Annotated in this window: 50 protein-coding genes and 1 tRNA gene; 31 read left to right on the top strand and 20 right to left on the bottom strand. The window is 65.4% G+C overall.

Annotation, left to right across the window (positions count from 1 at the left end; translation table 11 throughout):
• Positions 1-13: 13 nt before the first annotated feature.
• Genes RSO01_RS29435 through RSO01_RS29455 form a run of 5 tightly spaced genes read right to left on the bottom strand, consistent with a single transcriptional unit; the run spans position 14 to position 5710 of the window.
• Entirely contained in the window at positions 14-1108 is a 1095-nt protein-coding gene (locus RSO01_RS29435) for an FUSC family protein (RefSeq protein ID WP_246158910.1), read from the bottom strand.
• A 51-nt stretch (positions 1109-1159) separates the two neighbouring features.
• A complete protein-coding gene (locus tag RSO01_RS29440) occupies positions 1160-2014 on the bottom strand; it encodes a hypothetical protein (RefSeq protein ID WP_147154137.1) in 855 nt (284 codons plus the stop codon).
• Positions 2011-2676 carry an ABC transporter ATP-binding protein gene (locus tag RSO01_RS29445; RefSeq protein ID WP_147154138.1) on the bottom strand — a complete coding sequence of 222 codons (666 nt, stop codon included), beginning with the start codon at positions 2674-2676 and terminating at the stop codon, positions 2011-2013. The genes RSO01_RS29440 and RSO01_RS29445 overlap by 4 nt, the downstream gene beginning before the upstream one ends.
• A 2-nt stretch (positions 2677-2678) precedes the next feature.
• Positions 2679-3890 carry an ABC transporter permease gene (locus RSO01_RS29450; RefSeq protein ID WP_147154139.1) on the bottom strand — a complete coding sequence of 404 codons (1212 nt, stop codon included), beginning with the start codon at positions 3888-3890 and terminating at the stop codon, positions 2679-2681.
• On the bottom strand, positions 3890-5710 hold the full coding sequence (locus RSO01_RS29455) for a YncE family protein (protein ID WP_246158912.1): 1821 nt from the start codon (positions 5708-5710) through the stop codon (positions 3890-3892). The genes RSO01_RS29450 and RSO01_RS29455 overlap by 1 nt, the downstream gene beginning before the upstream one ends.
• A 143-nt stretch (positions 5711-5853) precedes the next feature.
• Here RSO01_RS29455 and RSO01_RS29460 point away from each other — a divergent pair, with 143 nt between their 5' ends.
• From RSO01_RS29460 to RSO01_RS29470, 3 genes are all read left to right on the top strand, one after another.
• Positions 5854-6528, top strand: a complete 675-nt coding sequence (locus tag RSO01_RS29460) for a J domain-containing protein (protein ID WP_147154140.1) — start codon at positions 5854-5856, stop codon at positions 6526-6528.
• The gene (locus RSO01_RS29465) at positions 6521-6805 is read left to right on the top strand and encodes a hypothetical protein (RefSeq protein WP_147154141.1); all 285 of its coding nucleotides are present in this window, start codon (positions 6521-6523) and stop codon (positions 6803-6805) included. The genes RSO01_RS29460 and RSO01_RS29465 overlap by 8 nt, the downstream gene beginning before the upstream one ends.
• A 233-nt stretch (positions 6806-7038) precedes the next feature.
• A complete protein-coding gene (locus RSO01_RS29470; protein ID WP_147154142.1) occupies positions 7039-7461 on the top strand; it encodes a globin family protein in 423 nt (140 codons plus the stop codon).
• Here RSO01_RS29470 and RSO01_RS29475 read toward each other — a convergent pair.
• Positions 7448-7954: a hypothetical protein gene (locus RSO01_RS29475; protein WP_170303445.1), complete on the bottom strand. Its 507-nt coding sequence runs from the start codon at positions 7952-7954 to the stop codon at positions 7448-7450. The genes RSO01_RS29470 and RSO01_RS29475 overlap by 14 nt on opposite strands.
• A gap of 323 nt (positions 7955-8277) precedes the next feature.
• Between RSO01_RS29475 and RSO01_RS48490 the strand changes: the two genes are divergently transcribed.
• From RSO01_RS48490 to RSO01_RS29500, 5 genes are all read left to right on the top strand, one after another.
• A complete protein-coding gene (locus RSO01_RS48490) occupies positions 8278-8601 on the top strand; it encodes an HAD-IA family hydrolase (RefSeq protein WP_218037494.1) in 324 nt (107 codons plus the stop codon).
• 76 nt (positions 8602-8677) lie between these two features.
• Positions 8678-8896: a hypothetical protein gene (locus tag RSO01_RS29485; RefSeq protein ID WP_147154144.1), complete on the top strand. Its 219-nt coding sequence runs from the start codon at positions 8678-8680 to the stop codon at positions 8894-8896.
• A 537-nt stretch (positions 8897-9433) separates the two neighbouring features.
• A complete protein-coding gene (locus tag RSO01_RS29490; protein WP_147154145.1) occupies positions 9434-11173 on the top strand; it encodes an ABC transporter ATP-binding protein/permease in 1740 nt (579 codons plus the stop codon).
• A gap of 70 nt (positions 11174-11243) precedes the next feature.
• Positions 11244-12608: a GH1 family beta-glucosidase gene (locus RSO01_RS29495; RefSeq protein ID WP_308933100.1), complete on the top strand. Its 1365-nt coding sequence runs from the start codon at positions 11244-11246 to the stop codon at positions 12606-12608.
• Positions 12605-13945: a glycoside hydrolase family 30 protein gene (locus RSO01_RS29500; protein WP_147154146.1), complete on the top strand. Its 1341-nt coding sequence runs from the start codon at positions 12605-12607 to the stop codon at positions 13943-13945. Before RSO01_RS29495 ends, RSO01_RS29500 begins: the two co-directional genes overlap by 4 nt.
• Positions 13946-13958: 13 nt before the next feature.
• Here RSO01_RS29500 and RSO01_RS29505 read toward each other — a convergent pair whose 3' ends face one another.
• From RSO01_RS29505 to RSO01_RS29530, 6 genes are all read right to left on the bottom strand, one after another.
• Positions 13959-14147, bottom strand: coding sequence for a hypothetical protein (locus tag RSO01_RS29505; protein WP_147154147.1), 189 nt, complete (start codon positions 14145-14147; stop codon positions 13959-13961).
• A 169-nt stretch (positions 14148-14316) separates the two neighbouring features.
• Positions 14317-17205, bottom strand: coding sequence for a hypothetical protein (locus RSO01_RS29510; RefSeq protein WP_147154148.1), 2889 nt, complete (start codon positions 17203-17205; stop codon positions 14317-14319).
• A 125-nt stretch (positions 17206-17330) separates the two neighbouring features.
• On the bottom strand, positions 17331-18638 hold the full coding sequence (locus RSO01_RS29515; RefSeq protein WP_147154149.1) for an NtaA/DmoA family FMN-dependent monooxygenase: 1308 nt from the start codon (positions 18636-18638) through the stop codon (positions 17331-17333).
• Between the two features lie 574 nt (positions 18639-19212).
• Positions 19213-19569 (bottom strand): hypothetical protein, encoded by a 357-nt coding sequence (locus tag RSO01_RS29520; protein ID WP_147154150.1) that lies wholly within the window; start codon positions 19567-19569, stop codon positions 19213-19215.
• Between the two features lie 14 nt (positions 19570-19583).
• Positions 19584-19919: a hypothetical protein gene (locus RSO01_RS29525; RefSeq protein WP_147154151.1), complete on the bottom strand. Its 336-nt coding sequence runs from the start codon at positions 19917-19919 to the stop codon at positions 19584-19586.
• 276 nt (positions 19920-20195) lie between these two features.
• Positions 20196-20271: transfer RNA gene (locus tag RSO01_RS29530), tRNA-Thr, on the bottom strand.
• Positions 20272-20369: 98 nt separating this feature from the next.
• On the opposite strand from RSO01_RS29530, the gene RSO01_RS29535 reads away from it, so the two are divergent.
• Genes RSO01_RS29535 through RSO01_RS29565 form a run of 7 tightly spaced genes read left to right on the top strand, consistent with a single transcriptional unit; the run spans position 20370 to position 26363 of the window.
• Entirely contained in the window at positions 20370-20759 is a 390-nt protein-coding gene (locus RSO01_RS29535) for a GFA family protein (RefSeq protein WP_147154152.1), read from the top strand.
• Between the two features lie 29 nt (positions 20760-20788).
• Positions 20789-22237 carry an L-lactate permease gene (locus RSO01_RS29540; protein ID WP_147154153.1) on the top strand — a complete coding sequence of 483 codons (1449 nt, stop codon included), beginning with the start codon at positions 20789-20791 and terminating at the stop codon, positions 22235-22237.
• The gene (locus RSO01_RS29545) at positions 22234-23100 is read left to right on the top strand and encodes a trypsin-like serine protease (protein ID WP_147154154.1); all 867 of its coding nucleotides are present in this window, start codon (positions 22234-22236) and stop codon (positions 23098-23100) included. Before RSO01_RS29540 ends, RSO01_RS29545 begins: the two co-directional genes overlap by 4 nt.
• A gap of 52 nt (positions 23101-23152) precedes the next feature.
• Entirely contained in the window at positions 23153-24040 is an 888-nt protein-coding gene (locus RSO01_RS29550; RefSeq protein WP_281291530.1) for an NAD(P)-dependent oxidoreductase, read from the top strand.
• A gap of 10 nt (positions 24041-24050) precedes the next feature.
• A complete protein-coding gene (locus RSO01_RS29555; protein ID WP_147154156.1) occupies positions 24051-24686 on the top strand; it encodes a glutathione S-transferase family protein in 636 nt (211 codons plus the stop codon).
• A gap of 7 nt (positions 24687-24693) precedes the next feature.
• Positions 24694-25671 carry a Bug family tripartite tricarboxylate transporter substrate binding protein gene (locus RSO01_RS29560; RefSeq protein ID WP_147154157.1) on the top strand — a complete coding sequence of 326 codons (978 nt, stop codon included), beginning with the start codon at positions 24694-24696 and terminating at the stop codon, positions 25669-25671.
• Between the two features lie 17 nt (positions 25672-25688).
• Complete coding sequence (locus tag RSO01_RS29565) at positions 25689-26363, top strand: aspartate/glutamate racemase family protein (RefSeq protein ID WP_147154158.1); 675 nt, start codon at positions 25689-25691, stop codon at positions 26361-26363.
• A 39-nt stretch (positions 26364-26402) separates the two neighbouring features.
• Here RSO01_RS29565 and RSO01_RS29570 read toward each other — a convergent pair whose 3' ends face one another.
• Together RSO01_RS29570 and RSO01_RS29575 are read right to left on the bottom strand one after the other, a co-directional pair.
• Positions 26403-26873, bottom strand: coding sequence for a GNAT family N-acetyltransferase (locus tag RSO01_RS29570; protein WP_147154159.1), 471 nt, complete (start codon positions 26871-26873; stop codon positions 26403-26405).
• Between the two features lie 10 nt (positions 26874-26883).
• Positions 26884-27138: an ACT-like domain-containing protein gene (locus tag RSO01_RS29575; RefSeq protein WP_147154160.1), complete on the bottom strand. Its 255-nt coding sequence runs from the start codon at positions 27136-27138 to the stop codon at positions 26884-26886.
• A 168-nt stretch (positions 27139-27306) separates the two neighbouring features.
• Between RSO01_RS29575 and RSO01_RS29580 the strand changes: the two genes are divergently transcribed.
• Positions 27307-28122 (top strand): N-acyl homoserine lactonase family protein, encoded by an 816-nt coding sequence (locus RSO01_RS29580; RefSeq protein WP_147154161.1) that lies wholly within the window; start codon positions 27307-27309, stop codon positions 28120-28122.
• A gap of 138 nt (positions 28123-28260) precedes the next feature.
• Here the strand turns inward: RSO01_RS29580 and RSO01_RS29585 are convergent, their stop codons facing one another.
• Positions 28261-29835 carry an ABC transporter substrate-binding protein gene (locus tag RSO01_RS29585; protein ID WP_147154162.1) on the bottom strand — a complete coding sequence of 525 codons (1575 nt, stop codon included), beginning with the start codon at positions 29833-29835 and terminating at the stop codon, positions 28261-28263.
• 46 nt (positions 29836-29881) lie between these two features.
• Positions 29882-31066, bottom strand: coding sequence for an FAD-dependent oxidoreductase (locus RSO01_RS29590; RefSeq protein ID WP_147154163.1), 1185 nt, complete (start codon positions 31064-31066; stop codon positions 29882-29884).
• A gap of 658 nt (positions 31067-31724) precedes the next feature.
• On the opposite strand from RSO01_RS29590, the gene RSO01_RS29595 reads away from it, so the two are divergent.
• From RSO01_RS29595 to RSO01_RS29605, 3 genes are all read left to right on the top strand, one after another.
• Positions 31725-31955, top strand: a complete 231-nt coding sequence (locus RSO01_RS29595; protein ID WP_147154164.1) for a hypothetical protein — start codon at positions 31725-31727, stop codon at positions 31953-31955.
• A gap of 290 nt (positions 31956-32245) precedes the next feature.
• Positions 32246-32920: a Crp/Fnr family transcriptional regulator gene (locus RSO01_RS29600; protein WP_147154165.1), complete on the top strand. Its 675-nt coding sequence runs from the start codon at positions 32246-32248 to the stop codon at positions 32918-32920.
• Between the two features lie 327 nt (positions 32921-33247).
• Positions 33248-35056: a B12-binding domain-containing radical SAM protein gene (locus RSO01_RS29605; protein WP_147154166.1), complete on the top strand. Its 1809-nt coding sequence runs from the start codon at positions 33248-33250 to the stop codon at positions 35054-35056.
• A 363-nt stretch (positions 35057-35419) separates the two neighbouring features.
• On the opposite strand, the gene RSO01_RS29610 is transcribed toward RSO01_RS29605, so the two are convergent.
• Complete coding sequence (locus RSO01_RS29610) at positions 35420-35719, bottom strand: hypothetical protein (protein ID WP_147154167.1); 300 nt, start codon at positions 35717-35719, stop codon at positions 35420-35422.
• A 290-nt stretch (positions 35720-36009) separates the two neighbouring features.
• On the opposite strand from RSO01_RS29610, the gene queF reads away from it, so the two are divergent.
• The 4 genes from queF to RSO01_RS29630 are packed head-to-tail and all read left to right on the top strand — an operon-like array spanning position 36010 to position 40178.
• The gene (gene queF, locus RSO01_RS29615; protein WP_147154168.1) at positions 36010-36468 is read left to right on the top strand and encodes a preQ(1) synthase; all 459 of its coding nucleotides are present in this window, start codon (positions 36010-36012) and stop codon (positions 36466-36468) included.
• Positions 36469-36477: 9 nt separating this feature from the next.
• A complete protein-coding gene (gene queG, locus RSO01_RS29620; protein ID WP_147154169.1) occupies positions 36478-37677 on the top strand; it encodes a tRNA epoxyqueuosine(34) reductase QueG in 1200 nt (399 codons plus the stop codon).
• The gene (locus RSO01_RS29625; RefSeq protein ID WP_147154170.1) at positions 37667-39241 is read left to right on the top strand and encodes a flavin monoamine oxidase family protein; all 1575 of its coding nucleotides are present in this window, start codon (positions 37667-37669) and stop codon (positions 39239-39241) included. The genes queG and RSO01_RS29625 overlap by 11 nt, the downstream gene beginning before the upstream one ends.
• A 52-nt stretch (positions 39242-39293) precedes the next feature.
• Positions 39294-40178 (top strand): class I SAM-dependent methyltransferase, encoded by an 885-nt coding sequence (locus RSO01_RS29630; RefSeq protein WP_147154171.1) that lies wholly within the window; start codon positions 39294-39296, stop codon positions 40176-40178.
• Here RSO01_RS29630 and RSO01_RS29635 read toward each other — a convergent pair.
• Positions 40175-41341: an acyltransferase family protein gene (locus tag RSO01_RS29635; RefSeq protein WP_147154172.1), complete on the bottom strand. Its 1167-nt coding sequence runs from the start codon at positions 41339-41341 to the stop codon at positions 40175-40177. The two genes, RSO01_RS29630 and RSO01_RS29635, sit on opposite strands and share 4 nt — an antisense overlap.
• Entirely contained in the window at positions 41338-42321 is a 984-nt protein-coding gene (locus RSO01_RS29640; RefSeq protein WP_147154173.1) for an alpha/beta hydrolase family protein, read from the bottom strand. Before RSO01_RS29640 ends, RSO01_RS29635 begins: the two co-directional genes overlap by 4 nt.
• Before the next feature lie 87 nt (positions 42322-42408).
• Between RSO01_RS29640 and RSO01_RS29645 the strand changes: the two genes are divergently transcribed.
• The 4 genes from RSO01_RS29645 to RSO01_RS29660 are packed head-to-tail and all read left to right on the top strand — an operon-like array spanning position 42409 to position 45033.
• Positions 42409-42771, top strand: a complete 363-nt coding sequence (locus RSO01_RS29645; protein ID WP_174825966.1) for a PadR family transcriptional regulator — start codon at positions 42409-42411, stop codon at positions 42769-42771.
• The gene (locus RSO01_RS29650; protein WP_147154174.1) at positions 42768-43337 is read left to right on the top strand and encodes a DUF1700 domain-containing protein; all 570 of its coding nucleotides are present in this window, start codon (positions 42768-42770) and stop codon (positions 43335-43337) included. Before RSO01_RS29645 ends, RSO01_RS29650 begins: the two co-directional genes overlap by 4 nt.
• A gap of 18 nt (positions 43338-43355) precedes the next feature.
• Complete coding sequence (locus RSO01_RS29655; RefSeq protein WP_147154175.1) at positions 43356-44057, top strand: GIN domain-containing protein; 702 nt, start codon at positions 43356-43358, stop codon at positions 44055-44057.
• A gap of 1 nt (position 44058) precedes the next feature.
• A complete protein-coding gene (locus tag RSO01_RS29660; protein ID WP_147154176.1) occupies positions 44059-45033 on the top strand; it encodes an alpha/beta hydrolase family protein in 975 nt (324 codons plus the stop codon).
• On the opposite strand, the gene RSO01_RS29665 is transcribed toward RSO01_RS29660, so the two are convergent.
• A complete protein-coding gene (locus RSO01_RS29665; protein WP_147154177.1) occupies positions 45017-45448 on the bottom strand; it encodes a nucleoside deaminase in 432 nt (143 codons plus the stop codon). The two genes, RSO01_RS29660 and RSO01_RS29665, sit on opposite strands and share 17 nt — an antisense overlap.
• A gap of 70 nt (positions 45449-45518) precedes the next feature.
• On the opposite strand from RSO01_RS29665, the gene RSO01_RS29670 reads away from it, so the two are divergent.
• The 4 genes from RSO01_RS29670 to RSO01_RS29685 all read left to right on the top strand — a co-directional run.
• Positions 45519-46646, top strand: a complete 1128-nt coding sequence (locus RSO01_RS29670; protein ID WP_147154178.1) for an acyl-CoA dehydrogenase family protein — start codon at positions 45519-45521, stop codon at positions 46644-46646.
• Between the two features lie 11 nt (positions 46647-46657).
• On the top strand, positions 46658-47920 hold the full coding sequence (locus tag RSO01_RS29675) for an acyl-CoA dehydrogenase family protein (RefSeq protein ID WP_147154179.1): 1263 nt from the start codon (positions 46658-46660) through the stop codon (positions 47918-47920).
• Positions 47921-47940: 20 nt separating this feature from the next.
• A complete protein-coding gene (locus RSO01_RS29680; RefSeq protein WP_147154180.1) occupies positions 47941-48657 on the top strand; it encodes a gamma-glutamyl-gamma-aminobutyrate hydrolase family protein in 717 nt (238 codons plus the stop codon).
• A partial coding sequence (locus tag RSO01_RS29685) for a pseudouridine synthase (protein ID WP_373867961.1) occupies positions 48654-49058 on the top strand: 405 nt, incomplete at its 3' end. The genes RSO01_RS29680 and RSO01_RS29685, both read left to right, overlap by 4 nt.

Genomic DNA, 49058 nt, shown 5'->3' on the forward strand with positions numbered 1-49058 from the left:
CCGTGCAGAGCTACTAGCGCATTGTCAGGCCTTCGGGCCGGCTCCCCTGCGCCTTGGCGCCGGGGTGCTGCCATTCGGTCACGATCCGGTCGAGGTCCTGCAGATCGCGGTGCATCTGCTCCAGCGCGAAGCTTGCGGCAAAGAAGCGCTCGGCCGCATCGCCGGACAGTTGTCGGACGATGCCATCGTGGCGCAGCGCCGCGACCCCGGCCGTCCAGGCGGCCAGCGTGCGGTGCAGCCGATCGATGGGAGGCGACTCGGCGCCGGTGCGCAGAGCAACGGCCGCGTCGCGCAGCCAAGCCGACGTCCCGGCGACGACGTCCTCCAGCATCGGCCGCAGCCGCTCGTGCATCGCCTCACCGAGCGGCGAGCCAATGGCGCGGCCGAGGAATACCAGATCGTGCCGCAGGCGCATCAGCGTGCGTCGCATCGGTCCGGTCTGAACGCCCAAATTCAGCCGGATCAGGCGCTCGCGCTCGGCCTCGCCGCCTACGGTATCGAGCGCGACCATCGCGGCGCCGATGCGATCCTGCAGGCGACTGACATCGTCGATCGTCATGCCGTCCAGGATGCCCTGCGCCAGGATGCCCATCGTCTCCGCCATCTGCTCGAGCAGGCGGGCGGCGGCGCCGCGCATCTGGCGATGGGCCGTCGACGGTGCCACGACCAGCGCAACCAGCAGGCCGATCGCCGCGCCCACCGCCACCTCCAGGATGCGGTCGATGGCCGAGTTCAACGGATCGACGTGGCTGAAGGCCGGCATCAGCAGCACGATGATGGCCGAGATCGGCACGACGTTCATGTTGGCGTGGGTGGCGGAGTAGAGGGCGAGCGGCGCCACAGCGATCACCAGCACGGCGAGCAGAGCCGCCTCGCCGGCATGCGGCACCAGCACGGCGATCACGCCGCCGTAGATCGAGCCGGCGAGCGTACCCAGCATGTAGTTCGCACCGGTCTTGAGCGTGCCGCCGATGCTGAGCTGGCTCACGATCGTGGCCGTGAGGACCGACCATAGCGGCATGGGCAGGCCGAGAAGCTGTGCCACGACCAACGCCACCACCGACGCCACCGTCACGCGCAGGGCGAAGGCGAAGTCGGCCCTGGACAAGCGTTGGAATCCCATCTCAGCCCCGTTGTCGTCAATCCCCGATCATGCCTTCTAATGCGGCGGCATGGGAATGAACACTGGCGGGGTGCCCGGCATCTTCCCACTTGCCTTGATCTCGGCGTCGTTGGCGCCGTGAGGTTTCAGATAGACGTAGAACGGCGTGCGGCGCTCGACGATGTCGTTGCCGGGCTGGGCACTGCGGCTGATCAGCATGTCGGCCTGGATGCGGACATGCATGTAGCCCGGAATCAGTTCGGCCCATCCCGTCACCTCGGGCGTGAACAGCACATCGTAGGAGTAGGCGTCGGTGAGCTTGATCACGCCGGTGCTTGCCTCGCCGACCGGCCGAGACGGCACCTGCTGCCAGGTCATGCCGGTCTGCACGTAGATGCCGACGGCGTTCAGCATGATGTAGAGTGGCCGCGCCGCATCGATGTTCTGCATCGCCATGGTCATGCGGTAGGACTTGCCGTCGGCCTCCTGCACGATGCGCGTCAGCTCGACATAGAGCGAGCTGCGCGCCTCGTGCTCGAGCAGCAGCCGCGCCTGGCGCTGCTGCTGCAGGGCGCGCTGCTGCCAGATGCCGATGCCGCCGTCGATGGCGAAGGCGGCGCACAGGATCGCCACCGTGCCCATCACCACTGGTGACTGCCAGAGCCTCAGCCCGCGCCCGAGCTTCACGGCCAGGCCCGCCGGCGGCTCGATCGGCCGCCGTGGTGCGGCCTCGCGCAGCTTCTCGAGCAGGGCGCTCTCGCCCTTCTCGCTCGCCTCTTCGGCAATGCCGAGCCGGCGGCGCAACACGCGCGCCTCGGACTGCCCGGCGGCCACCTGCCGCCACAGGTCGCGGATCAAGGCGTCCTTCTCAGGCGACGTGAGCTTGGCGAGATCGGGCCGCTTGGCATTCATGACGCGATCGTCCCGCCGGCGATATGGACGATCTGCTCGGCCTGCTCGGCCAGCGCCAGATTGTGCGTGACCAGCACCAGGGTCGTGCCGAGTTCGCGGTTGACGGCCAAAAGCTCGTCCATGATCTCGATCTCGGTCTGCTCGTCGAGGTCGGACGTCGGCTCGTCGGCCAGCAGCAGCACGGGATCGTTGATCAGCGCCCGCGCGATCGCCGCGCGACGCTGCTCACCGGCCGAGCACTCCGAAGGATAGGCGTCGAGATGGTCGCCGAGCCCCATGCGGCCGAGCAGCATCGCCGCCTTGCCGTAGGTGTCTCCGTCGCCCCGCTTGCCCAGCATGGCCGGCAGGGCGACGTTGTCGACCAGCCGGAGCGTCGGCAACAGGCTCGCGAACTGGAAGACGAAGCCGATGCGGCGGTTGCGGAAGGCCGCGAGCTTGTCATCCGACAAGCCCCAGATGTCGGTGCCGTCGATCGTCACACTGCCGTCCGACGGCCGGCTGAGGCCGCCGACCATGGCCATCAGCGAGGACTTGCCCGAGCCCGACCGGCCGATGATGGCGGCGTAACGGCCCGCCTCGACGTCGAGGTCGATGCCGTCGACGGCCAAGACCTCGCCACGCTCGGCAACGTAGCTTTTGCGCAGGGCCCGGCACGACAGCATCGTCAGGTCCCGCCGCGCACAAGATCGTAGGCGTCGCGCCGGCTTGCCCGCCATGCCGGATAGAGCACACCCACCACGCCGATCGCCGCGGCGAGCACGATCGCGCCGACAGCGAAGGCTATCGTGCGCGGCAGGTCGACCCACAGGAACGGCACGCCGACATTCTCGAGGTAGTAGACGAGCGAGCGCTCGAACAGGCGCATCACCAGCACGCCCAGCACGACGCCCAGGATGCCGCCGATGCCGGTTGCCAAAATGGCCTCGGTGACCATGACGCCCAGCACCTGGCCGCGCCGCGCGCCGATCGCCTTCAGGAGCCCGAGCTCTGCGCGCCGCTCGGTGACGATGGCGGAGAACAGCACGCTCACCATCAGCGCGGTGCTGGCAAACATCAGAACCATCAGGGCGACGATGCCGTCGAGCAGTGCCGCCAGTCCTTGCCGGATACCCGACAAGGTGGTGTCGCCCGCCACGACCTTCACGCCCTTCACGTTCGACAGGATGGCGAAGCGCGCCTGCAAAGGCGTCGCGCCAGGCGCCAGCTCGGCCAGGAAGCCGGTGACCTTGCCGGGCGCCAGCACCGCGGGCTTGGTGCCGTGACCGCCGATCGCCTCACCCAGCGCATCGAGTGTGGCGAAGGACATGAACACGCCGCGCTCGTGCGTGCCCACCCCGGTGCGGCCGAGCCGGCCATAGACGACATGCGGCTTGCCGAAGATCAGGAGCTGGCTGCCCAGCACGCCGTCGCGCACCGCGCCCAGGATGACGTCGCCCTGTTGCATTGGGCGATTGAGCTTCTCGCTGAGCCAGGGCTGCACGGTGAAGTCCTGCGCCGGCTCGAAGCCGATGAGGTCGGCCGATTCGTGGTGGCTGCCGATGCCCGAATGCTCGACCCGCACGACCTTCTGGGCGGCGATGCGGCCCAAGCTGGTGATCCGCGCCTTGGCGAGCGCATCGGCGTCGAGCACCAGCTCGGTTGGCTCAACGACGAGCAGCGAGGCGGTGATGTTGGTGAGCGCCCCCTCGGGCACCACCATCATGTCGGCGCCCAAGCGGGTGAAGCCTACGGCCATGCTGCGGTCGATGCTCTGCATCAGCACGGCGCCGGTGAAGACGACGCCGCTGCCCAGGGCCACCGCCGCGATCAGCAGGAAGCTGCGCGCCTTGCGGCGCCCGAGGTTCTGAAGGGCGAGGCTGAGGAGCAGCCAGCGCATCAAAGCGTGCAGGACCGCGTGTGCTTCATGTGCTCCAGCTTGGTCGGGATGATGACGCAGTCATGATGGCCGCCGTTGCTCGGCAGGATGCCGATCAACGTGTCGGTCGAGGTGTCGATGACCGAGATGCCGCTCTGCTGGCGCTGGAAGCCCGAGAACGGCGTGATCAGGTACTTGCCGTCGTAGGTCAGCGCCGGCGTCTGCAGGTCGGGCCCGATGCCCTGGATTTCCTTGGCGATCGTCCAGGTCTTGGTGTCGACCACCATGATGCCGCTGAAGGCCGGCGAGGGATGGAGGATCGTCAGGTAGAGCTTGGAGCTGTCGAGCGAGAACACCATGTGGAACGGGTTGGGATACTTGCCGCGCCACAGCGGATCCTCGACATGGGCGACCTTGCGCCAGTTGCGCGGATCAGGATCGCTGCAGCCGAAGATCGAGCAGTTGTTTTCCCGGAGATTGTTCATCATCACCAGGAACCGACCGTCGGGCGAGAAGCCGATCTCGTGGCCCGGCGAATGGATCTTGTCGAATACGACCTTCCAGGTGTCCTTGTCGACCTTCTGCACCGGATACTGGCCCTGCGAATCCTTGTTGAACTGCAGGAACGCTGTCGGCTCGAAGTTGTTCTCAGGGTCAAGGATGGCGATACCGCCGCACAGCCGCACCACCGTCGCCGCCCAGCGGCCCTCGGGATGCCAGATCGTCCCGTCGGCGCCGGTCAGGGACAACGGGTCGTCGCCGGGCAGCGAGCCCTCTTCGACGAACAGCTCGCCCATCGGCACCATTTCCCAGTCGATCTTGTTGCCCTTGGTGCCCTTGTAGTCGTACTTGCCGGTCTTCGGATCGGGATAGATGCGCTTGATGGTGAGCGTGCCGCCCTTGATCCAGGCCTCGCGCAGGTTGGCGACGTTGGGCGTCCAGTCGAAGCGCAGGCAGGCCTTCACCTGCGAGGTCGTGCGGTCGAAGCAGGCGGCGATGTCCTTCTGGCCGTCGGTCACGAAGTAGGACTGGGCGTCCTTCGGGTTGACCGTGACGTGCACGCCGAGCCCGAGCCCGGTGGTCTCCGACACGTTCTCGATCAGCTGCATCTGCGTGCCGTCGTAGCGCACGCGGTAGATGTTGGTGCCCTCGGGCGCGGTCTCGGCCGTGACATTGGTGTTCATGCCGTAGATCAGCGAGTTCTGGCCGCCCTGGGTCGAATTGACGAATTCGAAGCCATTCGCCGGATCGGCCGACGGAAAGGCACAGAGATGGTGGCTGATCGGATTGTAGTCGCCGTAGTTCCAGTACCAGATCGAGCCCAGCACGCGGTTGGAGTTGAGGTCGATGGCGTAGGTGCCGCCGCCCATCTTGGTCGGCAGCAGGGCGACCCAGTTGCCGAGACTTTGGCCGCGCAAATCGGCCCTGGAGTCGATGACCTCACGCGTGATGTTGTGGCGCTGCGCCTCGGTGTAGTTGGCGCCGGCATGGCGGATGCCGTGGTCGGAGACCGAGCCGCCGGTACCGAGCGCATTGTAGCCCAGCACGGCCGCTTCGGCGGCGACCGCCGTGCCGACCGCGACGTTGAACATGGTGCGCCGGCTGACGCCGCGGGTCTTGGTTGGGGCGGCCACGGCCTTCTTGCGCGCGTCGGCTTCTTTCTTCTCCGCGAGATAGCCCTGGAATTCCTTGTGATCCTCGGCATCGACCTCGGCGCGGCGACGCGCATAGTCGGCGGCCGATGCCCGCGCGGGAAGCTTGGCTCCCTCCGAAACGATCCTGGCGCCGGTCCCCCCGCGCTGAGGCGTCTTGGTGGTCGTCCGCTTGCCGCGCTTCGCCATTTGTATCCCCCTCAATCGTTCAAGTTGTTGGCGCGCGATACTAGACAGACCTTGATGCAAAAATAAACTTTTTGATGACGGCGCGAATGCAGAGCACGATTGTCATCGGTAAACTCCAGCCGGCCCATCGGGGGAGCGCGTGAATGGACTACATGGTCGTCATCAGTGCCGTCGTCCTCGGCCTCTCCGTGCTCGCGACCGTGGCGAAGTTCCTCGACTGGTTCATGCACTCCGATCCGCGCACCATGATCCGCACGACGCGCTGGATGCTGTTGCTGATCCTGCTCGCCTGCATTCCCCTGCTGGTCATCATGATTTCCAACCAGCAATGGGCGGCGGCCATGCTGGTCGGCGCCGGCATGCTGGTCATTCCCACTCTGCTGAAGTGGCGGACCCTGTTTGCGCCCTTGCGCGCGGCTTTTGACTATCTCCGGCCGAAACCGAGGCCTTTCGACATGGAAATCTGGCAGGACCCGCCGGACGACCCGGAGACCGTGCGCCGCGCTGCAGCAATCCTCGAAGCCTACGTCAGCAAGGCCTCCCTGATGGCGTTGCGTGACGAGCGCCGTGACCTACGCGAGGAGGAGGAGGAGGCCGCCGAAGCCGAGCGCATGTCGCGTGGCGAAGCGCTGGAAGTGCTGGGACTGGAGCCCGGCGCCGACGAATCCGAGATCCGGGCGGCGCACAAGCGCCTGCTGCGGCTGGTCCATCCCGACCGTGGCGGCTCGGCCTATCTCACCCGGCGGGTTTACCAGGCGCGCGATACGCTGCTCGCGCCCTCGCGCAAGACCAGGAGCAGGACGGCCGACGATGAGTGACGACAAGGTATCGGACATGTGGCAGCCGATGAGCACCGCGCCCAAGGACGACGTGCCCGTGCTGCTCTACTGTCCGGGTCTCAAGGGCCACGTCGCGCAGGAGATCGTCGTCGGCGTGTGGCGCTTCGACGCCAACCGCCGCACCTTCGGCTACTGGGTGAGCGATGTCGGTCAGCTCGATCCGGGCTTCGCCGAGACGGGCCCGTGGATCGAGTATCGCGAGCTGCAGCCCAAGATGTGGGCGCCTCTCCCCGCCTGTCCGATCGCCAAGGCCTGAAAGGCGCGCGCCGGGTTCGACGTCCCGCCCCCTCATAGTCTTCCGGACCGCGCGCTGGGTCGCGTCTGACGCGACCTTCCCCGCGCGCTCATGATCATGAAGCGCGCGGTCCGGAAGAGGAAAAAAAGAGGCGCGACACACGCGATACGATTCCCCCCGACAACGACATCCCCACGAGACAGACCCCGCGTACACCCTCGGCAGCCCCGAACCCCTCCGCCGAGGACCCGCCAATGACCCCCAACCAGATCAAGCTCGTGCAGACGAGCTTCGCCCAGGTCGCCCCGATCGCGGCCACCGCCGCCGATCTGTTCTACGGCCGCCTGTTCGAGATCGCCCCGCAGGTCCGCGCCATGTTCCCCAACGACCTCAGTGAGCAGAAGAAGAAGCTGATGGCGATGCTGGGCACCGCCGTTGCGGGCCTCAGCCATCTCGAGACCCTGGTGCCCGCCGTGGAGGCGCTCGGTCGCCGCCACGCCGGCTACGGCGTCAAGGCCCAGCACTATGCGTCGGTCGGCTCGGCCCTGCTGTGGACCCTGGAGAGGGGTCTCGGCGAGGCTTTCACCGCCGAGGTCAAGGATGCCTGGGCAACCACTTATATCGTCCTCTCAACGACGATGATGAACGCGGCCAACGAAAAGCCTATGGCGGCGTAACCCCACCCTGCGCCGCCTCCTCGTAAGCTTTTCGCGCCGTAGCCGCCGCCTCGACTGCTTCATCCACCCTGGTCGAGGCGGCGGTATCGATCACGTACAGCACCGCGCCACCGAGTATGATCAACCCGCCCCACACGTAGTACGTCCACGCCGCCATCTCGAGGCGCAGCAGGACGACGACGAAGGGGATCGGGAAGAACACGCCGACGAACCGAATCCAGGTCGCGCGCTGGTAGGCCTGTGTCCTGGCTTCGGCGTGGCTCTCCAGCGCGAGCGCCCGTTGCTGCAGACCCGACAGATCCTGGGTTTGAGTGTTTGCGACCATGGCGCGTCCCTGCAGCCCCAACACGTAACCATCATCGCACGGGACAGAGGTTTCCGCCCGGTGCATTGTGCGCCGACCGATCGGGGAGACGATGACCGGGATGAGCGCGACGATCCGGGCGCTGACGTTCGACGTCCAGGGCACCTGTGCAGATTTCTGCAAGCCCATGCAACGCATGGGCGAGGCCGTGAACAAGGCCAAGGGGCTGGACCTCGACTGGGGAACGCTGTCTTCCGAATGGCGGGCGCTCTATCGCACCGTGCTGGATGATGTCATTGCCAGCCGTCGGCCCTGGCTGCGCGTGGACCGCATCTACCGCGAGACGCTCGACACGCTGCTCGAGCGGCGCGGCCTGTCGACGGCCTTCACTGCCGCCGAGCGTGACGAGCTGAACGGTGTCTGGAGTCGTCTGGAAGCCTGGCCGGACAGCGTCGCGGGACTTGGCCGCCTGCGCCGGCGGTTCGTCAACCTCGACCCTTTCCAATGCCGGCATGGCGACGATGGTCGCGGTGGCGAAGCACGCCGGCCTGCCGTTCGACGCCATCCTGACGGCGGAACTCGCGCACATCTACAAGCCGGCGCCGGCCGTCTATCAACTCGCGGTCGACTATCTCGGCTGCCGGCCCGACGAGATCATGATGGTAGCCTGCCACAAGTACGACCTGGCGGCGGCCCGCGCCTTCGGAATGCGCACGGCCTTCGTGGCCCGCCCGCTCGAGTTCGGACCGGACGTCCGGCCGGACATCGCGCGCGAAGACTGGTTCGACATCTACGCCGAGGATTTCGTCGCGCTGGCCGAGGCCCTGGGCGCATAGGCGCACCCCTCCCCACTCGACGGCCGCAGGCCAGCCTGCCACCATCGCTCCCGCAACTTACTTTGGGGGCAATCACGTGAGACTGAGCGACAACGACGTCATGGTCGCCGCCACCCTGGCGGCCGCAGTAGGCGAGACCATGACCAGCAAGACCGCCGTCGACCTGGTGACGGTGCTGGAGGAGATCATCGACGAGCTGACCAAGCGCGGCGGCACGGGCGCGATGTGCGCGGCGGCCTTCAAGAAGCACTTCCCCGACCAGGTGCACGATCATCAGCACTTTCCGGATCGGTGATATCGGCGCCGCTCACCCGCCGCGGCGTTCTTTGATCGGAAAGTGAACTGGCCACCGATTCGCGGTCGTCGTCTTCGTCGGAATGCACTCGCTTTTCGACGAGGCGGCGCGCTTGCGATCGGCTTCGTACATCTCCCTCGAGACCAAGGGCAGCATCGCAGATGGATGGTAGGGCCGCGGCGGCGGAGACGACGTCTGGCCGCGATTGAAGGCTTGAAGACTTGCCCGTACGCGTTTGGAGAGTATCTGCGTCATTGGGAACGCCTCGCTAAGCCGATGCTTGGACCGTACGGATCAGGCGACACGTCCTGATGCTCGACGCTTGCGAAGTCCCTCACAATGGGCGTTCGAAAACCCAGCCCATGCCGCAATGAGCGTTGGTTGACCCACTCTGCGAAGTCAAACACTGTCACTGCCTTAGGGGTGCAGATTTTGAAGGTGATGCCCCGAGACAGCTATTGGCGCATGTGTTTTCTTTTCTGTCGGCCGCTCTGGCGCCTTTCGGCAAAACTGCGCTAGACAGGGTGCACTGAGCCAATGATGCAGGATACGACGCCCGCCAGTACCCATCCCGCACAGGGGATGGGCCCCTTTCTATGGCGTTTTATCCGTTTTGCCCTGCCCTTCTGGTCGTCGGGGCACAAGTGGAGGAACCGGGGCTGGCTGGCGCTGATCGCGGCCCTGACGGTTGCGCAGGTTGCGGTTCAGGTCGGCCTGAATTCCTGGTCGGCGCGGCTCTACAACGCGATAGAAGGCCGTCACCTCGAAGCGTTCGTAGGCCTGATCACGACCTTCTTGCTCCTGCTGCTGGCAAGCATCCTGGTGTTCTCCATCACGCTTTATGCCAAGCGACGCCTGGAATTTGCCTGGCGTGTCTGGATCACCAAAAACACGCTGTCGGTCTGGATGGCGCAAGGAAAGCACTATCAGCTCGGCCTGGTCGCGGGCGAGCACGGCGACAATCCGGACGGACGAATCGCCGAAGATATTCGCGTGACGACCGAGCAGGCCGTCGAGCTGGGCCAGGCCGCGTTTTACTGCACCCTGCTCTTCGGGACGTTCGTCGCCGTGCTGTGGAACCTCTCCGGTGTCATCCACGTGGACATCGGCGGGACGGTCATTCCCATCCCTGGCTTCATGGTCTTCGTCGCCCTTATCTATTCGGCGATCGGCACCAGCCTGGCGCTATGGGCGGGATTCCCCTTGGTCGGTGCTTCCAATCTGCGGCAGACGGTGGAAGCCAATTTCCGGTTTGGCCTGGCGCGTGCCCGGGAATATTCGGAAAGCATCGCCTTGATCGGCGGCGATGCCGATGAGCGAACGCATCTTCAGGAGTTGCTGCGTGGCGTGAGACGAGGCTGGGAGCGCCAGACCTACGGTCTGGTGCGCATCATCGTGTTCACTACGGCGTACGGCGTGCTGGCAAACCCGTTTCCGCTTCTTGTCGCGGCGCCGCGCTATATCATGGGGTTCATCTCGCTCGGCACGCTGATGCAGATGGCCCAGGCGTTTTCGCAAGTCACCGCCGCGCTGGCGTTTCCTGTCGACAATCTTTCCGGCCTCTCCCTATGGCGCGCCTCCGTCGAACGCGTGATGGCGCTGCAGGACGCACTTGGCGGGCTCCAGCAGAAGCTCGGCGCGAACCGCATCGAGGTAGAGCATGAGGGCAATTCGCTGCAGCTCGCCGGCGTGCGCGTGATGGAGCACGATGCGACGCCGGTGATGAAGGAGATAACAGCCGAGATCCGCCCCGGCGAACATGTGGTGATCGAAGGCAAAACGCCGATCTGCCACAAGCTCATTCTCGCCGTTGCAGGGCTTTGGCCTTGGGGCGCTGGAAAAGTGACGCTGCCAGAGGGTGCGAACATCTTCATTGCCACTGACCGGCCCTATCTTCCCGTTGGTCCTTTGGGCGAAGCCGTTTGCTACCCCATGACACTTGGCGTGTGTGTACCGGACGACATCAATTCGGCGTTGCGTCGCGTCGGCCTGGGCGATTGGGCCGGGCAACTTGGCGTCGTGGAGAACTGGGATTCGGTGTTCTCCGTGGCGCAACAGCAGAGGCTCAGTTTTGCGCGCATGCTGCTTCACCGGCCCGACTGGATTCTCCTGTCGGAGGCAACGAACGCGCTCGATGCCGCGGCCCAGCGTGATATGGCCGAGTTGCTGGTCAAGGAATTTCCGTCGGCAACAGTTGTGGCCGTTGGTCGAGTCGGATTGTCCGACGGGTTTTTCCAACGCGTGCTGCCTGTGGAGGCAGAGACCGCGTCCGGGTAATTGTCACGCAGGATGGAGCAGCGTAGCCTTCGGCAAAACGCGTGTGTGACGCATATTGGGGGAGTGGCCCGTGGTTGGAACTGATGTTGAAGCCGTGCCGGGCTCACCCGTACCTTCCAAGTTGACGCTGCCAGCATCGTTCAAGTGGGGCGTCTCCACCGCGGCCTATCAGATCGAGGGGGCCGTTGCAGAGGACGGCCGCGGGCCCAGCATCTGGGACCTGTTCGGCCGACAGGCCGGCCGTATTGCCAATGGCGATACCGGCGATGTGGCATGTGACCACTACCATCGCTACAAGGAAGACGTGGCGCTGATGCGGCGCCTCGGCGCGCAGGTCTACCGGTTTTCCGTGGCCTGGCCGCGCGTGTTGCCGCAAGGGCGCGGCCAGGCCAACAGCCTCGGCCTCGACTTCTATGATCGCCTGATCGACGAAGTGCTGCGCAGCGGCATCGAGCCCTGGTTGTGCCTGTATCATTGGGATCTGCCGCAGGCGTTGGATGATCTCGGCGGATGGCAGAACCGCGATATCGCTCTTTGGTTCGCCGACTACGCCGCCCTGATTGCACGCCGCTATGGCGACCGGGTTCGGCATTTTGCCACTTTCAACGAACCCAATGTGTGCACGTTGTTCGGCTACGGCATGGGCTGGAATGCACCCGGCATTGCCAACCGGCGGAGCTTCCTGCAGGCGGCTCACCATGTGAATCTCGCGCATGGCGAAGCGGTCCGCACGTTGAGGACGACGGCACCGGGAGCTCTTCTTGGCGCAATATACAATCGACAGGCTTGTCTGCCGATCAGCTCTGCGCCGCAGGACGCGGTGGCGGCGGGTATTCTGGACGCGTGCTGGAACCGGCTCTATGCGGACCCGCAATGCCTCGCCGAATATCCACCCGAACTGGCCGAAGGCTTGCAGGAATTCGTACAGCCCGGAGATATGGCGCGCATCGCCCAGCCGATCGACTGGTTGGGCCTGAACCACTATTGCCCGATCTATGCGCGCGCCGATCCGGGCCCGCTTGGTTTTGCCTGGGCCGATGCGCCGACTGACGTCCCCCTGACCGGCGTGGGCTGGCGCATCGACCCGGAAGCGTTCCGCAACGAAATCATCGGCACGCACCGGCGCTACAAGCTTCCTGTGTATATTACGGAGAACGGCTACGGCGCACACGAGACGTTGGATGCAGCGGGTGGGGTGAACGATCCCGGGCGCATTGCTTATTTCGCCACCTATCTCAAGGCGCTGGAGGAAGCTGCCGCGTCGGGCGCGGATGTGCGCGGCTATTTTCTCTGGTCGATTCTGGACAACCTCGAGTGGGGCGCGGGCTTCGCGAGTCGCTTTGGCATCGTCTACGTCGATTACGCGACCCAGAAACGTGTTCCCAAAGCGTCCTTCGATTGGTTTGCAGAGTTGATCCGAGCGCAGCAGAAATGATCGAGGGCTGGGTTACGCGTGATGCCAATTCCTTGCTGCAGCCCATGCAGCCGGCGGCGTTTTCCAGATCATTGCCGCAAGAGGCACTCCCCACGATCGACATCGACGACAGCCGGACCTTTCAGCCGATCGAAGGCTTCGGGTTCGCGCTGACGGGCGGCAGCGCCTATCTGCTGGCGGGGCTTCCGGCGGCAGACCGCGCGGCGCTGCTGGAGGAGCTGTTTGGTTTGACCGAGGCTTCGGTCGGGCTGAGCTGTCTGCGGCTGAGCATCGGCGCCTCAGATCTCGGCTGGCGGGATTTCACCTATTGGGATCTGCCTCCCGGAACGGCGGACCCCGACCTCGCGCGCTTCAATCTTGCCGTCTGCGATCCGGAAGTCGTTCCCGTGATGCAGCAGATATTGCGGATCAATCCGGCTGTGAAGATCATCGCTTCGCCGTGGTCGGCACCGCCGTGGATGAAGAGCAACGGCAGCTTCGTGGCCGGATCGCTGAAGCCGGAATGCTATTCGGCATATGCACGCTATTTCGCGAAATACGTGGCTGCGATGCGCGAGAACGGCATTCATGTCAGCGCGGTGACGCCGCAGAATGAGCCGCACAATCCGAAGAACGAGCCGAGCATGGTGATGACCGCCACGGAACAGGCGGATTTCATCAAGGGATACCTTGGACCGGAATTGCGCAAAGGCGCACCCGAAACAGAAATACTCTGCTGGGACCACAATTGCGACGAACCGGATTATCCGCTCGCGGTGCTGGGCGACGCCGAGGCGCGTCGCTATATCGCCGGCGTTGCCTGGCATTTGTACAACGGATCGCCGGAGGTGATGTCGAAGGTGTGGGCGCACTATCCAGACAAGAAGGTGTACTTCACCGAACAATGGGTTTCCTCGCATGACGATTTCATGGGCGCCCTGCGCTGGCATACGAAGAACGTCATCATCGGCACCCTGAGAAACTGGAGCCGCACCGCGCTCGAGTGGAATCTTGCCAACGATCCGGAATACGCCTTGCACACGCCCAACGGCGCCCAGGGAGCCCTGGGTGGTGTTACCATCGGGGCCACGATCAAGCGCAATCCCGGATATTATCTGATGGCGCACTCGGCGAGGTTTATCCGGCCGGGGTCGGTGCGGGTTGATTCAAGCGAGGTGGGTCAGCTTCCCAACGTCGCTTGTCGGACGCCTGATTCGCGGATGGTGATGGTGGTCTTGAATGACTCCGACGGTCCAAGGCGTTTTCGCGTTCAGCACCAGGGCGCTTATGCAACGCTGGAGCTGGGAGCGGGCGATGTCGCGACGCTCCGGTGGAACGTGGCTTCGGCGACAGCCTAGAGCGACTTGGGCCTCACGGCGCGTGGTCGGGCGCCACGTGATCCGGGTGAACGGCTGTGTAGACTCCGCGGCTGAGCTTCTTTGCGGTGCCAGCCTCCAAGCTCTCCTTGAGCAAGCTCGAGATGCGTAGGCACTCGCCTTCGCTGAAATCCTCCATCAGCCCCATGATTTGCATCACACGGCAGATGTCGACCCAATGCACAGGCACTTCCTTCAGCTCGGCGGCCTTTCTAAGTCCAGGTATCATCGTTCTTTCCCCTGGTGCGTGAGGAGCAGCGGCGACCCATATTTGAGCGCGGGGCAAGAAGCTTAACGATTTTGGCTAGGGTAGGTTGCACCGACACCCTCAGGTCCGAGCATCGCGCTCGCCGTCACATCAGCCAGCCGGAGCCAGATGTGCTCGTGAAGTCGAACTGCAGGATCAGGTCGTTGAAGTCATGGTCGCCGCCGCCGACCTGGTCCTCGAAGCCCCAGGTGTTGAGGCCGTAGTTCCACAGGTGGCCGACCGGCTGGCCGTTCACCTTCTCATTCGCCTGGGCGAATCCCCAGAAGACGTTGCCGCTCGTCCGGTCGGTCAGCCTGAAGGCAATCATGTCACCGGCATCGACGTTGGTCAGAACGTACTCCCCGTAGCCACCGTAACCAGGCCCGTCGAGCGACGTCATGCCGTTGCTGGCGGCGTAGACCCTCCCTGCGGCAGCGGCGGCGTAGCCGGCTGCGCCGGGTGCCAGGCCATCGACAGTGCCGGAAAGATCGTCGACACGAAAAACGCTGAGCGACAGGCTGTCCTCGCCGTTCTGCCGCAATCGCACGACCGCCGTCTGGTCGTCGGCGCCGCCCGCCGTCTCGGCAACGGCCACGGGCCGCGCCACGCGTACGGCGCCGGCTCCGGTGACGAAGTCGGCAAAGCCGAAGGGGCTGCTCAACACCCCCTGAATGGCTGTGGCCATCGAGGCGTTGATGGCGACAGTGAGATCGTCGCCGGCGCTGATGGACGCCTGCATGACGGCGCCCTGCGCCTGCTTGTCGAACAGCTTCACCAGCCCGGAATCGAAGTCGTCCTGCAGCGACTGCTGAGCCACGCGATTGGTCCACGCGTAGAGTGCCGAAGCGGTGCTGCCGAAGATCTGTGCGGAGCCGCCCAGGCCGAGCCCGATGGTGGCGCTCGACCCGGTCATGGTCTGGAACAGCAGCGTCTGGTCGGCGCCGCTTTCCCAGCCGTTGCCATCGGCCTCCAGCATGGCGGGACTTGAATCGAAGGACATCTGCGCGTGGGCGATGGCCGTGAGGGCGCGGCCGAGCAGCACGCCGTTGGGCGAGCCCAGTCCGCTCACGAGATCATAGCCGGGCCCGGCCTCGTAGCCGTAGCCGGTCGGCGTGAGGGCGGTGCCGTTCGATTCGTAAAGACCGCCCAGGGTGAAGGAAGAGATGTTGTTCCCCAGGGCAACATCATTGAACGAGCCCGGGGCGACCGCGGAAGCGATGTACAGGAGGTCGTTGGCGAATCCGAGGTCGGGCAGCCCCTGGTCGTGGAAGATCGCGTTGAACTGGATGGCGAGCGAGGCCCAGAGCGGCGCCGCGGCACTGGTGCCGCCGCTCAGGCTGAGGCGGTCCATGGCGTCGTTGGGCACGACATAGACGGTATTGCCGCCGGCATCGGCCGTGACGTCCGGCGCGCCGCGACCGGGCTGCGCCAGCGGATCGGTCGCTACAGGGTAGAGGCCGTACTGGGTTTGATAGAAAGGTGCGGGTTGGGTGACGTCGACACCGCCCGAGCTGGTCGTGTTGACGAGGTAGCCGCCTTCGAAAGGCTGGCCAGGATTGATCGTGATGTCGGTGCCATCGACGTAATAGGCGTTCCACACCGTCTCGACGAAAACCTGCAATGACGCCGCATCGGCGGGCAGGCTCTTCAGGCCGCCGGCAACCAGCATCCAGAGGGTGCCGAGATCGCCCTTGAGCGCCGGCGCCAGCACGGCATTGACCAGGCTGGGATCGGTTGGCGCCGAGGCAAAACTGGTGAGCGAGCTGCCGCCCACCATGACGTTGTAAGGACTGATGTCGTTGTAGAAGAGCTCGGTCAGCCCGGTCCCGATCAGGTTGCCCGAGCCGCCATCGCCCAGGGCATTGAAGAAGGTCTTGTTGCGCAGGGCGGCGTCGACGAAGAGTTGCTGGTACGCACTGTAGAAGGGCGAGCCCGGCGACATGCTGTTCACGTCGCCGAACGAGGAGGACAGGACGGCGGGGTTGGCCGTCATGTCCCAGATCGCGCTCTGGATGGCCGTGAAGGTGGTGCCCTGGGCATTGCCCGTGGCTGCCGTGAAGCCCGAGCCATTGTAGAGGGCAATGTTGCTGTTGGGGTTGACGGCCGCGACGACGCCGACATCCAGCGAGCGCTCGCCGGCGCCGCCCTCCGCCGCATTCTGTCCGTCGGCGCCTTGGACGAAGACGCTGCCGGTGCCGGTCCGGCCGATCGAGGCCAGATAGGCCTCGAGCGAGGCCTCGAACCCCGTCCCCAGCGGATCGTTCGGCAGCACGGATCCGGTCACGGGCTCGATCAGCCCGATCGTGCCGGTCGCGACAGCCTGACCGTCGAGCGGGAAGTTGTAGAGAGCAGCGATCTGCTGCGGCGGCAAATGGGCCAGGTTCAACGACCCGTTGCCGATGCTTTGCGGCCCTTGCGGCAGGGTCGCCGACTGGCCGGGCGTCATGTTGGATGGGTTGGGCAGGCTTTCGGTATCGAACCACAGGCCCGCGACGTTCCATTCCTCCGGCAGCGAGAGGCTTCCGGTCCAGTAGAGGAAAGTGTTGACCGGCGACGGATCGGCGATCGCCGCCATGGTGAGCGTGTTGTTCTGAAACAGGTTGGCGAAATCAGCCGCCGAGTTGATCTCCACCCAGATCGTCCGCGACTCGGCCGAGCTGACGTAGTTGCTGTTGGTGCCGTCGAGGACGGCGAGGTTGTAGGAGGCGCCTTGCAGTTGGGCAACGACACCGTCGTAGAGCGCCTGGTCGGCGCCGTAGGTGGTCCACAAGGTCCCCGACGCGTTCAGGTCGGCGAGTGTCTTCTGTCGTGTCGCCCAGTTCTCCGACAGCAGGCCCATCGGATCGCTATTGCGTTCGAGGACCAGTGCCACATTGAAGCCGAACGTAGGCGCGGTGCCGGTGACGCCGTAGGCCGCTTCGACAGATGTTTCGCTGGTGACGCGATAACCGGTGAAATCGAGGTACGTCGAGTTGGCGAGCGGTGCGTAAGCCATGTTGCCTTTGATGATCAAACAAACATCGCACTCGCTGCAGCGTGTCACCTCGCCGTCGGCTTTACCAGCCGCCTACTTGCAGAAGCCTGCCCGATCCAGTGCAGGCAGGTTCGCCTCAGTGTGTCTCAAAACTCCTTCAGATTGTCGGCAAGATGCTTGTGCACGTAGGCCTTGCGGGTCAGCCCGCGACGCTGCAGCTCGGGCACCAGCCCATCGCAGATCTCCATGATGGAACGGCGCTCGATCGGCGTATCGGAAAACAGGAAGCCGTCGCCGCCCACTTCCTGCATGACCTCAGCCATCACCCCCGCCACGCGATCGGGCGTGCCGGTGTAGTCGAGGCTGCCCTTGCTGGCGTAGCCGCGCACGATCTCGCGCAGGGGCTTGCCGAGCCATCGGGCCAGCGAGGACTGGTGGCCGTTGGTCGTGAGCGTGGTCGGCAGCGGCTCGTCGAGATCGAACTTGGAAAAGTCGATACCGGTCAGCCGCGACATGCCCGAGAGCTGCATCTCGACGTGCTTCAGCGAGTCTTCCTGCTGCAGCCGGCGCCGTTCGCGCGCCGCCTCCATCGTCGTGTCGACGATCGGCGAGCACAGGAACAGGAGCTTGATGTCGTCGGGATTGCGCCCCATCGCGGCGGCATTGCTGCGGACCTCCTGGCGATAGGCCTTCATCTTCTCGATGTTGCTGCCTTCGGTAATGATGGTGTCGGCCCACTTCGATGCGAACTTCTTGCCCGCCGCCGAGCCGCCGGCCTGGCAGATCGGCACGCGCCCCTGCGGCGAGCGCGGCGCGTTGATCGGTCCGCGCACCTTGAAGTACTTGCCGACGTGGTTGATCGGGCGGACCTTTTTGCCGTCGGCGAACATCGGGATGTCGCGATCGAGCACCACCGCATCCGCGTCCCAGGCCTCCCAGAGCCTGGTGACGACGTCGGCAAACTCGTCGGCCACCTCGTAGCGCTCGTCGTGCGGCCGGTGCTTGTCGTGGCCGTAGTTCTGCGCGGTGCCGTCGTTGCTGCCTGTGACGCAGTTCCAGCCGATGCGACCCTCGGTGACATGGTCCAGCGAATTGATGAGACGTGCCGCCAGGTACGGCGGGTATTCCGACACGGAGAGCGTCGGCACGAGGCCGAGATGCGTCGTCGCCTGTGCAAGCCATGGCACGAGCACCGCAGGGTCGAGCTTGGGAGAGCCCTGGGCGTATTGCAGATAGGTGTCGTGGTTGCCCTTGTAGGTATAGGGCACGTTCGAGGAGTCCTCGATGATCATGTAGTCCATGCACGCCCGCTCCATCCCCTTGGCGAGGTCGATGAAGAGGTCGGGCATCATCCAGCGCTTGACGTCGGTGGCACTGCCGGCCCATGTCGAGCGCCAGTTCTTGGAAGCGAAACTCTGGCCGAGAAACCAGGCGAGATGAAACGGTTTGGTCATGCCTGATTGGAAGCAAGACTCCGGCCAAGAAGCCAAGCGGCTCAACGGTTTAGTGATGCCAGTATGCGATCGCGAGCCTGCCAACTTTGGCAAACGTCAGCGAATTGCGTGTGACGCGGGCGCCTCGAGCAAACCGTCGGTTCAAGTCTTCAGATCGGCGCATCCTTCAACGCGCGCTCCAGTCGGGAGCCAACGTCGATCATGACGTAACAAAGCACCGGACGACTATCGGACGTTGAAGGCAAAGGTGGCCGAGCTCCACGAGGCAGCGGCACAATTCAAAGAGAATTCACAACGGATTCAAAGAAGGTTGAGAAGATGCCGCTGCCACTGGAACGCGCGAGCAACCTCCTCGCTGTGAGCAAGGAAAAACACGCAAGGCCTTGCCTTGCCAGGATTTGCGAAGGCCTGAGCATGAGAAAGGAGTGAGATGGTGCCCCGAGACTGCGCCACACAAATCTTCTAAGCAACTGGGTCTATTGGCCTTTGCGAGTTGCCATCTCGGGCGATACCTCCAATGGAGTCCCCACACTCATGCGTAGTAGCGAGCAAGTGTGATGCACTCAGAGGATCGCTACTCGCCGCGAGACGGCCAAGCTTTTCTCTCAATTGCCTCGACAAGATCACGAACTTTGAGGCTTCGGTATCGCCCCTTTCTTCGATCAGACTCACGACGCCGTCTGCGCCAAATCATCGCGAGGAATCCTTGCTCACCTGGAGCATAGGCGCCGAGATTGAAGTGGTCGAAAGTCGTACCGAACTCTTTGTGAATCCAATCAACAAGGTCGAAGTAGAGGACATCGCCGTAGATGCCGAGATCGTAGTAGATCTCCGTATCCGCCGAGATGTCGAGGGTCCGAGTTCGACGGGGATCGCCTATTGCGACCAGACGAGCAATCACCCTCTGAACGATTGGCGAGCTTTCCGTCATCGTCGGACTAGGTATCAGCGTACATGTTGGTACCCTGCTTCTTGGAGTAAACGCCATTGAGGTGTCTGCTCGTCACTGATGCTGGCGATTGCGATCCGCTGCCGAAACTGCTCTTCCAGAACCAGATCCACATTGTCTATGGCAATCTGATGCATCGGCGAGCCGTGCATGAACCGCCGCTGATAGCTTCGCCAATCAACTATTCGATTCGAAAGGTCCGGGTGAAGGCGCTTCAAGCGATTCTCTTCGTCATGTGAGAACGTAAGAAGAAACCGATCTGGTTTCGCTTTGAGCCATTCGATAAGTCGGGTGGTCTTGCCGCTGGCACGAGGCGAGTAATCAATTCTCATAGGTCTATCGCTCGAACGTGAGCCCGCTAGTGACAGGGCCACACTCGAACGCACTAGCTAATATGCCTTGATTGTATCACACGCTCGGCAACGCAATGTTAAGCTGTGGATTGGGAATCGAACCACCGACGGAATCCTTACAGCCGATACCCCACTCATTCTGAGCGGTACCCCCAGAGGTGCCACCATTTGAGTCGGATTGAGTAGCTGTGACTCCACAAGATGCTGCGGTGAGTCCCAGAGAGGGGAACCATACCGCAGACGCGATGGGGGTATTGGTGCCCCGAGACGGAATCGAACCGCCGACCCCATCATTACGAATGACGTGCTCTACCAGCTGAGCTATCGGGGCACGGCGCGGGTTCTAGGCGAAAGGCCCCCGCCGCGCAAGCGGCCATCCGGCCGCGTCGGCGCAAGCGGCCATCCGGCCGCGTTTCAGGGAGCTGGACCATGACCCGCAAGGCCCATTGTTGCTGCGGCGCCTGCAGCATCGAGGTGGAGGGCGACCCCGTCCTCAACGCCGTTTGCCATTGCGGCAACTGCAAGCGGCGCACCGGCAGCGCCTTCGGCTGGTCGGCCTATTTCGCCGACGAGCGGGTCACGGCCCGAGCGGGCGATTTCGGCCTCTACGAGATCACGGGCGCCAACCCGCAGCAGCGCTGGTTCTGCGCCGCCTGCGGCACCACCCTGCTGTGGAAGGCCGATGCATGGCCCGCGCGGACAGGCGTGGCCGGCGGGTGCTTCACCGAAATACCCCTGCCCGAGCCCACGGCCACGGTGTCGAACAACGGCCGCTGCGCCTGGCTCGGCCTGCCGGGCGACTGGCGCACCGCGCTCTAGCCGCCACGCCTCAGCGTCCCTAGCGTCCCATGACCACCCTGCTCGCCCTCGCGCCGCTGCTGCTCGTGCTCGGCTTGCTGGCCTCGGGCCGCGCCAGCGCCCTGGTCGCTGGTCTCGCCGGCCTGTCGGCGACCCTGATCGCCGCCTTCATCATCGTCGTCGAAGCCCGTGGCAGTGAGGCGCTGGCGCCGCTCTTCCTGCGCGAGACGGCGGCCGGGCTTTGGCTCTCCTGGCACGTCATCGCCATCATCGCCGCCGGCATGTTCTTCCATCGCTGCCAGCAGGCACGCGGCAGCGTGGGCGCCGGCACATTGCCCGTCAATGCACGTCGCCTGTGGTCGGTGTGCTTCCTGCTGGCGCCCTTCGCCGAAGCGGTGACGGGCTTCGGCGTCGGCTACATCATCGCGCTCGCGGCACTGCGCCGCCTCGGGCTCGGCGGCTTGTCGGCGCTGCTGCTCGGCCTCTACAGCCAGTCGCTGGTGCCGTGGGGCGCGCTTGCCACCGGCACCACGGTGGGCGCCACCCTGGCGGGCCTGACGCCCAACCAGCTCGGGCTCTCCTCGGCGCTGCTGCAGATCCCGATCCATGTCCTCTACCTCGCCTTCTACTGGCGGCTGGCGCGCGAGGCGGGCATCGCCGTGTCGCTGGCGCAGAAGATCGACGATGCGATCTGGACGGCGCTGCTGCTCGGCCTGATCTGGCTGTTCAACTACTACAGCGACGTCGAGATCGCGGGCGCGGCCTCGACCGCCTTGCTGCTGGCGCTGCGCTTCTGGCGCGACGAGCAGCCCGACGGCGCGCGCCTGCGTTCGGCATTGCACGCCAACGCGCCCTATGTCGCGCTCACGCTGGCGCTCTGCGCCACGCGGCTGGTGCCGCCCCTGCGCGATTTCCTGAAGCCCTTGTGGGCGATGCGGCCGTTCGACAACCAGCCCGCCTTCGCGCCGCTCTATGCGCCGGGCTTCTGGCTGGTCTCGATCGGGCTGGTCGTGGTCTGGCTGGCCCGCGCGCCGCTCGGCCGCGTGCTGGCCGAGACCGGCCGCGCGGCGTGGCGGTCCTGCGCCGTGACGCTCGCCTTCGTGGTCATGGCCGAGTTCTATGTCGGCTCGGGCATGGCCGGGACGATCGCCGAGGCCCTGCGCGCCGTGGCCGGACGCGGCGCGGCGCTGAGCGTCCCCTTGTTCGCGGCGACCGGCGGTTTCCTCACCGGCGGCGGCTCGGCCGCCAACGCCATGCTGATGCCGATGGTGACGGCGCTCGCCCGCGCCATCGCCGTCGATCCGGCCTGGGTCGCGGCGGTGCAGAACAGCATCTGCACCAACCTCACCATGCTGTCGCCGATCCGCGTCTCGATGGGTGCGGCGATCCTGGCGCTCGCGACGCCGGAGTCGGTGCTCTATCGTCGCGCCTGGCCGCTCGCGCTGCCGCCGCTGCTCACCGGCTTCGCCGCCATCGTGATCCTGCTGGTCCGCTCATGATCGTGACCCGACGCCGTTTCGCTGCTGCGGCGCTCTTGCTTGCCGCAGCGCCTCGTCCTGCCGACGCCGTCATCGTGCTCGACAGCACCTGGCGCGCCGAGGGCGGCTTTCGCGCCCATCTCGCCCTCGCCGACCAGCCGCAGTTCGCCTCGGTGATCGCGCTGTCGAGCGACGACGGCCAGGTCTGGGGCTCCGCCTCCGGCACCTGGATCGGCAATGTGCGCGGCCGCGCCCGCATCCTCACCGCCGCGCACGTCTTCAATCGCGGCGGTGCGGCCGACGACTACGTCTATCGCGCGCCCGACGGCACGGCGATGCAGGGCACCGATCTCGTCTTCCATCCGCTCTACAACTGGAACAACGCCGAGCGCACCGGCTACGACTTCGCCATCGTGCAGCTCGACGGGCCGATCGAGGATGGCGGCGCGCCGCCCGTGCTCTACGGCGACAATCGCGAGGACGGCCAGCGCATCGTCATGGTCGGCTGGGGCAGCCGCGGCATCGGCTCGGTCGGCCAAAAGCCAAAGTACTACATCGAGCCCGGCAAGGCCGCGGCCACCAACAAGATCGACGAGATCATGGACGCAGTGCACCCGGTGCCCAAAAGCGGCGATGCCGGCAACTGGCTGGGCGTCACGCTGCGCCGCGAGAGCGAGGGCGCCGAGCGCCTCGACGGCATCCTGGGCTCGGGCGACAGCGGCGGCTCGGCCTGGCTCCGCACGCAAGGCGGCGGCTGGGCGATCTGCGGCGTCAACGCCAACGGCAACGGCGACACCTACGGCTCGCAATCCTGGTTCGCGCGCGTCTCGGGCGTGCGCGACTGGCTCACTGCGACCGTGCCGGGCCTCCGATTTGTGACCTGAGGCCCGGACTGGCATCGGCCGGATTTGCCTCTATGATCGCGCCCTCAACGAAATCTCGCGGGAGTGGATGATGGCCAAGGTGGCATTTCTCGGTCTGGGCGTTATGGGGTTCCCGATGGCGGGCCATCTCGCCGCCAAGGGCCATGACGTGACGGTCTACAACAGGACCTTCGCCAAGGCCGAAGCCTGGAACCAGAAGCACAAGGGCAAGGCGGCCAAGACGCCCAAGGAAGCGGCGGCGGGCCAGGAGATCGTGTTCTCCTGCGTCGGCAACGACGAGCATCTTCGCGCGGTCGTGCTGGGCGACGACGGCGCGTTTGCCGGCATGGGCCGTGGCACGATCTTCTTCGACAACACCACGGCCTCGGCCGACATCGCGCGCGAGCTTCACGCCGAAGGCAAGAAGAAGGGCATCGACTTCATCGACGCCCCCGTCTCGGGCGGCCAGGCCGGCGCGGAGAACGGCCAGCTCACTGTGATGTGCGGCGGCGAGCAGGCGCCCTTCGACCGGGCGAAGCCGGTGGCCGACGCCTATTCCAAGGCGATCACCCTGATCGGCCCGCCGGGCTCGGGCCAGATCACCAAGATGATGAACCAGATGTGCATCGCCGGCATCGTCCAGGGCCTCGCCGAGGCGCTGAACCTGGGGCAGCGCTCGGGCCTCGACATGGAAAAGGTGATCAGCGCCATCTCCAAGGGCGCGGCGCAGAGCTGGCAGATGGAGAATCGCTGGAAGGCGATGGTCGAGGGCAAGTTCGAGTTCGGCTTCGCCGTCGACTGGATGCGCAAGGATCTCGGCATCAGCATGGCCGAGGGCAGGCGCGCCAAGGCGGCGATGCCGCTGGTCGCCCTGGTCGACCAGTTCTACGACCGCGTGCAGCAGCGCGGCGGCGGACGCTGGGATACGTGCAGCCTGATCCAGCCCCTGCAGAAGCCGTAGAGGTACAGCCATGGCAGGCTACAAGCTCTGGGGTCGCGCCGGCTGGGGCTCGACCATCGTGGAGGCGCAGCTCGTCTGGTACGGGCTGCCCTATACCTTCGAGCCGGTCGAAGACCTGTTCCGCACGCCCGACGCCGACGCCAAGCTGAAGAAGGTCAATCCGCTGGCCCAGGTGCCGACCTTGGAGATGCCCGACGGCAGCATCATGAGCGAGAGTGCAGCGATCACGCTGCTGCTGGCCGACATCACGGGCAAGGATTCGCTGGTGCCGCCGGCCAAAGCCAAGGAACGCGGCAAGTTTCTGCGCTGGCTGATATTCATCGTCGCCAACATCTATCCGACCTTCACCTACGCCGACGATCCGTCGCGCTTCGTGTCGGTCAATGCCGCGCGCGATCCCTTCCGCGCCGCCACCGACGCCTATGCCCAGCGGCTGTGGCGTCAGATCGAGGGAGAGGCCGGCGGCCCGTGGTTTCTGGGCGAGCGGTTCTCGGCGCTGGACATCTATATCGACATCATGACGCGCTGGCGCCCCAAGCGCGGGTGGTTCGAGAGCGAGGCGCCGCATCTCTTCGCCATCGCGCGGCGCGGCGACCAGGTGCCGGAGCTGGCCGAGGTGTGGAAGCGCAACTTCCCGGGCAACTGAGGTTCCCATGCAGCGTCGCGGTTTCCTGGCTCTCGGACTTGGAGCACTTGCCGGTCCCGCGCTTGTCTCTCGTGGATGGGCGCAGGCCAACTATCCCGACCGGCCCATCACCATGGTGGTGCCGGCGCCGCCGGGCGGCGGCACCGATCTGGTCGCCCGGCTCTACTCCGACCTCCTGTCGCAGGAACTCGGCCAGCAGGTGATCGTCGACAACAAGGGCGGCGGCAACGGCAATGTCGGCACCGCCGTCGTCGCGCGCGCCAAGCCTGACGGCTACACGCTGCTGATGCAGTACTCGGCCTACCATTCGGCCAATCCGGCGCTGATCAAGGAGCTGAACTGGAAGCCCGACGACTTCGCGGGCGTCGCCATGGGCGCGGTCGCGCCGCATGTCATCGTCATCGCGAAGAAGGTCCCGGCCGACGATCTCAAGAGCTTCATCGCCTACGCCAAGGCCAACCCGGGCAAGCTCAACTACGCCTCGGTCGGTGCCGGCTCGGTGCCGCATCTCGGCGGCGTGCTCCTGAACAAGGCGGCCGGCATCGACCTCACCCACGTGCCCTACAAGGGCGCCGGCCCGGCCACCGCCGATCTCGTGGCGGGCCAGGTCGAGCTGATGGTGGTGACGCCTCCCTCGGTGTCGGGCCACATCCGCAGCGGCGCGGTGAAGGCGCTGGCGCTGGCGAGCGATCAGCGGCATCCGGCCTTTGCCGAGATCCCGACGACGGCGGAGGCGGGCCTGCCGGGCTTCAAGCTCGATGGCTGGTTCGCCCTGTTCGCGCCGGCCGGCACGCCGCAGCCCATCATCGACAAGCTGAACGCCGCGATGCGCAAGATCGCGAAGATGGATACCGTCAGGGAACGCGCCAACCAGCTCGGCACGGTGCTGAAAGACTGGGCGCCGGCGGAGATGGACAAGTTCGCGAAAAGCGAGGTCGCCGACTGGGGCAAGGTGATCCGCGACAACAGCATCACGATGGACTGAGTTGGGCGGGGACTGACATGGCGTGCGTCGGAATTGTGGGCGGCCTGGGCGTCGGCGCCACGGTCGACTACTACAAGCGCATCACCGCCGCCTGCAAGGCGCGCAACGTCGTGCCCGACCTCGTGTTCGTCCATGCCGACGTCGATCGCGGCCAGGGTTACGTGCGCGACGGCCGCCTCGATGCGCTGGCCGACTATCTCGCGGGCTTCGTCGAGCGGCTGGGCCGCGCTGGCGCCGAGGCGGCGGTGCTGCCGGCGGTGACGCCGCACATCTGCATCAGCGAACTGATGCCGCGCATAAAGCTGCCGCTGATCAACATCGTCGATGCCATTGGCGCCGAGCTTCGCAAGCGACAGCTCAGGCGCGTGGCGCTGTTCGGCACGACCTTCACCATGCAGGGCAGCCTGTGGGGCCAGCTCTCGGGCGTCGACATCGTGAAGCCGCAGCCCGACGAGATCGCCTTCGTCGGCCGGGCCTATCAGCGCCTCCTCGACACCCAGCGCGGCCACGACGAGGACACCGCGGGCCTGCGCCGCATCGCCGCCGACCTGCAGCGGCGTGACGGCGTCGAGGCCATCCTGCTCGCCGGCACCGATCTCGCGGTGATCTTCGACGAGGAGACGGCGGGCTTCCCGAGCATCGACTGCGCGCGGGTACACATCGACGCCATCGTCGAACGGCTAACGTCTTAATCTTCCGGACAGCCGGCCTCCGGCCGGCGGTCCGGAAGATCATGACAAGGTTTTGACCATGTCCAGCACCGCCAGGTCGCGCCCGCCGCGCCGCACCGTCGAGCGGGCCTGACGCATGTAGCCGTGCTTGCGGTAGAACGGTACGGCGTTCAGCGTCGACTGCAGTGACAGGATCGCGGCGCCTCTTCGGCGGACTTCACCTTCCGCTGCCTGCAACAGCGGCCCTCCCGCACCGCGGCCACCCGCGGGATCGACGTAGAGGCCGAAGAGCATCGTTTCCTTGATCGACGCAAAGCCCGCGACCGAGCCGTCGTGCTCGGCGACCAGGATGGTCTCGCCGCCTTTGGTCATGGCGTGACGGAAGCCCGCGGGCTCGCGCTCGCGCAGCCACGCCTCGATCTCCTCCGCCGTGTAGGCGCCGAGGCACAGGGCCCTCACCGAGGCCTTGTGCAGGGCACACAGCGCTTCGGCATCGGCGGGCGTTGCCGGCCGGATCGTGAAGGCAACCATGACGGCGGCCTCAAAACGTCTGCCGGACGCCTACGATCTGCGACAGGCAGTGGCCGACATGATCGGCGGTGTCGGGCTCGAGGCCTTCGACCTCGATCTCGACCGACAGCAGATCGGCATCGGCCTGGGCGAACACGCGGGCCGGCACCAGGCCGCGCTTGGCCAAAAGCTCGAGCGCGCGCGGCAACACGCCGGGCTCAGCGTCGGCTTCGAAACAATATCGGACGGTAGACGAGTTGCGCTTAAGCGCGAGGACGGACGACATGGAACGACTCCCTTGCAGACGGACGAACAGCGACGCTCCGGTTTGCAGTGCAAACCGGGGTGCTAATTCGCCGAGCAAGGAGGTCCATGCGGGCCATGAGGTAACTATAGCGTCGCGGCCGGCCGGCAGGCTACGCTTTCTTCAAACGAGGAAGGGATGGAAATAAAGATGCGTTCGACACCCATTTACGAGGTGCATGCTGTCAAATACGCCCACCTGCCGCGCAAGGCTTGGGAAGTCCAGATCACGCCTGATCCGCACGATGCCGACTTCCCCATGGATTATTTCGTCTGGGTGGCGATCCCGCTCGACGAGGCGGGCAACCGGGCGATCGGCGGCAAGCCGGTCGTGATCGACACCGGCTTCAACGCCCAGGTCGGCAAGCAGCGCGGCCGTGAGGTCAAACGTAACCCTGCCGACCTTCTCAACGATCTCGGCATCGACCCCAGGGAGGTCGAGGACGTCATCGTCACCCACCTGCACTACGACCACGTCGGCAACTGGGACAAGTTCCCCAAGGCGCGCTTCCATCTTCAGGACAAGGAGATGCAGTTCGCCACCGGCCGGCACATGTGCCACGACCCGTTCCGCCACGCCTTCGAGGTCGAGGATATCGTCGGCATGGTGCGCGCGGTCTACGGCAAGCGCGTGGTGTTCCACGACGGCGACGACGAGATCCAGCCCGGCATTTCCGTGCACCTGATCGGCGGCCACACCATGGGCATCCAGTCGGTGCGGGTGATGACGCGCAACGGCTGGCTGGTGCTGGCCTCGGACGCCAGCCATTACTACTGGGGCATCCGCGACAAGAAGCTGTTCTCGATCGTCTATTCGGTGGCCGACATGCTGGCGGGCTACGACAAGCTCACCAAGCTCGCCGACGGACACGTCGACATGGTCGTGCCCGGCCACGACGCCGAGGTGATGACGAAATATCCGGCGTCGCGGGACGACATGAAGGGGATCGCGGTCAGGCTGGATTAACCCAAAAGCATTCCCTCCCCCGTCATCGGGGGAGGGTAAGGGAGGGGGAAAGCCCCAATCTGAAACTTCACAGATCAGCCGCGTCGCCTGCCCCCTCCCGTACCCTCCCCCGTATGACGGGGGAGGGACCATGAGGGATTACTTCTTCTCCACGTTCCACAGCGCCAGCGCCGGCGTGGGCGTGATCAGTCCGCTGAGGTTGCTGCGCACCGCAGTCGGCGTCGTGAACTGGCCGAGCGGGACGAACGTCGGATACTCCAGCAGGCGCAGCTGCACCTGCTCGGCGATCGCCTTCTGCTTCGCCGGATCGGTCTCCGCGGCGTAGGCGTCGCGCAGCTTCTCCAACGTCTCGTCGCAGCTCCAGCCGAACGTCGCCTTGTCGCACGAGGCATTGACGAAGGCGGCCGACACCGGGTTGAGCACGTCGGGCGAACCCCACGAGGTGAAGTAGGCGCTCCAGCCGCCCTTATCGAGCGGGTCCCTCTTGGCGCGCCGGCTGACCAGCGTCTGCCAGTCCATCGGCTGCAGGTCGATCTTGAGCCCGATCTTCTCGAGCTGCGCCTTCGCGACCGTGGCGAGGTTGTTGTGGCCCGCCGTGTCGGTCTGATGCAGCAGCACCGCCGGCGTGCCGTCATAGCCCGACGACGCCAGGATCTCTTTGGCCTTGGCAATGTTGCCCGTGAGCTTGTCCTCCCAGCCCTTGGTCGATTCCAGCGGCGAGCCGCAGGGGAACACCGACTTGCACTCCTTGTAGTAGTCGGGGTTGCCCGAATTGGCGTCGAGGAACTCCTTCTGCGACAGGGCAACGAGCACGGCCTGGCGCACCTTGGCGTTGTCGAACGGCTTGGTCAGCACGTTGAAGCGCATCGAGTACTGCCGGCCCCAGGTGTTGGTCGCCAGCACCTTGATGTTCTTGTCCTTCGCGAGCAGCGGCAGCAGGTCGGGCGGCACGATCTCGACCAGATCGACCTCGCCGTTCAGCAAGGCGTTGATCTGCGTCTGGGTGTCGGGGATCCAGATCCATTCGACACGGTCGACCTTCGCAACCTTGCCGCCGGCCATCGCCGACGCGGGCTCCGCGCGCGGCTTGTACTTCGGGTTCTTGAGGTAGACCGTCTTCTCGCCGGGCTTCGACTCGTCCTTCTTGAGCATGAACGGGCCCGAGCCGATGGACTCGGTGAGCTGGGTGTTGGGATCGACGCTCGCCTGCTCCTTGGGCATCATGAACGGCACGTTGGAGCTCGTCTTGCCGAGCGATTCCAGCACCAGCCCGTAGGGCTGCTTCAGCACCATCTTGATCGTCTTGGCGTCCGGAGCACTGAGATCGGCCGTGACACTCAACAGCTTCTGGCCCATCGAATCGCGGGCGCCCCAACGCTTGATCGAAGCGACGCAGTCCTCGGCCGTCACCGGCTTGCCGTTGTGCCATTCCAGGCCGTCGCGCAGGGTGAAGGTCCAGGTGAGCTTGTCGGGCGAGACCTCCCACTTGTCGACCATCTGCGGCTTGACCTGCAGCTTGTCGTCCATGGCGAACAGCGTGTCGTAGACCATGTTGCCGTGATGGGTGGAGATCAGCGCCGTGGTCCAGATCGGATCGATGATCTTCAGATCCGAATGCAGCGCGACCTTGAGCGTGGTTTGCGCATACGCGGGTGCCGCAAAAGCGGCAGCGGCGACCAGCGCGCCGGCAAGACGACGACCTAACTTCAACATGAAAGCTCCCTGAATGACCCCCCGGCCGGCAGCAACAATAGTGCCGTTAGCGGTCTTGTGCGATGTCTAGCAGCGCCTGCCAATCCGTCAATTTCACGCGAGGGCGGCCCAGCGCCGCGCCGGCCGCCACTTCGTGCTTGTCGATGCGATGCCAGCCCGCAGCGTCGACGGCGATCGGCAGCACGTCGGGCCCGCTTTTGGGATCGCGATCCTTCAGGAAGGCCAGGACCTGCTGGGCCACCGCATGGCTTTCCGCCCGGTTGGTCGGGATGGTGCCCGTGGGTCCGCGCTTGGCCCAGCCGACGGGAAAGACATCGTCGCGCTTGGGGAATTCCTCGCCGCCATAGCCGATGCAGGTCACGAGCAGGTCGGCCTTGAGCGTCCCTGTCGATAGCTCGACCTCGCCCGGCCGGATGGCCTTGGGCACCGCGCCGAACAGGAAATGCACGGTCACCGGCTTTTCGCCCGCCTTGTGGCCGGCAAAGCCCTTCAGGATCTCCAGGTTCTTGGTCTTGCGCAGCCGCTCGGGTGTCGGATCAGTGGCGGGTGGCGCCACGTCCAGCGCCTTGGCGTCGGTGACCGACACGGCCCGCGCCAGCCTTCCCATCTCGGCGAGCTCGTTGTTGGTGAAGGAGGCATGCTCGGGTCCGCGCCGGCCGATCACGTAGATATCCGTGAGCGGTGCGCTGGCGATCGCCGCACCCGCCTCCGGCACGATGTCGCTTTTCGCCATCTCGTCGGCGCTCTTGGCCAGCACGCGCGCCACGTCCAGCGCCACGTTGCCGTTGCCGATCACCGCCACGCTCTTCACCTGGGAGAGATCGGGACCAGCGCGGAAATCGGGATGGCCGTTCAGCCAGCCGACGAGACGCCACGAGCCCCAGACGTGCGGCAGATCCTCGCCCGGTATGCCGAGCTTCTTGTCGATCACCATGCCGGTGGCGACGATCACCGCATCATAGGCCGCGTCGAACTCGTCCCAGGAGATGTCGCGACCGACGTCGATGTTGCCGGCGAAGCGAACGTCGGGCTGGCCCAAAAGCTTCTCGAACTGGCGGACGATCGCCTTGGTGCCCTGGTGGTCGGGCGCGACGCCGGCGCGCACCAGCCCATAGGGCGTGGGCAGGCGGTCGATGATGTCGATATGCAGGTCGGGTCGGGCGCGCAACAACCCGTCGGCGGCATAGAAACCCGACGGGCCCGCGCCCACGATGGCAACGCGGTGGGTCATGGCCGCCCGCTTAGCATATGATCGTTACATGACTTAAACGGCACGACTGCCATGAAATCCTTATTTACTGAACTGATGTGGCGTTGGCTGAATGGCCGCCCCCGCTTGCATGCCCTCTTCCGGAGGGCAGCGCGCTGCCTCACTCGGTATCAGCTCTCTAGCATATGGCGAATGCTGCCCGTGTGGTAGGGCGCGCCACTCGGAAGTGGTGATCGAGGTTACGTACCTGACCTGGTAAGCCAGCAAAACAGGTCGCGTGCCGGACCCGACTCGCCGCTAGTCCCCTTCCTTGGCGCGCCTCTCCAAGTCCACCGCTTGGTCCTCAAGCTCGTCAGCGTAGCGAAGCAGCCGGGCTGCATCGTCGGCATCGGTCAGCATCCCCGCAAGCCGCCTTACCCGCTTAGCGAGGCCGCGATTCGCAACAGCTTGATCGGATAGTGAGGCCGACTTCATGGGTCAGGGGTCCTTACAACCAGCAATGCCCGCCACGGCCGAGGGTTGCCCGTCCACTGTTCAATATTGAACAGTATGCTAGACTGTTTTCAGTGGTCCGTTGGGCACGTTGCCCGCACCGCCGCCGTCGCCAACTGCCGTCAGGATCGTTCTATTCCTGAATCAATGTCGCTGTGTGCCGTTCAACCCAAGCTTCGGGTCATCAATGCCCAACGACACCGAAGCGATGGCACTTGCGCTGATACGTCTGCTTTATGAGGCAACCGACGGCGATTCGATGCCGTGGCGAACGATCCGTCGACTCGACGGCGCCACGGATGGAGCTGTGGCGCTTGCTGCCGAACGAGGCTGGTTGCAGCGTGATGACACAGGCCACGTTGCCCTGACAGATGTGGGACGAGAGCTCGCCCAGGCGCTGGGCCGCCCCTTGCATTAGCGGGCAGGCGAAAGGTCGCGCTTCGGCTCCTGGGTCAGCGTCCGCAAATCCGCGACTTCCTGCGGGCCAAGGGGGCCTTGGCGCTGCGGTCCATCGCAATCTCCGCTGCTTGATGACCGCAGGCTAAAGCGTAAAATTGACCCCGCCTGTTCAAAGTTGAACTGTCCAGTACTGAACAGCCCGCCATTCTTCGCAACTCATCGACGCAGGAGTACGGAGTGCCGGCAAGCGACAAATCGAAGGCAGCGACCCGACCCAAAAAGTCCGGAATCAAGAAGGTCGGCAACGCCATGGCCAGGAGAAGAACTGCGAGGAAATCGTCCAGCAAGCAGGACTTCGACACTGAAGCCTTCCTCACCACCGTTGGCGCTGGCCGCACCATCTCGACGTACAAGGCCAAGACCTACATTTTCAGGCAGGGCACCGAGTGCGACGCAGTCTTCTATATCCAGAAAGGCCAGGTCGAGCTCAGCGTGGTCTCCAAGCAGGGCAAGGAAAGGGTCGTCGGCGTGCTCGGCCCCGGCGCCTTCCTCGGCGAGTCGTGCTTGGCTGGCCATCCCCGCTACCTAGCGTCGGCGCGGGCCTCGACTGAAGCCATGGTGGCGCGCGTTGAGACAGCGACGCTTTCGAGGGCCCTGAACGACCACCCCGCGATGTCGCAGCGGTTCATGGCGTTCCTGTTGCTGCGAAACAGCCAGGTCGAGGCAGACCTCGTCGACCAACTGTTCAATTCAAGCGAGAAGCGCCTCGCGCGCCTGCTGGTCATGCTGGCCCAGGTCGGCCAGGAGGCGGAACTGCGGACGGTCACGACGCCGATCAGCCAGGAGGTGATGGCGGCGCGCGTCGGGACGACGCGTTCGAGGATCAACTATTTCATGAACAAGTTCCGGAAGCTCGGCCTCATCGAGTACAACGGCGAGCTGAAGGTGCATTCATCGCTGCTGAACGTGATCATCCGCGACTAGTTCCGCGACGGGCGCGGTGACGGCAGCCAGCCACCAGTCGGTGCCTTGTCCACGAGGAGCGGCCGTTCCGGTGCGTCGTTCCTCCGACCACCCCTTGCCCCGTCGACATCGTCGCGGTCTCCGAAATGGCGCCGCCGCAACGCCGTCATCGTGTTCAATGTGAGACAGACGCGCGTGGCCCCCTAACATAACTTGGCGAAGGTGCCGCTTTGGGGACGATCCTTCCATGGATCCCGACCGAGGCTGGGACGTCGAACACGCTGTTGCGCTGCCTGCTAGACTTTTCAATCGTCGACTTGCCGTTTGCAACAGCCAGAAAGCAGATTCATGGGCGCCGCGGCAAAGCGATCGACCTTCCGGCTGGTGCTGATCAAGCCCACGCACTACGACGACGACGGCTATCCGATCACCTGGTTCCGGTCGCACATTCCCTCCAATACCTTGGCGGCGCTCTACGGGTTGGCTGAAGACTGCCGCGAGCGTCAAGTGTTGGGACCGGATGTCGATATCGTCGCCCAGCCGATCGACGAGACCAACTCGCGCATCCGCGCCGACCGCATCGTCGCCGACATCAAGCGCTCGAACAGCAGAGCCCTGATCTGCCTCGTTGGTGTCCAGACCAACCAGTTTCCACGGGCTGTCGATCTGGCGAGCCAGTTCATCAAGGCCGGCCTTCCCGTCGCGCTCGGTGGCTTCCATGTCTCGGGCTGCATATCGATGCTGCCGGTCGTGCCGCCTGAGATCCAGGCCGCCATGGACATGGGTATTTCGATGTTTGCGGGCGAAGCCGAGGAAGGCCGCCTCGATGAGGTCGTGCGCGACGCCTGGAACGGCACCCTGAAGGCGCTTTACAACTATATGGACGACCTGCCGAGCATGGAGGGGGCAGCTCCGCCCCGCCTTCCGCCGACGGCGCTCGCGCGCAATGAAGGGCGCATTTCGAGCTTCGACCTTGGCCGCGGCTGCCCGTTCCAGTGCTCGTTCTGCACCATCATCAATGTCCAGGGTCGCAAGAGCCGCTTCCGCACCGCCGACGACCTCGAAGCGATCGTGCGCGAGAACTACAAGCAGGGCATCACCACGTTCTTCATCACCGACGACAACATGGCCCGCAACAAGCATTGGGAAGATTTCTTCGACCGGCTGATCGAGCTCAAGGAGAACGAAGGCATCGCATTGTCCCTGATCATCCAGGTCGACACGCAGTGCCATCGCATCCCGCACTTCATCCATAAGGCGCGCTGGGCTGGCGTGTTCCGTGTGTTCATCGGGCTGGAGAACATCAATCCGGACAACCTGCTGGCCGCCAAGAAGCGACAGAACAAGATCACCGAATACCGAAAGATGCTGCAGGCTTGGCACACGAGTGGTGCTTCGACCTGGGCGGGCTACATCCTTGGCTTCCCCGGCGACACGCGCGAATCGATCCTGCGCGACATGGAGATCATCAAGAACGAGCTGCCGCTCGACATTCTCGAGCTGTTCATCCTGACGCCCCTGCCCGGCTCGGAAGATCACCAGACCCAGTGGAAGCAAGGCATCTGGATGGACGCCGATCTCAACAAGTACGATGTGCATCATCGGGTCGTCCATCACCCAAGGATGAGCGACAAGGAATTCGACCAGACCTATCGCGATGCCTGGCGGACCTACTACACGCCCGAGCACACCGAGACGGTGGCGCGCCGGCATGGCGCGATCCCCGGTCGCAACCCGGCCGAGCCGGCCCGGTTCATGACCATGTTCAAGATCATGTTCGAAGCCGAGGGCATCCATCCGCTGGAGGGTGGCATCCTGCGCCTGAAGTACCGCGCCGACCGCCGCCACGGCATGCCGATCGTGCCAATCGGCCTGTTCCACTACAGGCTGGCTGTCGAGAACTGGAAGAAACTCAAGATCTACGTCCGCCTCGCCTGGCAAGGTTGGCGGATCGGTCAGAAGGTCAAACACGATCCCAAGCGCCACGAGTACATGGATCTCGCGCTGTCTCCCGTGGTTGAGGAGGATCTCGACAAACTCGCGCTATTCGCCGAGACGGCGGGTGGCGAAGCCGCCCTCAGCAAGCGCCGCGGCGAGGACATCGCCCGTGATCGCGTCGTCGCCGCCCGGAATCAGCAGCTAGCCGCCGCTGAATAGGATCTCGGTCGCCCGGCGCCGGGTGGAGCATAAATTGCCGTCATGCAAGTGCGCTGGTGGGCAAGTGCGCTAGTGGGCGAACGCAGCCTGATATGCGGTCTTCTCCGCGTTCGCCGCCTGTCCTGTTGCCGGTGGCGGCCCCGGGGGCGGTTCGCGAGGGGGCGGCATGGGTGGAAATGGCGTCGGCTTGGAACCAGGCGGCGGTTCGCGCGGTGCTTCAGCAGGGGGTCGCGGTATCCTTGCCATGTTGGCCCTTTCGTTCTGGTCCCACCATAAGCCAAACCGCGGCGAGGTTCGGAGGTTGCTGGCTGCCAACTTTTCGGGCCTTGGCCGCTTCGAAGAGGGGAGGTGCCAGCTCACGCCTCAGGATGCAACGTCGACATCCGTTACCCAGCTGGTGCGCCTTCCACTACTAGTGCCGATTCGCCAAGCATCGTCAGTGATGGAGATCAGATCGAGATCGCTCACTCGAAAGCAACACCATTTGCCCCCGAGCGGCAGGCCGCCGGGGCAGCCGCCGCCGTATTGGAAGGCAGTGACAACCGCTGTGCCGGATTTGTCTTTACCGATCGTTCGCGGGCAGAAGACCCGGACATAGTCTTCATACAATGCGCTTGCGCATTGACGATCCATGATGGCTTGGCGAATGATTTGGTAGGTCACCCCTGATTCCCTTCCGGCCCTTCGAGGGTACTCTCAACCCCCTTGGCGGTGGCCAACTTCAATCGCGAGGATTGCTATCTTTTTCGAGGATGGCGGCGACGTCCTGCGTAGGCATCTGGGGATGATCAATATGTTTGCAAGGGAAGCGGATCAGGATTTCCGAGCGAACGTCGCTCAAATCTGACGCCAGGTTCCCGGTTGCGGTGCGAGTCATCGAACTGGGCGAAAAGCAGCAAGAGTCGGGTATTTTGGGACGACCTAAGCGAGTATGAAACGTCAGAGGGCACGACATGACCAAATACCCCAAGCTCAGCCAGCTCGGCCGGCCCGCCATCCTGCCCGATTCGCCGGAAAAGGCCGTGCTGGAGACCGTGCCCAATCCGCAGCCGCGAGCGCTGTACCTGGTGCGCTTCACCGCGCCTGAATTCACCACGCTCTGTCCCGTGACCGGCCAGCCAGATTTCGCTCATCTGGTGATCGACTACGCGCCGCGCGCCAAGCTCGTGGAGAGCAAGTCGCTGAAGCTCTATCTCGGCAGCTTCCGCAACCATGCGGACTTTCACGAAGCCTGCACGCTTGCCATCGGCATGCGCCTCGAGAAGGTGCTGGCGCCGCGCTGGCTCAGGATCGGCGGCTACTGGTATCCGCGCGGCGGCATGCCGATCGACGTGTTCTGGCAGACCGGCCAGCCGCCCAAGGGCCTGTGGCTGCCCGATCCGGGGGTGCAGCCCTATCGCGGCCGAGGATAGCAGGGAGCGATGAGCCGGCAGCCTCCGGTTCCCAAACGCAAGCCGAAGCCGGCGACCCCGGCCGAGCTGCGCAATGCGATTCGCGATGAGGCGCTGAGGCTGGGCTTTGATGCCGTGGGCTTCGCGCCGGCCAACGCTGGTGCCGAGGCGCGCGACCAGCGCCTGCTGCGGCTGGGCGAGTTCTTGAACGCCGGCTGGCAGGGCGACATGGGCTGGCTCGGCGAACGCACCGAGCAGCGGGCCGATCCGCAAACCTTGTGGCAGGAGGCCAGGACGGTCGTGTCGCTGGCCATCAACTACGCGCCGCCGACCGATCCGCTGGAGGTCCTGCGACAGGACGAGCGCGCGGCGATCTCGGTCTACGCCCAGGGCCGCGACTACCACGACGTGATGAAGAGCAAACTGAAGACGCTGGGCCGCTTCATCTGGGACACCTACCGGCACGACCTGAAAGTCTTCGTCGACACCGCGCCCTTGATGGAAAAGCCCATGGCGCAGATGGCGGGCCACGGCTGGCAGGGCAAGCACACCAACCTGGTGTCGCGCCAGTTCGGCTCGTGGCTGTTTCTGGGCGAGATCCTGCTGTCGGTCGAATTGCCGGCCGACTCGCCGGAGAGCGACCATTGCGGCCAATGCCGCGCCTGCCTCGACATCTGCCCGACCAAGGCCTTCCCCGCGCCCTATCGCCTCGAGGCGCGACGCTGCATCTCCTACCTCACCATCGAACATGAAGGCCCGATCGACCGCGAGCTCAGGCCCCTGCTCGGCAATCGCATCTATGGCTGCGACGATTGCCTGGCGGTCTGCCCGTGGAACAAGTTCGCCCAGGAAGCGCGCGAGACGTCGCTGATGCCGCGGCCCGCGCTCAACGCGCCATTGCTGGCGGAGCTCGCGACGCTCGACGAGGAGGGCTTCCGCAAGCGTTTCGCCGGCACGGCCATCAAGCGCATCGGCCGCGACCGCTTCTTGAGGAACGTCGCCTATGCGCTTGGCAACAGTTCCAGCCGCGAGACCGCGCTGCCGGCGGTGGAAAGGCTGTTGGACGACCCCTCGCCGCTGGTGCGCGGCGGCGCCGTCTGGGCCCTGTCGCGTCTCGCGCCCCGTCAGATCGTGCAACGACAACGCACCGCCCGTGAAGACGACCCCGAGGTCCGCAACGAATGGCGTGAGGCGTTGCAAACTGTGCGGGGGCGAGAGAATGGCCGCTGAGATTTCGCGTCGTACGCTGGTCGAATTGATCGGGCGGATCGCAGGCGCAGCCACCGCCTACTCTGCTTTGAACATGGCCGGGTTGCTGGACACGCCGACGGCCCATGCCGCGCCGCCAGCGCTGCGGCCCGGCTCCGGCAACGGCAAGCGCATCGCCATCCTTGGCGCCGGAATAGCCGGCCTGACGGCAGCGTACTGCCTCGGCAAGGCCGGCTATCAGTGCACGGTTCTCGAGGCGCGCTCGCGGTCCGGAGGGCGGGTCTGGACGATACGAGGCGGCGATCGGATCGCCGAAACGGATTCCACTCAGCGTGTCGAATGGACGACGGACCGGGACATCTACCTCAACGCCGGCGCCGCCAGGCTTTCCAGTCACCACCAGGGCATCCTGGGATACTGTCGCGACCTCGGCGTTCCGCTCGAGCTTTTCGTGAACGACAACCGCGCCGCCCTTGTCCAGTTCGACGACCAATTCGATGGCAAGCCGCAAACGGCACGGCGGCTCCAAGCCGACCTCCGAGGGGCGATCGCGGCGCTCGCCGCCAAGAGCGTGCCGAATGACGAAAGAGTCCGGACGGTGCTGCGGATATTCGGCGATCTCCGGGGTGACCTGAGCTATGCTGGCTCGTCGCGTGCTGGTTTCACCGCGGACGGCACGCCGGGCAGCGGCACCCAACGCGGCCGCCTGCAACCGCCTCTTCCCCTGGACGAGATCGCCGGCCCTGCATCGGTGAAGATGGCCCTTGCCCTGTGCTTCGCGGAGTTGTGGCAGCAAGCGCCGACCATGCTGCAACCGGTGGGCGGGATGGACGCCATCGTCCGCGCCTTCGATCGGACGCTGGACGGGGTGATCCGGCACAATGAAGAAGTCGTGCAGATCGATCGCGTCGGTGACGGCGCGCGGGTCATCTCGCTCGATCGCAGCACTGGCCGGCGGAGCGCCCTCGACGCCGATTTCGTGATCTGCACGATCCCGCTTTCGGTGCTGGAGCACATTCCCGCCGACTTCAGCCCGGCGGTGAGTCATGCGATCAAGGTCGGGGCCAAGCTCTATTTTCCGGCGGTCAAGGTCGCGTTCGAAGCGCCGCGCCGTTGGTGGGAGATCGACCAGCAGCTCTATGGCGGCATCAGCTGGACCGGCCGCGACATCACCCAGATCTGGTATCCGTCGCACGGGTTCCATGGCAGCAAAGGCGTGCTGGTCGGCGCCTATATCTGGACTCAGGATGCGGCCCGACGCTTTACCGAGATGACTCCGGCCGAGCGTCATGCAGCCGCGATCAGCGATGGCGAGCGACTTCATCCCGGTTATGAGAAGCTTGTCGGACCGGCCGCGTCGGTCGCCTGGGCGAAAGTCCCCTATTCGCTGGGCGCCTGGATCGAGTGGGAGACCAGTTCAGGAGCCCGGCAATCGGAATATCCGACCCTGCTCGCCGGCGACGGACCGTTCTACTTCGCCGGAGAGCATATGAGCTACGTCACCGCCTGGCAGGAAGGTGCGGTACAGTCGGCTCATTACACGGTGGCCCAGATTGCCGAGCGTGTTGCGACAACGAACAAGTGATGAGGCAGATACCGACCTCGGTGCAGAATGGCGCGATCCAGAGGAGATGCGGATGATCATCCGACGAAAGACGCTTTTAGCGGCCGTCACTGCCGGTGCGGGCCTGCTGCTCGCTGTCCAGCCGGCATCGGCCCAGCAGGCCGCACCGCTCACGGCCGAGCAGGCCCAGCAGATCGTGGCGAGTCCCGATCGCAGCGCCGCCGATCGCACCAATGATCAACGGCGCAAGCCCGAGCAGATGCTGGTCTTCATCGGCGTCCGTCCCGGCATGACCGCGCTCGATCTCAGCGCGGCCGGTGGCTACACCACCGAGTTGCTGGCCCGCGCGATCGGGCCGTCAGGCGTGGTCTACGGCCAGAGCCGGCCGCGCGATCCCAGCCGTCCGGCCACGCCGCCGCCGGCCCCTGAGGGCAACAGCAATCCGACGGCGACGTCCGGAACGGCTGCCGCTGTGGCACCCGCGCCGGCGGCCGGTGCACCGCGCCCGTCGCCCGACGCCCTGGAAGCCCGCGACCGGGCTCTCAGGACCGCCGACATCAAGGCCGCGCCGATTGCCGCCGTCGTCCGCCCGTTCGAGGATCCCGTACCGCCCGAGTTGCCGGACTTCGACCTGGTGACCCTGATGTTCAACTATCACGACCTCGGACATCTCGGCGTCGATCGCGCGGCCATGAATCGCGCGATCTTCCAGGCGCTCAAGCGCGGCGGCGTCTACGTCATCGCCGATCATTCGGGTCGGCCCGGCACCGGCATATCGGAATCCGGCACGCTGCATCGCATCGAGGAAGCGTTTCTGCGCAAGGAAGTCGAAGCGGCCGGCTTCAAGCTGGCGGCGGAAGGGAACTTCCTGCGTAACCCGAAGGATCCGCGCGACAAGAACACGCCGGACCCACCGCAGCCCAAGGACGAGTTCGTGCTGAAGTTCGTGAAGCCCTAATCGGCGGCAGCGACCGTGGCTGTGAGCGCGCCGGGATGTTTCCGGCCGTTCAGCACCGCGCCGATGACGGTCGGCCGCACGCTATAGCGATAGACCGGCAGCAGCACGGCGATGGTTGCCGCCAGGACCAGCACGACCTTGGCGAGCGGCGGCAGCGGCACGCCGAGCAGGATCAGCTGGAACAGCATGATGACCGGCAGATGGGCGATATAGAGGAAGTACGAGGAATCGCAGAGATAGCGCCTGAGCGCGCTGTGGCCTGAGAGGTAGCGCAGGAACAGGCCGGTGATGCCCAGGATCAGGCACCACATGGCGAGCGCAAGCACGGCGCGTGTGGCATAGAAGGCCACGCCCCTGTCGGCGAAGGAGAACAGCAGGCCGAGATAGGCGATGCACGCTGGAACCGCGATTGCCGTATAGAGCCAGCCACGCCGGCGCAGGACATCGAGCAGATCGGCATTGGCGAACAACAGCCAGCCGAAGCCGAAGGGGATGGCGTAGGCGACCACGAGGTGCGGCGCCGGCACGAAGCCAGGCGGATCGTCCAGGCCGGCATACTTCGTCGGCAGCAAGGCAAGGAAAGACAGCGCGCCGAGCGGCAGCGGCGCCCACACCGACTGCGCGATCGTCCGGAAGAGGCGGAGCAGTTTCGCGCGCAGGCCGGGTAGCGCGACGCGAGGAAGCGCCACGACGACGATAGCCGCCAGGCCATAGAGCACGATCAGGTATTCCAGGAACCACAGATGCAATGGATGAGCGTAGTCGAGGAAGCGCCCCGACAGGAGGAAGTCGATCGCGGGCTCGGGGCCGCGACGGCCGTAGGCGGCCATGAACATGGCCAACGGATAGATCGCAATCCAGCCGACCACGAAGGGCACGACGATGCGCCAGAACCGGTTGGCGATGGCGCGCCGCGAACCGTAGCGCTCGAGCAAGAGAGCCGCGAAGAAGCCGGCCATGACGTAGAACACCGGCATCCGGAAAACGTGGATCAGGATGATCGAGTAGTCGAGCGTCGACGTGAGCTGCGGCGGCTTGAACAGCCATCCACCGATCGGCGAGTAGGCGACGGCGGCGTGCAGGTAGATGCCGAGGAACATCATGGCCGCGCGCAAGGCATCGAGCGCGTGATAGCGCGAGGCGGCCGCGATTGGAGCGCTCATCGGACGACCCTTTCGGTCAGGTGCCTGCGAAAGAACGCGACTACGGCGGCATTGAACTCCTTGTGGAAGGCCGTGCGATTGAAATCACCGGCGTCGACGCAGACCTCCGGCAATGCCTTCGCGGCCTCCGCTGAGCAGGGGACGATGAAGGCGAAATGCCCCGAGTTGGGCACCACGCGATAGTCGGGCTTGGCCGGCAGATTTTCGTCGATTGCCTCACCATCTTCAGGCAGCACGCCATCACCGCCACGCTCCGACGCCCAGAGCTGGATCGGAATCTTCACGTCCTCCAGTCCCTCGAGCGTGAAGGTACGGCCGAACTCCGGGTCGGCCAGGACGGCAGCGGCGAAGCGTGGATCCGCGGCCGGCCGCCGAGCGGGAATATGACCTTTGTCGATCTCGGCACACATACCGTCGATGAAGCCTTCGGAGCAGAGCGGGGCGATCCCGAGGATGTCGAGCCGGCCGCCCGCGATCACGAGGCCCGTATAGGCGCCGCGTGAAAAGCCGAAGAAGCCGATGCGCCGATGGTCGAGTGTCGCTGCCTCGGGCCATCCGTCGAGCATGAAATCGGTCAGGCGCCTGATGTCGGTGGGACGGTCGCTCAGGATCGACAAGGTATCGATACGGCTGCGATCCGACGCGTTGTCGCCGGGATGATCGATGGCGGCGACAACGAAGCCCGCATCGGCCAACGCCGCAGCGGTATCGCGATGAGCGCCGAACCAGCCTCCCGAGCCGTGCGACATGACGATGAGCGGCAGCCCTTTGCCGGCGACCGGACAATTCCTGGTCGCGACGATCGTGGCCTGGCGAAGCCTTATTTCCTGTGGCGGCTCAGTGCAGGGAGACCAGACCGCCCCCGTCAGCGCTGGACCGTGTGCATCGGCGGGAATGTCGATGAACCTGAAGCCCGCGGCCTCGACCTTGGGTGCTGCAAACCAGACGACGACAGCTATCAGCATCGCAAACAGGCGCATGACGATTACCTCTGGACAAGCTCTCTACCACTCACTACCTTGTTGTGCAAGGTACTGGGTCATGCGTTATAGTGCAGAGGCCATGTCGTGACGGAATCATTGTTGGTGCAGCTGCGCAAAGGCGTGCTCGACATGTGCGTGCTCGCCCTGTTGGCGCGCCAGGACGGCTACGCCTACGACATCGCGAGCCGGCTCGCCGAAGAGATCGGCATGGGTGAAGGCACGATCTATCCCCTGATGCGGCGCATGCAGGCCGACGGGCTGGTACGGACCTACCTCGAGGAATCGAGCAGCGGGCCGCCGCGCAAGTACTACCAGCTCACCAAGGCGGGCCATGCCGCGCTCGCCAGCCAGAAGACCGAATGGAACACCTTCACGGCAGCCGTTGCCCGGGTGCTGGAAGGCCGGTCGGCGGGGCCCGCCGCCAAGATCGCAGGAGGCAACCGATGACCAAAGCCGAATTCCTCAACACCTTGCGCGGACGTCTGACCGGCATGCCGCCGGACGAGATCGACGATATCATCGTCGACTACGCCGCCCACTTCGCCGAGGGCCGCGCGGCAGGCCGCAGCGAAGAAGAGATCGCCAAGGCGCTGGGCGATCCGCTGCGACTCGCACGCGAGCTGCGCGCCGAAGCGGGCTTGCGCCGCTGGGAAGAGGAGCGCTCGCCCGCCAGCTTCTTCGCCGTGCTGTTCGCTTTCCTGGCGCTGATCGCCGTTGACTTCGTGTTCCTGCTGCCGCTGATCGGCGGGCTTCTGCTCGCCGCCTTCGTCATCGCGATCGTGCTGATCGCGCTCTGCATTGCCGGCATCGTGCTGCTCGCCAAGGTGCTGAGCTGGGACGGCCTGTTCGCGCTGAAGTCGATCACGCGCGGGCTCTATGGCTTCGGCCTGCTGGGCATCGGCATCGGCGGCGGCGCGTTGCTCCTGATGGCGCTGGACTACGCGGTGCGCCTGCTCGGCCGCTTCGCGCGCCTGCACTACACGCTCCTGAACAAGGCCGAGCAGTCGGCCTGAGCCGCAGCGGAGGATCACATGATCAGGAATCTCGGTTGGATCGCGGTGGGCGGTCTCGGCATCGGCATCGCCTCGCTGTCGCTCGCCTATGCGATCGGCGGCCGCGACGTCGACACGTTCGGCTTCGCCGAGAGATGGACATCGAATTGCGGTGACAGTACGGGCTCGCGCGAACGTCGGCTCGCCTGGGACGGCGGCGACAGCGTCGAGCTGTCACTGCCCGGCACCGTGCGTCTGCGCGCTGGCGAGGGCAATGAGATCGTCGTGCGTGGCGCCCCCGGCCCAGTCGACCATGTGCGCGTGCACGGCAGCAGGCTCACGCTGAGCTGCCGCGGCCGCAGCGGCTCGCTCGAAGTCACCCTGCCCGGCCGCGCCTTCCAGCGCATCGCCATCGCCGGCTCGGGCAACCTCGTGATGGAGAATGTCAGCCAGCCCGAGCTAACGCTGCGCATCAGCGGCAGCGGCTCGATGCGGGCGCAGGGCGCCGTCGATCACCTGACCGTGAACGTTTCGGGCTCAGGCGACGCCAGGCTCGGCGAGCTCTTGGCCAAGCAGGCCACGATCCACATCTCCGGCAGCGGCAAGGTCGAGGCCTCGCCCAAGGACCAGGCCGACATCAGCATCTCGGGCTCCGGCGACGTGAAGCTACTCACCCGACCCGCCGACCTGCGCAGCAAGGTCGCGGGCTCGGGGCGCATCACCCAAGCCGCGGAGAAGTGACTTGCGTCGCCTTGTCTACAGCCTTCTGCTGGCCGTCATCGGCACATCGACCGCGCTCGCCGATCCACCATCGTTCCGGGCCGGCGTCACCCGCATTGCGGTTCAGGATGCCACGCCGTTCGAGGCCTTGATCGCCTATCCAACGGAAGCGACCGAGGCCTCGATCGAAGACGGACCGTTCAGGCTGCTGGCAAGCCGCGACGCCCCGGTCGCCGCCGGCGCTCGCTTCCCCATTGTCCTGTTTTCACACGGCGGCGGCAGCAGGCCGGGAACGCCGCTGGCTCAAGGCGCCCTTCTGCTCCATCTGGCGCGGCAGGGCTTCATCGTCGTGGCGCCGTTCCATCCCGCCACCGAGAAGCCTTTCGTCGACCGGCCGCGACAGATGCATAAGGCGCTCGATTCGCTGCTGGCGGATCCGCGTTTTTTCCAACGCGCCGATCCCAATCGTATCGCCATGGCAGGTTTCTCGTTCGGCGGGGCGGTGACGCTCATCGCCGCGGGGGCGATCGTCGATCTGGCGCACCTGTCGGCCTATTGCCACGATCATCCGGACGACATCAGGGCCTGCGACGGCATCGCCATCGATGGCTCCTGGGCCAAGGTGCCGCCGAGCCCGAAATCGGACGATGTGCTCCCTTTGAAAGCACTCGTTCTCCTGGAACCCTATGGTGCGCCGTTTGATCCCGAGGGCCTCGCGTCGATCGATCTGCCGGCCCTGATCTACTCGACGTCGCAGTCCGATCTCCGGCCCGAGGGCAACGCCCTGGCAGTTGCCAAAGCGCTACCGAAGCCGCCGCAACAAGTCATCGTACCCGGCAGTCATTTCGTGTTCGTCGATGTCTGCTCGCCGGCTTTGGCGGCGCTGGCGCCGGAGCCATGCAGCGACCCGCCCGGTACCGATCGCGCCGCCATCCATCAGCGCTTCAAGCGAGAGATATCGGATTTTCTGCGAGGACGTCTCAGCGCCGCTCCCTGAAGAAGACGCGCAGCAACTCGCCCGCTTCACCTTCGCTGAGTCCGGGGTAGAGCTCGGGCTTATGATGGCAGGTCGGCTGGTCGAAGATGCGCGGCCCGTGCTCGATGCCACCGCCCTTGGGATCGGCGGCGCCCCAGTAGAGCCGGCGGATGCGGGCGAATGAAATCGCCTGGGCGCACATCGGACAGGGCTCCAGCGTGACATAGAGATCGCAATCGACCAGCCGCGGCGCGCCGAGCTTGGCCGCGGCGGCGCGGATCGCCAGCATCTCGGCATGGGCAGTGGGATCGCGGTCCTGCTCGGTGCGATTGCCGGCGGCCGCGAGCATCGCGCCGTCGGGGCCCACGATCACGGCGCCGATCGGCACCTCGCCCCGCTCTGCGGCTAACCGCGCCTCGCGGAGCGCGCGCTCCATGGGTGACGCTCTTGTCGTTCCGGTCATAAGGGGGAAAATAGCGCCAACATCGGGTCGGGAGGAGTATGTCATGCGCTTCAGCTTCACGCCGGAGCAAGAGGAGTTCCGCACCAGCCTCAGGCGCGCGCTCGAGGCGCGCTCGCCGACCAAGGAGGTGCGCCGCCTGATGGCGACCGACCAGGGCTTCGAGCGCGACGGCTGGCAGAAGCTGAACCAGGAGCTCGGCCTCACCGCCATACATATTCCCGAGGCCTATGGCGGCGCGGGCTTCGGCCAGGCCGATCTCGCGATCGTGCTCGAGGAGATGGGCCGCGGGCTTCTCTGCGCCCCCTTCCTGTCGACGGCGCTGGCGGCCAACGCCATCCTGAATGCCGCCACCGAGGAACAGAAGCAGGCATTGCTGCCCGCGATCGCCGCGGGCGAGAAGACTGCCACGCTTGCCTTCTCCGAGGATGACGGGGGCAACGATGCCGAGGGTGTCGCCATGACGGCCACGCAGTCGGGCGCGGCCTGGCGGTTGGAAGGCAGCAAGAGCTTCGTGCTCGACGGCCATACCGCCGACCTGATCGTCGTGGTGGCGCGCCGGCCGGGCTCGCAGGGCGAGGACGGGCTCTCGTTCTTCATCGTCGACGGCAACTCGCCGGGCCTGGAGCGCAAGCGGCTCAAGACCATGGACGAGACGCGCAAGCTCGCGCGCCTCACCTTCAACTCGGTCGAGGCCAAGATCTTGGGCGAGGCGGGCGCCGGCGCCGCGCCGTTCGCGAAAACCATGCAGCAGGCCGCGGTTTTACTCGCCAACGAGATGGTGGGCGGAGCGGAGCGGCTGCGCGAGGACGCGCTCGCCTACACCAAGATGCGCATGCAGTTCGGCCGGTCGATCGCCTCGTTCCAGACCACCAAGAACAAGGCGGCCGACATGCTGGTGGATGTCGAGCTGGCCAAGTCCGCCGCCTACTATGCCGCCGCCGCGCTCGACGAGGGCGATGACGAATTGCCCGCCCTCGCCTCGCTGGCGAAAGCCTGCGCCGCCGAGGCCTACCTGCAGACGGCCATCCATGCCGTGCAGATGCATGGCGGCATCGGCTTCACCTGGGACAACGACACCCATCTCTGGTTCAAGCGGGCCAAAAGCAGCGAGATCCTGTTCGGCGATGCCAACCAGCATCGCGAACTCATGATGCAGCACTGGAAGCACTGAGGGCCCCGATCATGAGCGAAGAGACCGAAAACTCCGTCCGCGCCGAAGTCCGCGCCTGGCTGGAAGCCAACTGGAAGCCCGACTACGGCCTGGTCGAATGGCGCACCAAGCTGATCGAATCGGGCTGGGGCGCGCCGCACTATCCCAAGGAGTGGTACGGCCGCGGCCTGCCGGTCCATTTCAATCCGATCGTCGACGAGGAGTTCGCGCGCATCGGCGCGGTCGGTGTCGCCAAGGCCGGCATCCGCACGCTTGCCGCTGCAACCATCCTCGATCACGGCACCGACCTGCATAAGGAGAAGTTCCTGCGCCGCATCCTCACCGGCGAGGACACCTGGTGCCAGCTGTTCAGCGAGCCGGGCAGCGGCTCGGACATGGCGGGTGCCGTCACCCGCGCCGACCGCCGCGGCAACCAGTGGGTGATCAACGGCCAGAAGGTGTGGACCACCAGCGCCCACAAGGCGCATTGGGGGCTGCTGCTGGCGCGGGCCAACTGGGACGTGGCCAAGCACAAGGGGCTGGCCTACTTCATCCTCGACATGAAGCAGCCGGGCGTGCAGGTCCATCCGCTGAAGCAGATGAACGGCCATGCCTCGTTCAACCAGGTGTTCTTCACCGATGCCATCGTCGAGCCAGAGATGATGGTGTGCGACGTGGGCGACGGCTGGACCGTGGCGACCACCACCCTGATGCACGAGCGCCGCGGCGCCGACGGCCTGCGCAGCTGGGCGCAGGCCTCCAGCCGCAAGGGCCGCATCTACGAGGAGGAGAAGGCCGAGATCGCCTCCACCATGGAGCCCTACAAGTGGTATCCGCAGCGAGCGGGCCGCGTCGACCTGGTGATGGAGCGGGCGAAGGCCACGGGCAAATTCAAGGACCCGGTGATCCGCCAGGAGATCGCCAAGCTCCTGATCATGTCCAAGGCCGCCGAATGGACGGCGCGCCGCGCGCGGGCCGCGCAGGAACAGGGCAAGCCGCAGGGGCCGGAAGGCTCGCTCGGCAAGCTGGTGTCGAGCAACGTGGCCCGCCAGGCCGCCCGCGTGCATACCTACATCACCGGCGCTGACGCCCTCTTGACCGGCGAAGACAGCCCGATGGGCGGCGTCATCGCCGAGATCCTGGTCTCCGTCCCCGCCACCTCGATCGCCGGCGGCACCGACGAGATCCAGCGCAACATCATCTCCGAGCGCGTGCTGAAGATGCCCAAGGAGCACAGCGTCGACACCAACAAGCCGTTCAAGGACGTGCCACGCAACATCACGGCGAAGTCCTAAAGTGTGATATCTTCGCGGGCATGCCCCGTCCCCTCATCGGAGTCACCCTGGATGCAGAAAAGCCGGGGGGCTATTCCAAGTTTCCCTGGTATGCGCTGCGCCAGAACTACCTCGACGCCATCGACGCGGCAGGCGGCTTGGCGGTGGCCCTGCCGCACGAGCCCGACCGCGTCGGCGACTATCTCGAGCGCATCGATGCCCTGGTCGTGACCGGCGGGGCGTTCGACGTCGACCCCTCCTACTACGGTGGCGGGCCCGCGCACGCGACCGTCATCACCAAGGACCGCCGCACCGCCTTCGAGTTCGCCGTCACCAAGGGCGCGCTCGACCGGAACAAGCCGGTGCTGGGCATCTGCGGCGGCCAGCAGCTGCTGCATGTCGTGCTGGGCGGCAAGCTGATCCAGCACATCCCCGACGCCATCGCCGAGGCTTTGGCGCACGAGCAGCCCAACCCGCGCAACGAGCCCGGCCACACCGTGCAGGTCGCCAGGGGCACTCAGCTGCACGGTATAGTCGGCGCCGACGAATTGCAGGTGAACAGCGCCCACCACCAGGCGGCGGCCGACGCGCCGGCCGGCATCGTGGTGAACGCCACCGCGCCCGACGGCGTCATCGAAGGCATCGAGGCGCCGCGCTATCGCTTCTGCATCGGCGTGCAGTGGCATCCCGAATTCCTGATCTCCGAGGGCGACGCCAGACTCTTCCGCGCCTTCCTGGGAGCGGCAGCAACCAAGTGAGCGAACCCGAGAGAATAGCCAAGCGGCTGGCGCGCGCGGGCCTTTGCTCGCGCCGCGACGCCGAGCGCTGGATCGCCGCCGGCCGCGTCAAGGTCGACGGCAAGGTGCTCGACACGCCCGCCTTCACCGTCACCGACGAAAGCCGAATCGAAGTCGACGGCAAGCCCCTGCCCGACGCCGACCGGGCGCGGCTGTGGCGCTATCACAAGCCCACGGGAGAGCTGGTGACGGCGCGCGATCCGCAGGGCCGGCCGACCATCTTCGATGCGCTGCCCAAAGGCATGCCGCGCGTCGTCACCGTGGGCCGGCTAGACTTCATGTCGGAGGGCCTGCTGCTGCTCACCAACGACGGCGGGCTGGCGCGGCAGCTGGAGCTGCCGGCCAACGGCTGGACCCGCCGC

The organism is Reyranella soli (genome assembly GCF_007992495.1).
GTDB lineage: Bacteria > Pseudomonadota > Alphaproteobacteria > Reyranellales > Reyranellaceae > Reyranella > Reyranella soli.

Coding starts and splice junctions, on each gene's coding strand:
- RSO01_RS29665 (WP_147154177.1), bottom strand. CDS start 45,448: ATGGAGCGCGCGCTCCGCGAGGCGCGGTTAGCCGCAGAGCGGGGCGAG.
- RSO01_RS29470 (WP_147154142.1), top strand. CDS start 7,039: ATGACCCCCAACCAGATCAAGCTCGTGCAGACGAGCTTCGCCCAGGTC.
- RSO01_RS29590 (WP_147154163.1), bottom strand. CDS start 31,066: ATGACCCACCGCGTTGCCATCGTGGGCGCGGGCCCGTCGGGTTTCTAT.
- RSO01_RS29585 (WP_147154162.1), bottom strand. CDS start 29,835: ATGTTGAAGTTAGGTCGTCGTCTTGCCGGCGCGCTGGTCGCCGCTGCC.
- RSO01_RS29535 (WP_147154152.1), top strand. CDS start 20,370: ATGACCCGCAAGGCCCATTGTTGCTGCGGCGCCTGCAGCATCGAGGTG.
- RSO01_RS29440 (WP_147154137.1), bottom strand. CDS start 2,014: ATGAATGCCAAGCGGCCCGATCTCGCCAAGCTCACGTCGCCTGAGAAG.
- RSO01_RS29540 (WP_147154153.1), top strand. CDS start 20,789: ATGACCACCCTGCTCGCCCTCGCGCCGCTGCTGCTCGTGCTCGGCTTG.
- RSO01_RS29450 (WP_147154139.1), bottom strand. CDS start 3,890: ATGCGCTGGCTGCTCCTCAGCCTCGCCCTTCAGAACCTCGGGCGCCGC.
- RSO01_RS29565 (WP_147154158.1), top strand. CDS start 25,689: ATGGCGTGCGTCGGAATTGTGGGCGGCCTGGGCGTCGGCGCCACGGTC.
- RSO01_RS29460 (WP_147154140.1), top strand. CDS start 5,854: ATGGACTACATGGTCGTCATCAGTGCCGTCGTCCTCGGCCTCTCCGTG.
- RSO01_RS29580 (WP_147154161.1), top strand. CDS start 27,307: ATGCGTTCGACACCCATTTACGAGGTGCATGCTGTCAAATACGCCCAC.
- RSO01_RS29465 (WP_147154141.1), top strand. CDS start 6,521: ATGAGTGACGACAAGGTATCGGACATGTGGCAGCCGATGAGCACCGCG.
- RSO01_RS29545 (WP_147154154.1), top strand. CDS start 22,234: ATGATCGTGACCCGACGCCGTTTCGCTGCTGCGGCGCTCTTGCTTGCC.
- queF (WP_147154168.1), top strand. CDS start 36,010: ATGACCAAATACCCCAAGCTCAGCCAGCTCGGCCGGCCCGCCATCCTG.
- RSO01_RS29570 (WP_147154159.1), bottom strand. CDS start 26,873: ATGGTTGCCTTCACGATCCGGCCGGCAACGCCCGCCGATGCCGAAGCG.
- queG (WP_147154169.1), top strand. CDS start 36,478: ATGAGCCGGCAGCCTCCGGTTCCCAAACGCAAGCCGAAGCCGGCGACC.
- RSO01_RS29670 (WP_147154178.1), top strand. CDS start 45,519: ATGCGCTTCAGCTTCACGCCGGAGCAAGAGGAGTTCCGCACCAGCCTC.
- RSO01_RS29500 (WP_147154146.1), top strand. CDS start 12,605: ATGATCGAGGGCTGGGTTACGCGTGATGCCAATTCCTTGCTGCAGCCC.
- RSO01_RS29560 (WP_147154157.1), top strand. CDS start 24,694: ATGCAGCGTCGCGGTTTCCTGGCTCTCGGACTTGGAGCACTTGCCGGT.
- RSO01_RS48490 (WP_218037494.1), top strand. CDS start 8,278: ATGGCGACGATGGTCGCGGTGGCGAAGCACGCCGGCCTGCCGTTCGAC.
- RSO01_RS29625 (WP_147154170.1), top strand. CDS start 37,667: ATGGCCGCTGAGATTTCGCGTCGTACGCTGGTCGAATTGATCGGGCGG.
- RSO01_RS29595 (WP_147154164.1), top strand. CDS start 31,725: ATGCCCAACGACACCGAAGCGATGGCACTTGCGCTGATACGTCTGCTT.
- RSO01_RS29455 (WP_246158912.1), bottom strand. CDS start 5,710: ATGGCGAAGCGCGGCAAGCGGACGACCACCAAGACGCCTCAGCGCGGG.
- RSO01_RS29575 (WP_147154160.1), bottom strand. CDS start 27,138: ATGTCGTCCGTCCTCGCGCTTAAGCGCAACTCGTCTACCGTCCGATAT.
- RSO01_RS29675 (WP_147154179.1), top strand. CDS start 46,658: ATGAGCGAAGAGACCGAAAACTCCGTCCGCGCCGAAGTCCGCGCCTGG.
- RSO01_RS29475 (WP_170303445.1), bottom strand. CDS start 7,954: ATGGGCTTGCAGAAATCTGCACAGGTGCCCTGGACGTCGAACGTCAGC.
- RSO01_RS29515 (WP_147154149.1), bottom strand. CDS start 18,638: ATGACCAAACCGTTTCATCTCGCCTGGTTTCTCGGCCAGAGTTTCGCT.
- RSO01_RS29630 (WP_147154171.1), top strand. CDS start 39,294: ATGATCATCCGACGAAAGACGCTTTTAGCGGCCGTCACTGCCGGTGCG.
- RSO01_RS29640 (WP_147154173.1), bottom strand. CDS start 42,321: ATGCGCCTGTTTGCGATGCTGATAGCTGTCGTCGTCTGGTTTGCAGCA.
- RSO01_RS29605 (WP_147154166.1), top strand. CDS start 33,248: ATGGGCGCCGCGGCAAAGCGATCGACCTTCCGGCTGGTGCTGATCAAG.
- RSO01_RS29520 (WP_147154150.1), bottom strand. CDS start 19,569: ATGACGGAAAGCTCGCCAATCGTTCAGAGGGTGATTGCTCGTCTGGTC.
- RSO01_RS29635 (WP_147154172.1), bottom strand. CDS start 41,341: ATGAGCGCTCCAATCGCGGCCGCCTCGCGCTATCACGCGCTCGATGCC.
- RSO01_RS29445 (WP_147154138.1), bottom strand. CDS start 2,676: ATGCTGTCGTGCCGGGCCCTGCGCAAAAGCTACGTTGCCGAGCGTGGC.
- RSO01_RS29680 (WP_147154180.1), top strand. CDS start 47,941: ATGCCCCGTCCCCTCATCGGAGTCACCCTGGATGCAGAAAAGCCGGGG.
- RSO01_RS29490 (WP_147154145.1), top strand. CDS start 9,434: ATGATGCAGGATACGACGCCCGCCAGTACCCATCCCGCACAGGGGATG.
- RSO01_RS29525 (WP_147154151.1), bottom strand. CDS start 19,919: ATGAGAATTGATTACTCGCCTCGTGCCAGCGGCAAGACCACCCGACTT.
- RSO01_RS29510 (WP_147154148.1), bottom strand. CDS start 17,205: ATGGCTTACGCACCGCTCGCCAACTCGACGTACCTCGATTTCACCGGT.
- RSO01_RS29600 (WP_147154165.1), top strand. CDS start 32,246: ATGGCCAGGAGAAGAACTGCGAGGAAATCGTCCAGCAAGCAGGACTTC.
- RSO01_RS29650 (WP_147154174.1), top strand. CDS start 42,768: ATGACCAAAGCCGAATTCCTCAACACCTTGCGCGGACGTCTGACCGGC.
- RSO01_RS29555 (WP_147154156.1), top strand. CDS start 24,051: ATGGCAGGCTACAAGCTCTGGGGTCGCGCCGGCTGGGGCTCGACCATC.
- RSO01_RS29655 (WP_147154175.1), top strand. CDS start 43,356: ATGATCAGGAATCTCGGTTGGATCGCGGTGGGCGGTCTCGGCATCGGC.